Below are 57,671 nucleotides of genomic sequence, written 5' to 3' on the forward strand. Positions count from 1 at the left end.
TTGACGCCGTCGGACTTCCCGCTGGCGGGCCTGAGCCAGGCGCAACTCGACGCACTGCCAGTGGCGGTGGCCGAGGTCGAAGACATCTACCCACTGTCGCCGATGCAGCAGGGCATGCTGTTCCACAGCCTGTCCGACGAAGGCGACGACCTGTACGTCAACCAGCTCAGCCTGCCGGTCGAGGGGCTCGAGCAAGAGCGCTTCCGCGCCGCCTGGCAGCATGTGATCGGCCGTCACGAGATCCTGCGTACCTCCTTCCACTGGGAAGGCGGCCAGAGCGCGCCGTTGCAGGTGGTGCACCGTCACGTCGACGTGGCTATGACCATGCTCGACTGGCGGGCACGATCCTTTACCGCCGCCGACCTCGAGACGGTCGCCCGCGCGCAGCGTGGCTTCGACCTCGGCCAGGTGCCGCTGCAACGCCTGTTGCTGGTGCGCACGGGCGACGCCGAGCACCAGCTGGTGTGGACCAGCCACCATATCCTCATGGACGGCTGGAGCAGTTCGCAGTTGTTCGGCGAGGTGCTGCAGCACTACGCCAGCGGTGAAGTGACCGGCGACAGCGGCCGCTACCGTGACTTCATCGCCTGGTTGCAGGAGCAGGATCAGGGGCGCCTGCAGGACTACTGGCAGGGCCGTCTGCGCCTGCTCGATGCGCCGACCCAACTGAGCCAGTCGATTCACCCGCGGCACACTGCAGACCTGCCGGGGCACGAGGCGCTGTACACCCGTTGGGACGCCCAACGCACCGCCGCCTTGCAGCAGCACTGCCGGGCCCAGGGCATTACCGCCAACACCCTGATCCAGGGTGCCTGGCTGTTGCTGTTGCAGCGTTACACCGGACAGCGCAGCGTGGCCTTCGGCGCTACAGTGGCCGGTCGTCCCGAGAGCCTGGCCAACGCTCAGCACATGCTTGGCCTGTTCATCAACACCTTGCCGGTGATCCAGACCCTCGAGCCGACACAGCGCCTGGATCAGTGGCTGCAGCAACTGCAGGCCGACAACCTGGACCTGCGCGAGCACGCCCATGCGCCGCTGGCCGACATCCAGCGTTGGTCGGGGCAGGGTGGCCAGGCCCTGTTCGACAGCATCATCGTGTTCGAGAACTACCCCATCGACCAGCGCCTGGAACAGGCCCAGGGCGGCCTGCGCTTCGGCGCCTCGAGCAGCCACGACGTCACCAACTTCCCCATGGACCTGGCGGTAACCCTCGGCGAGACCCTGGCCATCGAGTACCTGTTCCTGCGCAGCCACTTCACGCCCGAGGCCGTGCAGGGCATTCGCGCACTGATGGAGACCTTGCTGCAGTCGATGATCGACAGCCCTGTCGAATACATCGGCAACCTGCAACGGCTCAGCCCGGCGCAGTATCAGGCGCTCGACGCCTGGGGCGCGGTGCCGGCGCAGGCCGGCGAGCGGGTGATGCTGGCGCAACTGATCGCTCGCCAGGCGGCCGCGCGGCCCGAGGCCATCGCCGTCGAGTGTGCCGGCCAGAGCCTCAGCTACGCGGCGCTGGAGGCCCGTTCCGACGTGCTGGCGCGGCAACTGCTCGCCCGTGGTGCCGGCCCGGAGGTACTGGTGGGCGTAGCCCTGGAACGCTCGGTGGATATGCTGGTGGCCCTGTTGGCGGTGTTCAAGAGCGGTGCGGCTTATGTGCCGCTGGACCTGGACTACCCGGCCGAGCGCCTGGCCTTCATGATCCAGGACTCCGGCATGCGCCAACTGATCGGTCGTGCCGACCTGGGGCAGCGCCTGGCCCTGCCCGAGGGCCTGGAACCGCTCGACCCGGCGACCCTGGCGTGCGAAGCCGGTACGCCGGCCAGCGTGTTCCCGGTGCCGGGCGAGCACAGCCTGGCCTACTTGATCTACACCTCTGGCTCGACCGGTGTGCCCAAGGGCGTGGCGGTCAGCCATGGACCTTTGAGCGTGCATTGCCAGGCCATCGCCGAGCTCTACGAGATGGAGGCCGGCACCCGAGAGCTGCACTTCATGTCGTTCGCCTTCGACGGCGCCCACGAGCGCTGGCTAACCACGCTGGCGGTGGGCGGTACGCTGATCCTGCGCGACAACGAACTGTGGACGCCCCAGCAGACCTGCGAGGCGCTGAGTCGGGGCCGGGTCGACATCGCCTGCTTCCCGCCCGCCTACCTGAAGCAGGTGGCCGAATATGTGCAGCGCAGCGGTGTCGAGCCGCCCCCGGTGCGTATCTATTGCCTGGGCGGCGACGCGGTGCCGGAGCAGACCTTGGCCGAGGTGCGCGAGGTGCTGCGGCCACGCTACATCACCAATGGCTATGGTCCGACTGAAACGGTAGTCACGCCGATGCTCTGGAAGGCCTCGGCCGAAGAGCCCTGCGGCGCGGCCTACGCACCCATCGGCCGGGTCGTGGGGCAGCGCTCGCTACGGGTGCTGGACGATGACCTCAACCCATTGCCGGTCGGTTTCGCCGGGCAGCTGTTCATCGGTGGCCATGGCGTGGCTCGCGGCTATCACCAGCGACCATCGATCACTGCCGAGCGGTTCGTGCCGGACCCATTCGGTGAGCCTGGTGCGCGTTTCTACCGTTCCGGGGACCTGGTGCGCCTGCGTCAAAGCGGGATACTGGACTACGTCGGGCGTCTGGATCACCAGGTGAAGGTGCGGGGCTTCCGCATCGAGCTGGGCGAGATCGAAGCCAGCCTGCGCCAGCAACCGGGTGTCGGCGATGCCGTGGTGATCGCTCGCGACGGCGTCTCCGGCAAGCAGTTGATCGGCTACGTTGCGGCCACCGCCGAGGTTCGCGGCGATCAGCTCAAGGCCGCCCTGGCCGAGACGCTGCCGGCCTACATGGTGCCGTTGCAGGTGATCTGCCTGGAGCGCCTGCCGGTCTCGCCCAATGGCAAGCTCGACCGCAAGGCCCTGCCGGAGCCCACCTTCGACCTGGCCAGCCATGTGCCCCCGCGCTGCGAGGAGGAACAATGGATGGCGCAGATCTGGGCCGAGGTGCTGCAGGTCGAGCAGGTGGGGATCGCCGATAACTTCTTCGAGCTGGGTGGCGATTCGATCCTCAGCCTGCAGGTTATTTCGCGGGTGCGCAACCATGCGCAACTGAAACTGGAGCTCAAGCTGCGCGACCTGATGCGTTGCCAGACCATCGCCAACCTGTTCGACCAGCAGGGCGTGTCGCGGGTCAGCGGCGAGCAGCAGGCCGTGGTGGTGGAGGGCGCCTTCCCGCTGATCCCGATCCAGGAGTGGTTCTTCACCGCGCAGACCCATGCGCCGGAACACTTCAACCAGGCGTTGATCCTGCGTGCCAACCAGCCACTGGATGCGCGGGCGCTGGAGCGCACACTGACCTGCATGCTCGGCCAGCACGATGCCTTGCGCCTGCGTTTCACCCACGAGCAGGGGCGCTGGATCCAGCGTTACCAGCCGTTGCAGGAGTGCCTGCAGCGTCTGGGCGACGACCCGCTGCTGTGGGTGCGCGAGGTGGCCGACGAAGAGGCGCTGGAGGACCTGGCCAATGAGCTGCAACGCAGCCTGGACCTGGCCCAGGGGCCACTGATGCGCGGCTTGCTGGCGACCCTGGGCAATGGCCAGGTACGCCTGCTGCTGGTGATCCACCACCTGGTGATCGACGGTGTGTCCTGGCGTGTGCTGCTGCAGGACTTGCAGGAGGCCTACCAGGCTTTCCTCGCCGAACGGGAGCCGCAGCTGCCGCTGCGCACCAGCAGCTTCGGTGAATGGGCCGCTGGCCTGGCCGGCCATGCGGTGACCCTGCGCGAGCGTGAGCTCGAGTACTGGGTGGCGCAGCTCGACCGGCAGGACGGGCCGCTGCGCTGTGACAACCCACGTGGCGGCAATCTCATGTGCCACCGCGAAGAGGCCGCGTTCAGCCTGGATGCGCAACGGACCGCACAGTTGCTCAAGGAGGCGCCCGCGGCCTACCAGACGCAGATCAACGACCTGCTGCTGACTGCGCTGAGCCGGGCCCTGTGCCAATGGGACGACAGTGCGTCGGCGCTGGTGCTGCTGGAAGGCCATGGCCGCGAGGATCTGTTCGAGCAACTGGACCTGAGCCGTACCCTGGGCTGGTTCACCAGCATGTATCCGGTACGCCTGAGCCCGGTGTCCGAGCCCGGGGCGTCGATCGTGGCGATTCGCGAGCAGTTGGCCCAGGTGCCGGACAAGGGCATCGGCTACGGCGTGCTGCGCCACATGGACGAACCGTGGGTGCGCGCGCGCCTGGCCGACCTGCCGCAGGCGCAGGTCACCTTCAACTACCTGGGGCAGCTCGACCAGAGCTTCGATGCCGAGCAGGCGCTGTTCCTGCCCGCGCCGGAGAGCGTAGGCGACAGCTTCTCGCAGCAGGCGAGCCTGGCCAACTGGCTCGAAGTGGTAGGCCAGGTGTTCGACGGCAAGCTGTCGTTCCGCTGCATCTACAGCAACCGACGCTTCCGCCAGGGCACCATCACGGCCTTCATGGAACAGTTCCAGGCCGAGTTGGTGCTGTTGATCGAGCACTGCCTGCAGGTCCAGGCCAACTGAATTTTCCTTCTTCTGACAGGCCGGATGCGGGTGCGTCCGGCCCAGGAACCGAGCCATGCCACTTAATCCTGAAATTGCCGAATTCCTCGACCTGGTCGACGCCAGCCCAGGCGATGGCCAGTCCATGGCCTTTCACCGCTCGACCCCCGCTCAGGCGCGCGACGCCTTCGAGCAGGCCTCCGTGCGCATGCGTTGGGAAGCGCCACAGGTGCACAGCGAGGACCTGCATTGCCAGGCTCGCGATGGCGCCACCCTGACGCTGCGTCTTTACCGGCCCTGCGCGCCTGCCGAGCAACCACTGCCGGTGCTGCTGTACCTGCACGGCGGTGGATTCGTGGTGGGCAGCATCGCCTCGCACGATGGTGTCTGTCGCGAGTTCTGCGCGCGCACCCCCTGCGCGGTGCTGACCGTCGATTACCGGCGCGCCCCGGAGCAACGCTTTCCGGTGGCGCTGGACGACTGCGCCGATGCCTTGGCGTGGCTGGCACACAACGCGCGCGAGTGGGGGCTGGATGCCAGCCGGGTGGCCGTGGGCGGCGACAGTGTCGGCGCGACCCTGGCCAGCGTGCTGGCGATCGACGCCGCCCACCTGGGTGGGCCTGTCCAGCCGCGGCTGCAATTGCTTTGCTATCCAGTGGCCGATGCCTCGAAGAGCAGGGAGTCGCGTACGCTGTTCGCCGAGGGCTACCTGCTGGAAAGCGCCACCCTGGAGTGGTTCTACGATCACTATGCGCGCCAGGCCGAGGACCGCTCGAACTGGCGTTTCTCGCCGCTGCTGGCCACCGGCTTGCAGGGCGTGGCGCCGGCATACATCGGCCTGGCAGGCTTCGATCCACTGCTAGATGAAGGGCAGGCCTATGCGCGTCACCTGCGCGAGCAGGGGGTGACGGTCAGCAGCGAAGTGTTCGAGGGGTTGGTGCACGACTTCCTGCGCATGCGCCTGGTCACGGCCGAGATCGACACGGTGTATGCGAGGTTGGCGCAGGTGCTGCGTGATGCCTTGAACTGATGTTTTGCACTGGATATCGAGGGCCGCTATGCGGCCCTTTTGCGTTGCCCCGCGGGCAAGCCCGCTCGTGCAGATGAGCACATGGCTTGAGAGTGACGGGGGGCTGTGGGGGCGGGCTTGCCCGCGAATAGGGGGGCGTTGCTGCGTGGGGTGTGGCGCCAGGCCCACGACCCAGGGCCTGGCGCCCTGGGTCGTGGTTGCGGTCAGAACTTGTACTGCACGCTGGTCATGAAGTTGCGGGGCGCGCCGTACACGCCCCAGCTGTCGACGTAGGAGAAGTACTTGCGGTCGAAGACGTTGTTGAGGTTGAGCGATGCGCTCAGGTTCTGGGTGATGTCGTAGCGCGCCATGAGGTTGGTCACGGCATAGCTGCCCTGGGTGAAGGTGTGCAGGTCCTGGCCGGTCTTGCTCTGCCAGTTCACGCCACCGCCGATGGTCAGCTTGTTGTCCAGAATGCCGGGCAGGCGATAGGTGGTGAAGGTCTTGGCGCTGTGACGGGGGTTGTTGGTGACGATGCGGTTGTCGTCGGAGTCGGTGCTGACGCTGTAGGCGTAGCCGGCGAACGCCTGCCAGCCCTCGGCCAGCTCGCCGTTGAGCTCCAGCTCCACGCCCTCGGTGGTGGTGCCCTGCTCGGCGCGGTAGATGTCCGGCGCACGCACATAGACGGGCAGGTTGTCCTGTTCGATGCGGAACAGCGCCAGGCTGGCGTTGAGTTTTTCGTCGTTGAAGCTGCCTTTCACGCCCAGCTCGTAACCGGTGCCTTCCTGTGGGTCGAGGGCCTTGAACTTCTCATCGTGCACGCCATAGGGCTGCGGGTTGAAGATCTTGGTGTAGCTGCCGTAGACCGACCAGGTGTCGTTGAGGTCGTAGACCACGCCGGCATAGGGCAGGAATACGCCGTGGCGGTTTTCGTCGCTCTTGTTGTCGAGCGTCGGATCGTTCCAGTTCTGGTAGTCGCTGGTGCGTCGCCAGTCGGTGACGCGACCGCCGAGAATCACAGCCAGGTCGTCGGTCACGTGGAAGCGACCGGTCATGTAGGCGGCGTACTGGTTTTCCTGGATGTAGGTCTTGCCGACGGTGGTGGTGTCCGGGCGCGGGCCCTGGCCTTTCCAGTCCCAGACATTGTCGATGGTGCCGTCATAGCCGGTCCAGGGACCGAACCAGCCACCGTGATCCGGGGTGTTTTCGGTGTAGCGGGACAGGGTGACGCCGGTGATCAGCTCATGCTCCTGACCGAACAGGGTGAACGGGCCGGTCAGGTAGGCGTCGAGGTTGTTCTGGCGAGGCTTGCCCGACCAGCGGTTGGGGTACATGTAGGCGCCGGAGCCGTCCACCGAACTGATCTCGCCGTTCATGTAGTTGATCAGCTCGTCGAAGTCCATGACGCTGTGGCTGAGCTCGACCTTGCCGCTCCAGCCGTTGTCGAACTGATGCTCGAGGGAGGTGAAGACATTGGTCTGTTTGCGGTCGTTGTACGACCAGGTCGGCGAACTGTTCTTCGAGCGGCTGAAGTCGGTCTTGCTGCCGTCGGCGTAGCGGACCTGGAAGCCGGTGCGCAGCGGGTCGTTGACCTGGGTCTTGAGGTAACTGAAACCGACGGTCAGCATGGTTGCTTCGCTGAGGTCGAACTCGGAGATGCCGTAGATCAGCTGCGTATCCTGCTCGAGGCGGTCGACGAAAGAGTTCTGGGTCTTGTAGTCGACCACCAGACGCCCGCGGACGTTGCCGCTGTCGGTCAGTGGGCCGGAGACGTCGAATCCGGTGCCGTAACGGTCCCAGCTGCCAGCTTCGGCGGTCACGCTGCCCTGGAAGGTCGCGGTCGGGCGCTTGCGGATCATGTTGATGGTCGCCGACGGGGTGCCGGTGCCGCTGATCAGGCCGGTGGCGCCACGCACGATCTCGACACGGTCGTACATCGCCGTGCTCTGGGTGGTGTTGTCCAGGCGAGGGGAGGTGGGAACACCGTCGATCTCGAAGTTGTTGATCTGGAAGCCGCGCGACCAGTAGGTGTCGTTCTCGGCGCCGATGCCGGTGCGGAGCACGGTGATGCCTGGGGTGGCCTCGAGCACCTCGGTCAGGTTGGTCAGCTTCTGGTCGTCCAGGCGCTGGCGGGTGACCACGGTGACCGATTGCGGGGTTTCCTTCTGGGTCAGGTTCAGGCGCGTCGAACTACTGGACATGTAGGTGGTGTACAGGCCGGAGCCTTCGGTGATCGAGCCCGGCGCCATGCCCGAAATCGAGGTCGGGCTTAGCTCCAGTGCGGCCTCGCCGGCACTGGGTGGCGGCATCAGCAGGATGGTGTGGCCGTCCACGCGGTAGGACAGGCCGCTGCCCTGGAGCATGCGCTGCAGCACCTCGTCGGTCGACAGCGAGCCGGATACCGGGCTGGACTTCAAACCTTGCACCAACTCTGGGCTGTAGAGGATCTGCATCTGAGTCTGCTGGCCCAGTTGCTGCAAGGCGGTGGACAGCGGCTGGGCGGCGATGTTGACGGAGACCTGCTCGGCGTGCGCTGCGCTGCTCCCCAGCAGCATCAGGGCGAGCAGGGCGCCCGGCAGTACCGTACGGTTCGACTGCGATGGACGTACGGCGCGTGCCAGAGGGGTCGGGGACAGATTCGGGCGGTGCATGGGTGAAAGGGACTCCTGAAGGAAGTGGGCAGTTTTTCTTTTGGAATAATCAGTAACTGATAATTAGACGCATCACGGATTGAAAACCGGAAAAACAGAATCAACAATCTGTCCTTTGCGATTTATCTGATGAAAACCCCGAGCGGTAATGCTATGGCGTCGACTGTTCCAGCTTCCTTGCGGGCGGATCGCGGCGCCGTGCCCCGGACAGGCCGGGCCGTGCGCCGCGCTCGTGGAGTGGTCAGGCCGGGACGTGCTGGGTGACCACGCGACCGGCTTCCATGCGTACCAACTGGTCGGCGATATCGAAGTAGCGATCATCGTGGGAGATCACGATGATGGTCTTGCCCAGGCGCTTGAGGTCGGGCAGCAGCTCGGTGTAGAAGATCCGGCGGAAGGTCGGGTCCTGGTCGGCTGCCCACTCGTCGAACACCAGCACCGGGCGATGCTCCAGCCAGGCATTGATCAGCGCCAGGCGCTTGCGTTGCCCGGTGGACAGGTCGGTGGTGGTGAACTTGCCGTCCTGGATGCTCACCTTGTGTGAGATTTCCAGGCGTTCCAGGTACTGGTTGGCATCTTCGGGAATGCTCTGTTCACCCTGGATCACATCGTCGAACAGGTAGTAGTCGGCGAAGATCGTGGTGAACAGCTGGCGATACTGGTCCCTGTCGCTGGCATCGATGATCTTGTCATCCAGTGCGATATGCCCCTGTTGTGGTGCGTAGAGTCCCAGCAACAGCTTGATCAGCGTGGTCTTGCCACAGCCGTTCTCGCCGACGATGAAGACGATTTCGCCCTGTTCGATCCGCAGGTTGACCGGCCCCAGTTGGAAGGGCGCGGCATCGCCCACCGCTGGGAAGGCGTAGCTCACCTCGACCAGTTCCAGGCTGCGCACCGTGGCCTTGGCAGCCGGTGCGTCGGTCAGCAGCAGGTGCGGCTCGGGGGAGGAGAACTGCCGGGAAAGATCGGCGATGCGCTGGAAGGCGATGCCGGCACGGCCGACGATGGGCAGCGTGCCGATCAGGTGTTCCAGCGGGCCTTTCATGTACAGCAGCACCAGGACGAAGCCACTGATGACCGCTTTGTCCTGTCCAGGGCCGGCACCGTGCATCAGCAGTGCGACGCCGATGACCACGAAGAACAGCATGGAGCCGAAGGTCTTGGCGATCACGAAGGTGTTGATCGCGCGGATCTGGGTCTTGCAGATGAAATCCGCGGTGGCCTGGATGCCATGCACGAACATGCGGTGGCGACGTGGGCGGTGGATGCGCAGTTCCTTCGCGCCACCGGCGACGGCGTTGTACTGGCGTTGCAGGTCGTCCTCGGCGTCGCGGGCGGCCATGAAGCCACGCACGCCTACCGATTGCGCCAGGTACTGGGCGCTCGTGCCCACGGCGATGGCCGCCAGCATCAGCAGGAACATCGGCCATGACAGCATGGCCAGGTAGCCCAGGCAGCCCAAGGTCACCGTCAGCGAGATCGCCAGGGGCGCGAAGGCGAAGGCGAAGTCGCTGATGGTGTCGACATCATGGGTCAGTACCGGAATCAGACGGTGGCTGCGAAAGCGCTCGATCTGCTCGATCGGCGCGGCGAGCACCTTCTCCCCCAGTGTTTTACGCAGGCGGGCGATGATGTGCTGGCCGACATAGTTGGTACCGATATCCGACAGGATCGTGCTCACCAGTGCCAGCAGGCACAACCCGGCAAAGCCCAGGATCAGGCTGTGCCCCAGGTCGCCCTCGGCGTGCAGCGCGCCGTTGATGGTGGCCAACAGCGTGGTCACGCTCAGGCCCCCGATCATGCCGAGGAAGATGGACAGGGTGACGATCGGCCAGAATGGCCTGAGCAGGGCCAGCAATTCACGCAGGGCCCCGCGGTTGGAAGTGCTCATCGGCTGGTTCCCGTCCTCAGGCGCAGGTCTGGCGCAGGCTGGCCGGCGCGTTGCTGGCCTGCTTGCCCAGGTGCTGGTAGAGCGACTGGCCGATCTCCGCCGCGCGTGCCGGCAATACCGACAGCAGCGTGTCGCTCAGGCCGTGGGAGGCTTCGCAGAACCCTTGCAGGTAGACGTTGGCGCCGAACTCAGGGTTGGCCAGCGCGCGGTAGTCGCGGTCCACCTCGAAGTCCTTCAGGTGCTGCTGCAGTGGCGCCAGCAATTCGCGGTGCGAGCGGCGTTCGTAGCCGGTGGCGAGGATCACCGCGTCGTAGCGGTGGGTCTGGCGCACATCGGTGGCCAGGTCGCGCAAGGTCAGCTCGATGCCTGCGGCAGTTTCCACCACATCTTCGATGGTGCGGCGGCACAGTACGGCGTGGCGGTGCTGATGGGCGACCTTCTGGCGGTAAAGGATGCCGTAGATGCGCTCGAGCAGGTCGACGTCGACTACCGAGTAGTTGGTGTTGTGGTATTCGCTGACCAGCTTCTCGCGCTCGGCGTGGGGCTGGTTGAACACCAGGTCGGTGTACTCGGGGGCGAAGATCTCGTTGACGAACGGGCTGTCGTCGGCCGGTTTGAGGGCCGAGGCGCGCAGGATCATGTCGACCTTGACCGTTGGATAGCTGTCATTGAGATCGATGAAGGCCTCGGCGGCGCTCTGCCCGGAGCCGACCACGGCGATGCGCATCGGCTTGCCTTCGTTGCAAGGCAGCTGCTGCAGTGCGCTCAGGTACTGGGAGTGGTGGAATACCCGCGGGTCGTTCTTGAAGGCGCGGAAGGCGTCGGGGATCTTCGGCGTGCCGCCGCTGCCGATCACCACCGAGCGGGCACGGCGCTGGGTTTCACGGCCCTGCGGGTCGCGGGAGACGATGCGCAGGTGGTCGACCTTGCCCTCGCGTAGCTCAGGTTCGATGCGCAGCACTTCCTCGCCGTACACCGCCTGGGTGGCGAAGTGCTCGGCGGCCCAGCGCAGGTAGTCGTTGTACTCCAGGCGGCAGGGGTAGAAGGTGCCCAGGTTGATGAAGTCGGCCAGGCGCTGCTTCTGGTGCAGGTAGTTCACGAAGCTGTAGAGGCTGGTAGGGTTGCGCAGCGAAACCAGGTCCTTGAGGAAGGAGATCTGTAGCTCACTCTGGGTGGCCAGGGTGTTGCCGTGCCAGCGGTAGTCGGTCTGCTTGTCGATGAACAGGGCGTCGAGGGCGTGGCCGTTGGTCTCGGCGAGCTCTTCCAGGGCGATGGCCAGGGCCAGGTTGGAAGGGCCGAAGCCGACGCCGATGAGGTCGTGGATTTTTTCGGGGGAAGAGGTCTGGCTCATGGTTGCGGTTCCTTGGATGGTCGAGTGGGGCGCCGCTGAAGGGCGCCCCGTGTCCTGCGCAAGTACACCGATAGGAACGAGCCTGCTGGCGGAGAATTTACCGCCGCCGGGCGCTTTACAGCTCGCGGACCACGCGGAATCCGATCCAGTCGCCACGGTCGTCGCGCACTGTGGTGTTGCGGTTGCCCGAGCGCGAGAAGATCGGCGCCTCGCCCCAGTCGTTGCCGCGGATCGAGATCTGCCGGCAGTCGGCTTCCTTCCTGGCGCTGCCGTCGGCCGGCGCGCCGACATAGCTGTCGTGGTAACAGTCGGCGACCCACTCGTAGACGTTGCCGTGCATGTCGTACACGCCGAAGGCATTGGCCGGGAAACTGCCCACCGGTGAGCTGTAGCTGAAGCCGTCCTTGGGGCCGTAGACGTTGGCGTTCTTGCTGATCTCGAGATTGGCGTCCGGCTCGAACGGGAACATGCCGGTGCTGCCGCCGCGTGCGGCGTATTCGCGCTGGGCTTCGCTGACCATGGCGTAGTGCTTGCCGGTCTTCTTCGACAGCCAGGCCACATAGTGCTCGATGTCTTCGTAGCTCATGCACACCGCCGGCTGGCGAGGGCCTTGCTGGTAGCTGGGCTTGCTGTTGGTGCAGCGCCGTCCGGGACGATCGTCGCCGTCGGCGATGACGATGCCGGTGGCCTTCTGGTAGTCGGCCCATTCACCGGCGGTGATCTGGAAACGGCTGATGGCGAACGGTTTGGCGAACGTCACCGGATGCTGCGGACCTTCGTCGTCCTGGCGGCCCATCTCGTCGGGCGGGGTGCCCATGGTGAAGGTGCCGGCGGGCAGCACGACCATTTCCGGGCAGGTCTTGTCGCAGTCGCGGAACACCGTGCCGGGCTTGTCCGACGGCTGCGCGGCCAGGGCCGGCAGGCTGCAGGCGGCCAGCACGGCGGCCAGGGTGAGGCGGTGCAGAGGTGCGCTCATGGAAGATGCCTTGTTCAAAGTTGCTGGGTAATGAGGGACATGGCCCGGTCTATCTGCTGCTCGTCGTTGAGCAGGCTTGGCGCCAGGCGGATCACCGGGCCGACGTCGCGATATACGGCGTCGCACATCACCTTGTTGGTGGTGAGGTGCGCGGCGACGGCGTCGGCATCACGATCCTTGATGCGGAAGAAGGTGAAACCGGCGGAGAACTGTTCGCTGCGCGGGGTCACCAGCTGGATCTGGCGGTGCTCGAGCAGGCGCTGTTTGAGCAGGCTGTTGAGCTGGTGGATGCGCTGCTGCACCTCGGCCTTGCCCAACTGCAGGTGCAGCTTGAACGCTTCGCCGGCGGCCCAGCGGTGCTCGAAGGCGTGGTAGCCGCCCGGGGTCATGATGGTGGCGAAGTCCTCATCGCGGGAGAAGGTGGCGACGCTGGGCACCAGGTGCTGCATGCCGGTGGAGGCGGCGCAGATGATCCCGGTGCCGCGCGGGCCGAACATCCACTTGTGGGTACCGGCGATGAAGTAGTCGCAGTTGAAGTCGGCGAAGCGGGCGTTCTCCACGCCGAAGCCATGCACGCCGTCGACCACATACAGGATGCGCTCGGCTTCGCTGCGCTCGCGGTTGTGTCGGCGCACCAGTTCACCGATCTCGCCCACCGGCAGCTTGACGCCGCTGCCAGAGTGCACCCAGGTCATGCCCAGCACCCGGGTGTTGGGCTTGATGGCCTTGTCGAGGATGCTCAGCACCTGGTCGGTGGAGACCGTCCATGGGTCGTCGAACAGGCGGATCTGGCGCACCGCGGTGCCCTGGCGCTGGTTGCGGAACTCCAGCGCCTTCTGTGCGGAATAGTGTTCGTGCTCGGTAATCAGGATCTCCTGCCCGGCGCCGACTTTGAGGCCGCCATAGATCATCGCCAGGCCTTCGGTGGTGCTGCCGGTCAGGGCGATCTGGCGCGGGCCGACCGCCAGGTAGCGTGCGGCCCACTCGCGTACTTCATCCTCGCGCTGCCATTCGTACTGGCTTTCCCAGTCCATCAGCGCGGCGGGGTTGCGGTCGAGGTCGGCGCGGTGGCGGTCGATGGCGGCCTGCACCGGGCGTGGGTGGGCGGTGACCAGGAAGTTGGCGAAGTGCGCCACGTTGGGGGCGAGGGGGAACAGCTCACGCAGGTTGCGCCATTTGTCGGCGCCGCTCAGCGGCTTGTCGGGGCTATCGGCCAGGGCCTGGGGCAGCAGCGGCAGGCTGGCGGCCAGCAGGCCAGCCTGCTTGAGAAAGGTGCGACGGTTGCTCATGGAAGACAGGCTCGACTCAACGGTTGGCGACGGGGTGGGCGGCTTTCTGCACTTGCTCCCAGGCGCGCAGGAAGTTGCCTGCCCAGAGTTTCGCGATGTCCGTTTCGCTGTAGCCTCGGGTCAGCAGCTCGGCGGTGACGTTGCGGATTTCGCCGACGTTGTTCCAACCGTCCAGGCCGCCGCCGTCGTTGAAATCCGAGCTGATGCCGACATGGTCGATGCCGACTTTCTTCACCGTATAGTCGATGGCGTCGACGTACTGCGCGAGAGTAGCCTTGGGTTCTTCTTCCAGAGTGCTGTACAGCGCGCTTGCGTATTCGCCGAAACGCGCTTCGGGCCAGATGGCGATCACCGCATCGCCCGGCATCAGGGCGTTGGCCAGGCCCTGCAGGGGTTGCAGGTCGAAGCGCGCGCGCAGGGCGTCGAGTTTTTCCATCACCGGCTTGCTCAGGGGCTTGAGGTACTGGCCGAAGCCGACCACCTGGATGACACCGCCGCTGTCCTTGATCAACTGCATCTCCTTGTCGGAGAGGTTGCGAGGGATGTCTACCAGCGCCCGGGGCGCGGAGTGCGAGGCGACCATTGGTGCGCGGGTAAGGCGGGCGACATCTTCAAGCGCCAGGGTGGACATCTGCGATACGTCGATGATCACGCCCAGATCGTTGAGGCGCTTGACCGCCTGCTCACCCAGCGGCGACAGGCCACCGAGGGCATCGGCGGTGTCGTTGAAGAACGGCAGTGGGCGCGAGGAATCGGCCCAGTCGTTGTTGCCTGTGTAGCTGAAGCCGAACATGCGCATGCCGCGCGCAGCCCACAAGTCCAGCTGCGACAGGTCGTGGCCCAGTGGGTAGGCGTTGAGCATGCTGATGAAGATGGCGAACTTGCCTTCGCCATTGAGCCGGCGGAAGTCATCGGGGGTGTAGGCGATGCCGACCTGGTTGGGAAAGTCCCGGACCATCCCGCTGATGATCTTGTAGCGAGCTTCCTGTTCCTGCCGGGCGGCATCGACGAAGCCGGGGGTAGGGCGGTGCGGGGCGTTTGGGCCGTTCCAGATTTCCGGCCAGCCGAAGATGGTCAGCGCCGCACCGGACAGGCGACCACGGTTGGCCTTGACCAGGTCGAACTGGCCCGGGCCGTCCTTGTCGATTTCGTGGCCGGCGCTGCCCAGTTCGAGGGGCACGGTGACATGGCTGTCGAACGACAGCATGTGCTCGTGCAGGTCGTTGGCCTGTTGCACGATTTTCAGCGGGTAGCCGGCGTGCTGCTGTTGCCAGAAGAAATAGCCGGCGGCACCCCCCAGGGCGGCCACCAGGGCCAGGGGTAGGCCGATGTACAGGGCCTTGCGGGAACGGGTCTTGGTCATTGCCATCTCGTTGCACGATTGATCGGGGCGGCCTGCCGACATGAAGCGTGCTGCTTGGGCAGGGCTTGGGTATCAGGTGAACGAGCGACGGCCGGGCAAATTTATCGCCAGCTTCGAACCAGGCGGAGTCACGCCTGGCGCTAAATTTCGCCGATGGCGCAACGTTTTAGCCTTGGACGGGCCGTGCTCCACGGCCGCAATGAATGCTCAGGTAGTTGCAATGACGATTTCTCGACGCGGGTTCATCGCCGGTGTGGCATTGGCAGGCGTGGCGGTGCCCGGCGCGATGTATGCGCAGCACGTGCAACGCCAGCGGTTTGACGAGCAGTTTCCGGAAACCCCCGGCGAGGCGGTGGTGGAACTGGCCGACGCGGCGCTGCAGCAATTGGGCGACACCTTGCGCGGTATCTGGCGTTTTACCCTGCAAGGGGAAGATGCCGGGCTGCCCGGCCTGCCTGAGGGTGAGTTGGAAATGTTTCTCGATGTTGCCCCAAGTGGCCGCGGCCTGCGTGGTTACCTGGACACGCCTGAGCGCCTGCGTGGCTCCGAGGAGCCACGTTACCGAGTGCTTGGTGACCTGCTGGTGGATACGAACAGGGCCTTGCGTTGGCGGCTGTTTCCTACCTGGCCGGGGGAAGACCAGGCGGGCTACCAGTGCACGGTGGTGCTCGACGAAGTCTGGGGTGGGTTCGGTAATGCCGGGCAGGCCACCCTGAATGGGCGCATCGCGGCGCTGGGGCGTTCGTTGACCCTACCCGTGCAGGACAACAAATTTCTTGCGCTCAAGCGCAGTTTCCCCGAGGCACGCGAGCGCACGCCTTTGTCCTCGGCCTTGCTGGCCTGGCTGATTGCGCCGGAGCACCGTCTGTTCCACCAGTTGTGGCATGCCTCGCGTGACAAGTGGCACAACCTCGACAAGGACAAGCAGGCGGCCCTACGCGGCTTGGGTTGGCAGCCTGGGCCGCGCGACCAGGAGCGTGACGCCCGTGGCCGGCACAAGGATCGCAATGGCTCGGGCGAGGACTTTTTCTTCATGCACCGACACATGCTGCGTGCCGCTCGGGCCATCCAGGACCTGCCGTCATGGGCGCGTTTCCCACTCCCGCAGCCAGAGCTCGAACGCGACCGCGTCGGCTTCGCCAGCTATTTCGACAACCATGACGGTACGGCCTTGCCACCCACCTGGCTGGCTTCGGACGATGCCGCCTATACCCAGTGGGTGCGCGATATCAAGACGCCGGATACCTTCCACGGTAACTTCCAGGTCTGGGAGTCGAGGTACACCGACCCGCATTACCTGAGCACCCTCACCCTAGGGCAGTTCGGTTCGCAGATGGAGTTGGGCCTTCACGATTGGTTGCACATGCGCTGGGCCTCGGTGCCGCGCGACCCGTCCAGCGGCTTGCCGGTGCCGTTCGCGCGCCAGCCGGAGGACTTTGCCGCACGCTGGTTCGAAGCGGAAAACGACTTTCTCGGCGACCCGTTCTCGTCCCATGTAAACCCGGTGTTCTGGCACTTCCATGGTTGGATCGATGACCGTATCGAAGATTGGTTCCGCGCCCATGAGCGCGCGCATCCCGGCCAGGTGCGGCGCACCGAGGTCAACGGTGTACCGTGGTTCGCGCCGGGGCGTTGGGTAGAGGTAGCCGACCCATGGCTGGGGCCGGATACCCATGGCTGTTCGACTGTGCCGGGGCTGCGGCCGGGCCGCAGTGTGGAGATGGACCCAGAGACCATGAAGCTGGCGCTGCGTATCATCTTCGCTGATGACGACCTGTTTGCCAGCTTGCGGCCGAAGGTGCCGCAGCGGCCCTGGTATGCCCGCAACCTGAAACTGGCGCGGCGCTGACACCGTGCGGGTTCAGCCTAATGCCAGTGTTAGGTAATCTTGGGCCGCTTTGCGGCCCATCGCCGGCAAGCCAGCTCCCACAGGAATGGCGTAATTACCTGTGGGAGATCACCCAGCCCCTTGACGCTATCTGACAGGCATCAGCGCTCGACCTGCCAGCCACCTCCCAATGCCTTGTACAACGCTACGCTGCCCTGCAGCCGAGCCAGGTGCAGTTGCGCCTGTTGGTCCTGGGCGACATACAGCGTGCGCTGGGTTTCCAGCACGGTCAGCAACGTCTCGGCGCCGGCGCTGTAGCGCTGCTGCGCAAGGTCGAAGGCGGTGCGGGCTTCCTGTACCTCCTGGTCCTGCCACTGCTGCTGGCGGTCTACGCCATGGATCGCATTGAGCGCTTTTTCCACGTCGGCGAAGCCTGCCAGGATTGCGGCGCGATAGTCGTGCAGCAGCTCTTCCTGTTCGGCACTGGCCAGTTCGCGTTCGGCGCGCAGGCGGCCGTTGTTGAAGATGGGTGCGACAATGCCGGCAGTCAGGGTATAGAAGGGGCTGTCGAGAATATCGCCGAAGGTCCGTGCACCGCTGCCCAGGTCCGCTCCCAGGGTCAGCTTGGGCAACATGGCGGCCCTCGCCACTTGTACGTTGGCGCTGGCGGCGGCCAGTCGGGCCTCGGCAGCGGCAATGTCGGGGCGCCGGCCGAGCAGGTCGCTGGGCACGCCGCTGCCGATCGCCGGCCAGCGCAGGGCGCCGATCGATTCGTTGGTGTCCGGCAATGCCTGCACCGGATCACCGAGCAAGGTGGCGAGGGTGACCCGGTTGTCCTGCCATTGCTGCTCCAGCAGGGGCACCTGGCGCTCTTGTGCCGCCACCAGGCTGCGTTGCTGCGCCAGCTCCAGTCGCGTGGCCGAGCCAGAACGCTGGCGTGCCTCGACCAGGCCCAGCACGTCCCGGGCGTTTTTGAGGTTGAGGCGAGCGATACGCAGCTGTTCCTCCAGGGCCAGGCCCTGTAGGTAGCTATCGGCGACGGCGCTGGTCAGGGTCAGCTCCACCGTCTGGCGATCGAAGCGGCTGGCGTCCAGGCCATGCAGGGCGCTGTCGCGGGCGGCGCGGATGCCGCCCCAGAAATCGACCTCGTAGCTGGCGCTCAAGCGTGTGCCGAGTGAGGTACTGGTGCGCTCGCTGCTGCTGGCGTCGAGTTGGTCGTTGCCGTCGCCGCGCAACAGGCGCTGGCGGCTGCCGTCCAGGCCGAACGTCAGTTCCGGCAGCAGCGGAGCGCCGGCGATCACGGCTTGGGCTTGGGCCTGGCGCACCCGTGCCGCGGCGGCGGCCAGGTCGTGGCTGTTGTGCCGGGCGCGTTCGATCAGACGGTCCAGCTCGCGGCTGGCGAAGGCTTGCCACCAATGGGCATCCGGCAGGGTCTGGCTGGGAGCGTCGGCACGGGATTGCCAGGTTGGCGGCGCGGCAATACCGGCCTCGGGGGCGGGCGGTGTGCTGCAGGCGGCCAGGGCCAGGCTGAGGGTCAACAGGCTGATGCGGCTTGGCAATGTCATGGGCTATACGCTGGTAAGGGCTTTGACCGGATCGAGGCGAGCAGCCTTGCGGGCCGGCATGAAACCGAACACCACGCCGGTGATGACGGCGCAGGTGAAGGCGCCGAGAATGGCGGGTAGGGCGAATGCCACGGCGATGCCGGCGAGCATCAGGCCGCCACCGATGCACAGTGCCAGCACGATACCCGTCACCCCGCCGACCATTGACAGCATCACCGCCTCGCTGAGGAACTGACGCAGGATATCGCGCTGACGGGCGCCGGTGGCCATGCGGATGCCAATCTCGCGGGTACGTTCGCGCACGGTCATGAGCATGATGTTCATCACGCCGATACCGCCGACCAGCAGGGAAATCGCGGCGATGGCACCGAGCATCAGCGACAGGCTGTTCTGGGTGCGCGCTTCGGCCTGGATCAGTGCGGCGTCGTTGGTCAGTTCGAAGTCCTGCTTGCCTTGATGGCGCTGGCGCATCAGGTGGGCGATTGCCCGCTCGGTCTCACTAACCCGGCTCGAATCGGCAGCTGCGATGATCACGTATTCCGGGTCTTGCTTGCCGAACAGGCGCACGGACGCGGCGGAGTAGGGCACCACGATGCGCTCGTCGCTGTCCTGGTCGCCGGAGCTGGCACCTTTGCCGGCGAGCAGGCCGACCACTTGGAAGGGCACGTTGCCGATCAGCAAGTACTGGCCCAGCGGATCGCTGCCAGGCTCCATGAGCTTGTCCCGGACCTTCTGGCCGATCACAGCGACGGCGGCGGCAGCCTGTTCGTCAGCTTCGGTGAAGAAGTTGCCTTCGACGACTGGCCAGTTGAGGATCTCGGAGAACTGGGTGTTATTGCCGCCGACGTAGAACTGCTGGTTGTTGTTGCCGTGGCGCACGGTCAACTGGTCGCCGATCACCGGCATGATGCGCTGGACCTGGGGTAACTGGGCGATGGCGGCGACATCGTCCAGCGTGACGATGCCGGCCGGTTCGCGCAGCGTGGCGTGGCGGCCACTGAGGTAGAGGATGTTCGAGCCGAACGCCGCCATCTGCGCCATGACCTGGCGCTTGCTGCCTTCGCCGACAGCCAGCATCACTACCACCGAGGCCACGCCGATGACGATGCCGAGCAGGGTCAGGGCGGTGCGGAAGCGGTTGATCCACATGACCCGCCAGGCCGCTTGCAGGGCTTCGAGCAATTCGCCCTTCCAGGCCCCGCGCAAGGTGGCGCCGCGGTCCAGTCGCTGGCGCAGGTCGTCGGCCTGCAGGCCTGGATGCGTTTCGTCGGGGGGCTGGTCGGCCGCCGAGTCGCTGATCATCAGGCCGTCGCGGATCTCGATCACCCGTCGCGCCCGGGCCGCTACTTCACGGTCGTGGGTGATGAGGATGATCACATGGCCCTGGCTGGCCAGCTCGTCGAGCAGGGCCATGACTTCGGCGCCGCTGTGGCTGTCCAGGGCGCCGGTGGGTTCGTCGGCGAGGATGATGTGGCCGCCGTTCATCAGGGCTCGGGCGATCGACACCCGCTGTTGCTGGCCGCCAGACAACTGGTGCGGCCGGTTGCCCGTGCGGCTGGCCAGGCCGAGGCGTTCGAGCAGGGCTGCGGCGCGGGCATGGCGCTCGGCGGCCGGGGTGCCGGCATAGATGGCTGGCATTTCGACGTTTTCCTGGGCCGAGCCGGAGGGGATCAGGTGGTAGCCCTGGAATACGAAACCAAAGGCTTCGCGCCGCAGCCAAGCCAGTTCGTCGCTGTCCAGTTCGGCAACGTCCTTGCCAGCGAAGCGAAAACTACCGCTGGTGGGGCGATCGAGGCAGCCAAGGATGTTCATCAGGGTCGACTTGCCCGAGCCGGAGGCGCCGACGATGGCGACGAACTCGCCAGGGTGGATGCTCAGGCTGATGCCGCGCAGCACTTCCACCTTCGGCGAATCGATGCCGCCGTAGTGCTTGCGGATGTCAGTGAGTTCAATCAGGGGCGCTGTCATTCAACCTCCGCTGGCGGCTGGGGCGCCGATGACCAGTTGCTCGCCTTCGGCGAGGCCATCGAGTATCTGTACACGCAGGCGGTCGCTCAGGCCGGTGCGCACCTTGCGCTGTTCAATCTTGCCGTCACGGGTGAACACCTGGGCCAGGCGCAGGCCTTCGTCTTCGGCATCATCCAGGGCTGCCAGCGGCGCCGTGAGCACTTGGCTGGCCTGGCCGGCGACGAAGAATACCTGGGTGGTCATTTCGGCCATCAGGGCCCCATCCGGGTTTTCCACATCGAGCAGCACGGTGTATTGCACCACTTGGGCGCCAGTTGTGCCGGCGGTGACGCTGGCGGGGCTGCCACCGCCCTGACTGGTCTGATCCAGCGGCCTGGGCGGGATCGGCAGGATTTGGCGCACAGTGCTGGTCCAGCGGCGCTTGCCGCCGGCCAGGGTGGTGAAGTAGGCGGTCATGCCGGGTCTGACCTTGCCGATGTCGGCTTCGGACACCTGTGCCCAGACGGTCATCGGCGAGAGTTTGGCGATGCGCAAGATCAGCGGTGTTTGCTGCTGGGCGTTGAGCGTTTGGCCTTCGCGGGCATCCACCGCCACCACAGTGCCGTCCATGGGCGCATAGATGCGGGTGTAGCCCAGCTCTGCCTGGTCGCTGCGCAGGCTGGCCTGGGCCTGGAGGATCTGCGCCTGGTACATGTCGATGCGGGCCTGGGTCACCTTGAGCTGGGCATCGGCGATTTGCAGGTCTTCCTCGCGGGTGGCACCGGCAGCGGCCAGGTCGCGCTGGCGCTTGAGTTGTTGCTGGGCCAGGCGGTACTGGGCACGCTGCTCGGCCAACTGGGCCTTGAGGTTTTCGATCGAGTATCGGCCGGCATCAAGCCTGGCCTGCTGGGTGGAAGGGTCGATTTCCACCAGCAACTGGCCTTGGCGGACCTGGTCGCCCGCTTCTACATGCAGGCGACGGATCTGCCCGGAGGCCTGGGCGCCGACGTCCACATAGCGGCGTGGTTGCAGCGTGCCGAGGGCGGTGACGCTGCTTTCTATATCGGCGCGGGTCACGGCCACGGTGTTGACCGGATGATTGTCCAAGGGCAAGGTCTTCCAGGCCAGCAGGCTGCCCAGGCCAAGCAGGCCCAGGCCACCGAAGAGGATGCGGCGGCGAGTATTGGGTAAGCGTCTCATGCGGACTTCCAGCCATGGATGTTGGCCATACGCAGCCAATCGAGGCGCGCAGGGAGGTCCCAGTTAGACGAAGACGAGTGGGCGGGATTTACCCGCACTGGAGGGGGAGGCTGTGTGTTGCTGAGAATAATTATAATTTGTAAGATTGCAAGCTGATATCACACACTCCCGCGCCTCTGCCGCCGTCCAGGCAGGGTGGCGCCAGGTACCGTCGTGGAACATTATTATCGTGAACTGGTGAGCTTCCTTTCCGCACGCCTTGGCAGTCGCCAAGCGGCGGAAGACGTTGCCCACGATGCATACCTGCGGGTACTGGAGCGCACCGACACCGAGCGCATCGAGCACCCGCGCGCCTTCCTCTACCGCACCGCGCTAAACCTGGTGGTCGACCGCCACCGCCGCCACCTGGTGCGCCAGGCCGAGCCGCTGGAGGTGCTGGATAGCGACGAGCGCTGGCATACTCCGGCGCCGGCCCACGACATGCAGCAGGACCAGCGCCTGGCGCTGATGCAGCGTGCCCTGGATGAGCTGAGCAAGGTCTGCCGCGAGTGCTTCTTGCTGCGCAAGCTCGACGGCCTGTCGCACCAGCAGATCGCCGATCGGCTGGGCATCTCGCGCAGCCTGGTGGAAAAGCACATCGTCAATGCCATGAAGCACTGCCGGGTGCGCATGCGGCAATGGGAATCCTGATTGCCAGGTTAAAGGCAAATGCAAATTCCGTCAGTCAATCACTTGATTTATGCGGCTTTCCCGACTTCTATCAAAGAAGACCGCTGCCAGGCATGGCCCTGGCAATAGCCGTTACCGGCGCAGTATGGTCATGGAGCGTGCCCATTACCTAATGGCCCAGGTCCGACCATGGCAAACAAGACCCTGCGCATCCTCATCGCCGATGCACACCCGTGCCAGCGCCTGCAACTGGAGCGGTTGCTCAATGGCCTGGGCTATTACCGGATAGCCCCCGTGGATAGCTTCGAGGAACTGCAGCGCCTGGTGCAGTGCGCCTTGCAGCCCTTTCACCTGTTGCTGGGCAATATCGAGTTGGCCAGCCATTGTGGCGTAGATCTGGAACGCTTCTGCCGCGTCAGCACACAAATCCAGCATGCCCTGCTTTACCATTCCAGCCAGTTGAAAGTGCCAGCAGTGCCGCAGACCGAGCGCCAGGCGGTCAGCCTGAGCCTGCCTCAGGCGCCTGATAACGAGGCGCTGGAGACATTCATGGCAATCATCGACGCCCCGATGGTGGTCGGCAAGCTACCGCTGCCGGGCACGCTGCCAGCCAGTACAGCGCGGCCACGGCCGCGAGCCAACTTCGCGCATACGGTGTTCAGCCGCTAGCGGTGCTGCCGGCGGGGCAATCGGGCAGCTATTTGTTATGCTCTTGCCCTTTGCCGATCTGCGGACCCTGCCATGACTGCCATCGATACCGCTCGCCCGCCCCGGTTCAGCCGCGGCGACCATCGGACCCTGGGCCTGGCGGCGCTGGGCGGCGCGCTGGAAATCTACGACTTCATCATTTTCGTGTTCTTCGCGCTGACCCTCAGCCAGCTGTTCTTCCCGCCGGAGATGCCCGAATGGCTGCGCCTGCTGCAAAGCTTCGGGATCTTCGTCACCGGCTATCTGGCGCGGCCGCTGGGCGGCATCCTGATGGCGCACTTCGCCGACCATCTGGGGCGCAAGCGGGTATTCAGCCTGAGCATCCTGATGATGGCCCTGCCGTGCCTGCTGATCGGAGTGATGCCGACCTATGCCGACATCGGCTATGCCGCCCCGCTGATCCTGTTGGCCTTGCGCATCCTCCAGGGTGCTGCCGTAGGCGGTGAAGTGCCAAGCGCCTGGACGTTCGTTGCCGAGCACGCGCCAAACGGGCGGCGCGGCTATGCCCTGGGCTTTCTGCAGGCCGGGCTGACCTTCGGCTACCTGCTGGGGGCGCTGACCGCAACCTTGCTGGCGCAACTGTTCACTCCGCAGGAAATCCTCGATTACGCCTGGCGCTACCCGTTCCTGTTGGGTGGGGTGTTCGGTGTGATTGGTGTGTGGCTGCGCCGCTGGCTCAGTGAAACACCGGTGTTCCTCGCCTTGCGCGCGCGCCAGGAGCAACCTGTGACGTTTCCGCTGCGGCGAGTGCTGGGCGAGCACCGCCGGGCGTTGATCCCTGCCGCGTTGCTGACCTGTGTGCTGACCTCGGCGGTGGTGGTGCTGGTGGTGATCACGCCGACGGTGATGCAGCAGCGTTTCGGCATGAGTGCCGGGCACACCTTCGCGCTGAGCAGCGTGGGCATCGTCTTCCTCAACATTGGCTGCGTGCTGGCCGGGCTGCTGGTCGACCGTGTGGGTGCCTGGCGCGCGCTGATGCTGTATAGCCTGTTGCTGCCGCTGGGTATCGGCGCGTTGTACGCCAGCCTGGTGGGGCAGTGGGGCATGACCTGGCTGGCCTATGCGCTGGCGGGGTTGAGCTGCGGCGTGGTGGGGGTGGTGCCCTCGGTGATGGTGGGGCTGTTCCCAGCGCAGATCCGCGTTTCGGGCATTTCCTTCACCTACAACGTGGCCTACGCATTGTGGGCCAGTACCACGCCGTTGGCACTGATTGCGCTGATGCCGTGGAGCCCGTGGGTGTGTGTCGGGTTTTGTCTGATCATGGGCGCGGTGGGGCTGCTGACGGCCTTGTATTTCGGGCGTCGTGAGCCTTTGGTGTTTGCGGCGGAGCCGATACCGGTCATGTGCGGCGACAAATGAGCCGGTAACGGCTGCGGGACACTGGGGCAGACTTCCAGGTGGGGGCTATTGGAATAACCTATTAGCCAAATTTAACCTGGAAGGTTAATTTCTCATGGAAAAGAGAACGCCTCATTGCCCGCTGGAGCGGGTAAGAGCACTGGTGGGCGCTGGCCGCATCAGCCCTACAACCGCTTCCTTACGAGGCGCTCAGGCCTTGGGAATGGAATATGCGGACATGCTGGAGGTCATCACCGGTCTGGAGCGCAGAGATTTCTACAAAAGCATGACCAGTTATGCCGACCACCGCGTTTGGCAAGATGTCTATCGGCCGCTTACGGTAAAGGGATATCTGTACCTGAAACTGTCAGTGGTAGATGACGCGCTCATCGTGTCTTTCAAGGAGTTGTGAACATGAGATGCCCAATTTGCGGAGGTGCCGAGCTCGCGCTAGACACTCAGGACATGCCCTACCGGTATAAGGGGGAATCGACCCTGATACCTGATGTGACGGGCGATTACTGTTCTGTCTGTGGTGAGGCAGTGCTAAGTCATGACGAGGCTATGCGAGTCAGCGATCTGATGTCTGCCTTCAATCGCCAAGTCAATGCTCTAGACGTTGATCCCGATTTCATCGTTTCCGTACGCAAGAAATTTGATCTGGATCAGCGGGAGGCTGGGGAAATATTCGGTGGAGGAGTCAATGCTTTTTCACGTTATGAGAATGGCAAAACCAAACCGCCGGTGGCGCTGATCAAATTGTTCAAGTTGCTCGACCGTCACCCGGAGCTCTTTGAGGAAGTCAGGACTGCGTGAGGCGGTTGCCCGGCCTTGCTTGGGTTTCCAAATGACACTGTCTGTAGGCGCGGATAGCCAACAAAAAGCCCCCGGCCCATAAGGACCGGGGGCTTTTTGTTGCCGCAAGGGCAGGGGCCTTACATGTTCGGGTAGTTCGGCCCGCCAGCGCCTTCAGGGGTGACCCAGGTGATGTTCTGGGCCGGGTCTTTGATGTCGCAGGTCTTGCAGTGCACGCAGTTCTGCGCGTTGATCTGGAAACGCTTGTTGCCGTCTTCTTGGGTGACCACCTCGTACACGCCGGCCGGGCAGTAGCGCTGGGCTGGCTCGTCGTACAGCGGCAGGTTGCTGGCGATCGGTACGCTCGGATCGGTCAGCTTCAGGTGGCAGGGTTGTTCCTCTTCGTGGTTGGTGCTGGAGAGGAATACCGAGCTGAGCTTGTCGAAGCTGAGCTTGCCGTCCGGTTTCGGGTAGTCGATCTTTTTCGAATCGGCGGCCAGCTTGAGGCAGGCATAGTCCGGCTTGGTGTCGTGCAGGGTGAACGGCAGCTTGCCACCGAACCAGTTCTGGTCGACATAGTTGAACGCCGCGCCCAGCAGCGGGCCGAACTTGTGCATGGCCGGGCCGAAGTTGCGGCTGGCGAACAGTTCTTCGTACAGCCAGCTGGCCTTGAAGGCGCTGACATAGCTGTTCAATTGATCGCCGCCTTCGCTGCCGGCGATCAATGCGTCGGCCACTGCTTCGGCTGCGAGCATGCCGGACTTCATCGCGGTATGGCTGCCCTTGATCTTGGCCACGTTCATGGTGCCCAGGTCGCAACCGATCAGCGCGCCACCATTGAAGACCATTTTCGGCAGCGAGTTGATGCCGCCCTTGGCCAAGGCGCGGGCGCCGTAGCTGATGCGCTTGCCGCCTTCGAGGTACTGGCTGATCACCGGGTGGTGCTTGAGCCGCTGGAATTCGTCGAACGGCGACAGGTAGGGGTTGGCATAGGACAGGTCGACGATCAGGCCGACCACCACCTGGTTGTTTTCCAGGTGATAGAGGAACGAGCCACCGGTGTTTTCCTTGGCCACCACGTCCAGCGGCCAGCCGGCGGTGTGCACCACCAGGCCCTGTTCGTGCTTGGCCGGGTCGATTTCCCAGATTTCCTTCAGGCCGATGCCGTAGTGCTGGACGTCGGACTCGCTGTCGAGGTTGAAGCGCTTGATCAGCTGCTTGCCGATGTGGCCACGGCAGCCTTCGGCGAACAGGGTGTACTTGGCGCGCAGTTCCATGCCCGGGGTGTACAGGCCGTCCTTGGGGTTGCCTTCACGATCGACACCGAGGTCGCCGGTGACGATGCCGCGGACCACGCCGTTGTCGTCGAACAGCGCTTCCTGGGCGGCGAAGCCCGGGTAGATCTCCACACCGAGGTTCTCGGCCTGCTGGGCCAGCCAGCGGCACAGGTTGCCCAGCGAGATGATGTAGTTGCCATGGTTGTGCATGGTCTTGGGCACGAACAGGTCAGGCACCTTGGTCGCGCTACCGGCATCCTTGAGCACGTAGATGTCGTCGCGCTTCACTTCGGTGTTCAGCGGTGCGCCGAGTGCTTTCCAGTCGGGGAACAGCTCGTTCAGGGCGCGGGGCTCGAACACTGCGCCAGAGAGGATGTGGGCGCCGACTTCAGAGCCTTTCTCCACCACGCAGACGCTGATTTCGCTACCGGCTTCGGCGGCCTTCTGCTTCAGGCGGCAGGCGGCGGACAGGCCCGCCGGGCCGGCGCCGACGATGACCACGTCGAATTCCATGTATTCGCGTTCCACTGGTTCTCTCCTACTCATCAAGGCTCGTGCTGTTGCTTTGTCTTATGGGTGCGGGGCATTCGCAGCGGTTCTACGCAACGGCGGAACTGTAGCTGGGCAAATGACGGACTACACCGTTTTGTCTTGGCCGCGCATTATATCTACACCACTTGGCGGGTCCAATACAAACGTTTGTTTGAATTTGCCGCAGGCCAGTAAAATCACAGGAACGCGGCTGGAGGGTGACCGATTTGCCGTATTGACCGGAATGGGTGTTACGGTCAAGATACGAGCGGTTTTACGTTCGCCGTAGGCTTGCAGCCGGGCGCAGGTACACCTCTAAAGACCAGGTGTGGAGCAGGGTTTTGCGGGCTTAGGCCGGTTTGTAGTGGAGTTTACACGCCACGACAGGAAATGACCCGTGAGGATTTGTCGCAAGAGTCCGAACAAGACTGTTCGGTCACTGTGAAGTTGCTGCCTCCCAATACGTTTTTAGAGGTGCCCTTGTACCCACGCGCATCGCTGGGCTATGCCCCAGGCGACTATCTATTCACCGGAGAGTAACGAGGAATCCATGAAGGTTCTTGTAGCTGTCAAACGAGTGGTCGACTACAACGTCAAGGTTCGCGTCAAAGCGGACAACTCCGGCGTCGACCTTGCTAACGTCAAGATGTCCATGAACCCCTTCTGCGAAATCGCCGTGGAAGAAGCCGTACGCCTGAAGGAAAAAGGCGTTGCGACCGAGATCGTCGTGGTTTCCGTCGGCCCGACCACCGCTCAGGAGCAACTGCGTACTGCCCTGGCCCTGGGTGCCGACCGTGCCATCCTGGTAGAAGCCGCTGACGAACTGAACTCCCTGGCCGTGGCCAAGGCGCTGAAGGCCGTTGTCGACAAGGAGCAGCCGCAGCTGGTCATCCTCGGCAAGCAGGCCATCGACAGTGACAACAACCAGACCGGCCAGATGCTGGCCGCGCTGACTGGCTTCGCCCAGGGTACCTTTGCGTCCAAGGTCGAAGTCGCTGGCGACAAGCTGAATGTCACCCGTGAAATCGATGGCGGCCTGCAGACCGTTGCACTGAACCTGCCCGCGATCGTCACCACCGACCTGCGCCTGAACGAGCCACGCTACGCGTCGCTGCCGAACATCATGAAGGCCAAGAAGAAGCCACTGGAGACTGTTACTCCAGACGCACTGGGCGTTTCCCTCGCCTCCACCAACAAGACCGTGAAGGTTGAAGCCCCGGCTGCCCGCAGCGCTGGCATCAAGGTCAAATCGGTGGCCGAACTGGTCGAGAAGCTGAAGAACGAAGCGAAGGTAATCTAAATGACTATCCTGGTTGTCGCTGAATACGAGGCCGGCGCCGTAGCCCCGGCCACCCTGAACACTGTCGCTGCAGCCGCCAAGATCGGTGGTGATGTGCACGTCCTGGTCGCTGGCCAGAACGTCGGTGGCGTTGCCGAATCCGCTGCCAAGATCGCCGGCGTTGCCAAGGTGCTGGTGGCTGATAACGCCGCCTACGCCCACGTCCTGCCGGAAAACGTCGCGCCGCTGATCGTCGAGCTGGCCAAGGGTTACAGCCATGTGCTGGCCCCGGCTACCACCAACGGCAAGAACATCCTGCCACGTGTTGCCGCGCTGCTGGACGTGGACCAGATCTCCGAGATCATCTCGGTCGAGTCCGCCGACACCTTCAAGCGCCCGATCTACGCGGGTAACGCCATTGCCACCGTGCAATCGAGCGCGGCCATCAAGGTGATCACCGTGCGTACCACCGGCTTCGACGCCGTGGCCGCCGAAGGTGGTTCGGCTGCCGTCGAGGCTGTTGGCGCTGCGCACAACGCCGGTATTTCGGCTTTCGTTGGCGAAGAGCTGGCCAAGTCAGACCGCCCAGAGCTGACTGCAGCCAAGATCGTCGTTTCCGGCGGCCGTGGCATGGGCAACGGTGACAACTTCAAACACCTGTACAGCCTGGCCGACAAGCTCGGCGCTGCGGTTGGTGCTTCGCGCGCCGCAGTCGACGCAGGCTTCGTGCCGAACGACATGCAGGTCGGCCAGACCGGCAAGATCGTTGCGCCACAGCTGTACATCGCCGTCGGTATCTCCGGCGCGATCCAGCACCTGGCCGGCATGAAAGACTCCAAAGTGATCGTGGCGATCAACAAGGACGAAGAAGCGCCGATCTTCCAGGTGGCCGACTACGGCCTGGTCGCTGACCTGTTCGAAGCGGTTCCGGAGCTGGAAAAGCTGGTCTGATCCGCCTGCTTCACTTATAAAGAACCCGGCCCTCGTTTTGAGGGTCGGGTTTTTTTATGGCTTGAGGGGTGAGGGATGAGGTTGCGCGGAACGGGCAGGGTGCTGGCATGTGTGGCGCTGTTGGTGTCACCACTGGCCATGGCCGCAGGCAAGTGCGAGCGCCTGGTGGCGACCGGTAGCCCAGATGCGCCGCCCTATTCGTGGCAAGACCCGAAAGACCCCGGGCACCTGATTGGCGCCAACGTCGACCTGTTGCGCCAGGTGGCTGGCGAACTGGGTGTGAAGGTCGAGGTGCTGAGTGCCGGTCGCCGTGATCAGGCGCTGGAAGAGGTGCGCAGTGGGCGCATGGACCTGCTGCTCGACACCCCCTTGCAGGTGGAGCAACTGACCGCGCTGGACTACATCCATCCGCCGTTGCAGCTCAATGAGTACCTGGTGTGGACCCGCCATGATGCAGCGGTGACCTTTGATGGCCCGGCCGATCTGGCCAGATACCAGGGCAGTTTGTCCGAGCGTGCACGCCTGACCCCGGCCTTTACTGCGTTCGCCAAGGCCCAGCTCAAGCTGGTGCCGGCGCAAAACCTGACCCAGGCCTTTCAGAAACTGGTACTCGGCCAGGTGGACTATGTGCTGGCTGGCCGTTACTCCGGTATGGCCATGGCCCAGAGCCTGGGCATGAGCAATGACCTGATAGCCCGCGGCTTGCCGGTGGACAGGCCGGGCCTGTACCTGGCGCTGTCGCACAACTCGGCGTGCAATGACAGCTGGTTGCGTGGGCAATTGGCAAAAAAACTGACAGAATTGCCGATCTCTGGTGCATCCGAAGCTGTGCTGCAACGAAATGTCGAGCGCTGGAAAGCGCAGATGCAGGTACCGGCGGACGCCCCCAAACACTAGGAAGATTGCGTGAGAACCCAACCACTAATCCTTGCCCTGGCCGTGCTCGGCCTGGCTGGCTGCGCCAATGATCCGGCCCCTGAAGAGCAGATGCGCATTTCCGAACAGGCACTGGACCAGGCCAAGGCCGTCGGCGCCACTGAGCAGGTCGAAACGCTGAAACTGGCTGAAGACAAGTTGGCCCGCGCCAAGTCCAACATGCTTACCCAGGACTACCGCGATGCGCGCATGCGCGCTGAGCAAGCCGAGCTGGATGCGCGCCTGGCCGAGGCCCAGGTGCTGAACCAGAAGAGCGAAGAGCAGCTGCAGGTGCTGCAGTCGCGGGTCAAGCGCTTGCGCAAGCAACTGGAGGTGCAGCCATGATCCGTCGTACGCCTTTGGCTGCACTGGCATTGTTGGCGCTGACGGCAGGTTTGCAAGGTTGCGCCAGCCAGCGCAGCAGTGCCGCGCTGGATGAGGCCACCGTCGCCTTCCAGGGGGTCAAAGATGATTCCGATGTGCTGCGCAGCGCGCCGCGTGACGTGATTCGGGCGGGTGAGTCGTTGGCTCGCGCCGAGCGCCTGTCCAGTTACATCGGCACCGGTTCCGATGTGCGGCATTATGCTTACCTCAGCCAGCGCTACAGCGAGATTGCCCGCGAGCATGCCAAGCTGGCGCTGAACCAGGAGCGCCAGGCCAAGCTCGACCTGGAGCGCCAGCGCCTGCAGCTGGCCTTGCGTGAGGCCAAACTGGCCAGCGTGCAGCAGCAGGGCAAGTGGGTTGAGTCGCAGATTGCCGCGTTGGCTTCGGAGCAGGCCGACCGTGGCTTGGTGATGACCTTGGGCGATGTGCTGTTCGATACCGGCAGTGCCGACCTGAAGAACTCGGCCAGCCGGACTGTGCTCAAGCTGGTGCAGTTCCTGCAGCTCAACCCGCGCCGGGTAGTGCGTATCGAGGGCTATACCGACAGTACTGGCGCGGGCGAGGAGAATCTCAAGCTGTCGCGCGACCGGGCGCAGTCCGTGGCCGACATGCTAGTGGACCTGGGCATCGACGAAAAGCGCCTGCAGGTTGAAGGCTATGGCGACCAGTACCCGATCGAGGCCAATGCTTCGGAGCGGGGCAGGGCGCAAAACCGTCGAGTGGAGATCGTATTCTCCGATGACAAGGGTCGGCTCGCGCCAGCGCGCTGAGTCTTGTCGAAACGGGCCGCTTTGCGGCCCGTTTTATGTCGGATTAATCGTTTCGATAGCGGTCACGCTGTTGTATTGTCGACTATGTTGCAATCTGTCCCAGTACACTTTGCAACTGTTACGGTATTCTCTACCGTCAGTGACCCGTACAAGAATAACGAGCATGTCGACATGACCAACCTGCTGCTGTACCAGCGTATCGCCCAGCAACTGGCCGATGATATCCGTCGCGGCGTCTACCAGCCAGGCGAGCGGGTACCCTCCGTGCGCAAGATGAGCGCCCAGCTCAACGTCAGCCATGCCACGGTGTTGCAGGCCTATGCCAATCTTGAGGACCAAGGGCTTATCCGGGCGCGGCCGCAGTCTGGCTATTACGTGCACCAGACCCCTGCCTTGACCGCGCAAACCCCGGACATCGCTCGGGTGGAGCGCCCGGGCCTGGTCACGCGCGCCAGCATCATCCAGCAGGTGCTGACTGAGGCGCGCCGCGATGGTGTGTTCCCGTTTGGCGCTGCTGTGCCGCATGTCGACTACCTGCCAGTGCGCGCCCTGCATCAGCAAATCGCCAAGGTGACGCGCTTCCATAGCCCGCGCGCCTTCAGCTACATGTTCAGCCCCGGTTTCGAGCCGCTGCGCCGACAGATCGCCATACGCATGCGCGATGCCGGCGTGCTGGTCGACCCGCGCGAAGTGATCGTGACCCATGGGTGTGTCGATGCCCTGCAGATGTCGCTGCGGGTGCTGACCCGCCCAGGTGACCTGATCGCCGCCGAGTCACCGACCTATTACGGCTTGCTGCAGTTGGCTGACCTGCTGGGTTTGAAAGTGATCGAAATCCCCAGTGACCCGTCCACCGGTATCAGCCTCGAAGCCTTGCAACTGGCGGCTAACCAATGGTCGATCAAGGCGCTGGTGCTCACTGCGCGCTTGAGCAACCCGCTGGGCGGCACCGTTCCCGAAGAGCGGCAAAAGCAATTGCTGCGCCTGGCCTCGGACTTCGATATCCAGATCATCGAGGATGACATCTACGGTGAGCTGATGTTCGAGCAGGGCAAGACCAAGGCGCTGAAGGCGTTCGACCGGCTGGACCGGGTGATCTACTGTTCGAGCTTCTCCAAGACCCTGTCCCCTGGCGTGCGGGTGGGGTGGATGATCGCCGGGCGTTACCAGGACGAGATTCAGCGCCTGCAGACGTTTACCACCCACTCGGCCTGTAGCGTGACGCAGATGGGCGTGGCAGCCTACCTGGAGAATGGCGGCTACGATCGGCATCTGCGCTACATACGCCAGGAATATCGCAAGAACCTCAGTGCCTATCAGCTGGCAGTGCAGCAGCACTTCCCCGAGGGTACCCAGATGACCCGGCCGACAGGCGGCTTCATTCTCTGGGTGAGCCTGCCTGGTCGGGTCAATACCCAGGAGTTGCATGTGCGCGCGCTGGAGCAGGGCATCAGCATTGCGCCAGGACTGATATTCAGTAACACAGAGCAGTTCAACCACTGTGTCCGACTCAACTGCGGCATACCTTGGAATAAAGAGGCCGAGCGGGCTGTGATTACGCTCGGTTTGCTGGCGCAGCAGTTGTGCAGGGAGACTGCGGTCACGCTGTTGTAAGGCTTGCAAGCCGCCTGTGGAACAGGGAGCATAGGCATTTTTCCTGCCAGTCTGTCCATTTGCCATGAACGCTTCGCGCTGCTTTGTCCTGATCGTGTGCCTTCTGACGTTCTGCTGCCCGGTCGTCCCTGCCTTGGCTGCGCAACCGGCAAACCAGACTCAGGCAGCTCAGGGCAAGCACGTGCCAAAAAAGGCGACTGCCAAGCCTGTACACAAGCCGGTCAGCAAAGCGGTTGCCAAGCCCTTGCCCAAGACAAATCTGGACCTCAGCCTGCCCGTTGATATGGTCGACAAACTTGAGCCGGATGTGGGCACGCCTTCGCCAATCCAGCGGCGCAAACCTTTGTTGCCGCCCATGTTCACAGAAAAGCCAGAGACCAATGACAGTCCGTATCAGCTCAATGGCCGGCTGATCAACAACGAAATGCAGCTGCAACTGCGCAATGACAGCCGTCATGACGTGGAAGGAGCTGCCATCGATTTCGAGTATCGCCAATAGGCGGGAACTGACTGCCAGGTCACAGCAGATTTCATCGTGCCAGCAATTTCAAACGACTGTTTGAGCGGTTACTATCCAGGGACGTTCGTCCCGTTTTGTTCCAGGGAGTCCTGATTTTGGTGAATAGCCATGCAATGCCGTGAGGGCTGTGGTGCCTGCTGCATCGCCCCGTCCATCACTTCTGCGATGCCGCGAATGCCCAATGGCAAGCCGGCGGGTGAGCGCTGCCTGCACCTGACTGCGGCCAACCTTTGCGACCTGTTTGGCAAGCCTGAGCGGCCGGCGGTGTGCGGTGGTTTCAAGGCAGATGTCGAGGTGTGCGGCAGTGATCGTGACGAGGCAATCAGGATTCTTGGCTGGTGGGAGCAGATGACGGCGGCGTGACAGGCTGGATCTTCGACAACAAGGATAAACATGATGAGATCGTTCAAGCGTATTGCACTGCTGTGTGGTGTGGGTGTTCTGCTGTCGCCTGTGGCCTGGGCTGAAAACTGGCAAGTGGCCAAGGACGAGGAGGGCATCAAGGTGTCCCTCAGTGAGGTGGCCGGGTCCAAGTACAAGGCCTATCGCGGTGTGATCGTGATCAAGGCGCCGCTGGCCAAGGTCGAGGCGCTGCAGGAGGACGTGTCCGGGGCCTGTGCCTGGATTCACGAATGCAAGTCGCAGAAGCTGCTCAAGCACGAAGGTGACCAGAGCTGGACCTATACCCAGTTCAATACGCCATGGCCGGTGACGCCGCGTGATTCCGTGCTGCACATTACGACCGTCAAGGAGGCGGATGGCAGCCTGACCCGTAACCTGAAAGAAGAGCCGACTTACCTGCCGGAAGAGAAGGGTTTTGTTCGGGTGGCAAAAGTCGACGGCTTCTGGAAGCTGGTGCCCAAGGGTGACAGCACTGAAGTGACCTACCAGGTGCACACCGAGCCAGGTGGTAGCGTGCCGGCGATGGTGGCCAACAAGTTCGTGGTGGATGCGCCGTTCAATACCCTGAAAGGGCTGCGCGAGCGGGCGGAGAAAAACTGAGGTTTTGTGGTGTCTGTGCCGGCCTCTTCGCGGGCTTGCCCGCTCCCACAGGTACAGCGCAGCCCTCGAGATCTGTGCAGTACCTGTGGGAGCGGGCAAGCCCGCGAAGAGGCCGGTACAGGACAAATAAAAAAGGCTGCCCGAGGGCAGCCTTCTTGCGTTCGGCTACTGCAGCTTACTTGCGGTCTTTCAGGGCAACGATGTCGCGCTTCTGCTCGCCGGTGTACAGCTGGCGCGGACGGCCGATCTTGTACGGGCTGGAGAGCATTTCTTTCCAGTGCGAGATCCAGCCCACGGTACGTGCCAGGGCGAAGATCACGGTGAACATGCTGGTCGGAATGCCGATCGCCTTGAGGATGATCCCCGAGTAGAAGTCGACGTTCGGGTACAGCGAGCGCTCGATGAAGTAAGGATCGGTCAGGGCGATCTCTTCCAGGCGCATGGCCAGTTCCAGCTGCGGGTCGTTCTTGATGCCCAGCTCGCGCAGGACTTCGTCGCAGGTCTGCTTCATCACGGTGGCGCGCGGGTCGCGGTTCTTGTACACGCGGTGACCGAAGCCCATCAGCTTGAACGGGTCGTTCTTGTCCTTGGCCTTGGCGATGAATTTGTCGATGTTCGAGACATCGCCGATTTCATCCAGCATGGTCAGTACGGCTTCGTTCGCACCGCCGTGGGCCGGGCCCCACAGTGCGGCGATACCGGCGGCGATACAGGCGAACGGGTTGGCACCCGACGAGCCTGCCAGACGAACGGTGGAGGTGGAGGCGTTCTGCTCGTGGTCGGCGTGGAGGATGAAGATCCGGTCCATTGCCTTGGCCAGCACCGGGCTGATCGGTTTGATCTCGCACGGGGTGTTGAACATCATGTGCAGGAAGTTTTCCGCGTACGACAGGTCGTTGCGCGGGTACATCATCGGCTGGCCCATGGAGTACTTGTAAACCATCGCAGCCAGGGTCGGCATCTTGGCGACCAGGCGCACCGCGGAGATTTCGCGGTGTTGCGGGTTATTGATATCCAGGGAGTCGTGATAGAACGCCGACAGGGCGCCGACTACGCCGCACATCACCGCCATCGGGTGAGCGTCGCGACGGAAGCCGTTGAAGAAGGACTTCAGCTGCTCGTGAACCATGGTGTGGTTCTTGACGGTGCTGACGAACTGGGCCTTCTGCTCGGCATTCGGCAGTTCGCCATTGAGCAGCAGGTAGCAGGTTTCGAGGTAGTCGGACTGTTCGGCGAGTTGCTCGATCGGGTAGCCGCGGTGCAGCAGGATACCTTTGTCGCCGTCAATATAGGTGATCTTCGACTCGCACGAGGCAGTCGCCATGAAACCTGGGTCGAAGGTGAAGTGACCAGTGGCCCCTAACCCGCGGACGTCGATTACATCAGGACCAACGGTGCCGGTTAAAATGGGCAGCTCGACGGGGGCAGCGCCCTCGATGACCAACTGCGCTTTTTTGTCAGCCATGTGGCCTCCTATTAATGCTTGAAATCATCAGACAGACCCCCCACGCAGGGCCCGCACCACTATAGAGGGATAAATTCAGATGTCAATTTGCCTAAAGGCTTGTTGAATCAGGCATTCAAGCCTGATTTTTCCCGAAATTCTCGCCCATTTACGCCTTTTGTTCATTAAAGGCAATGCGCTATTTGGGCTACCCCGTCACGTTGTCATAAGCAGCCTAACTGTCTATACTCGGCACCCGACCGCCAGGGGCTTGCAAGCCCGAACTGCTGGGGGTCGCCGTTCCCTGGGTGGTGGGTACCTGACCAGTACACTTACCAACAACTTTGCCCTGATTCGCTAGGGGCTCTTCAGTGTGAAAAAAGCCGTGAAAAGCCAACGACCTGTAAACCTAGACCTAAGGACCATCAAGCTCCCCGTCACTGCGTACACGTCCATCCTGCACCGTATCTCCGGCGTCATCCTGTTCATCGGCCTTGCCATCATGCTTTATGCACTGGGCAAGTCGCTGGGTTCCGAGGAAGGCTTCGGTGAGGTGAAGGCGTGTCTGACCAGCCCGCTGGCCAAGTTCGTGACCTGGGGCCTGCTGTCCGCCCTGCTTTATCACCTCGTGGCAGGTGTTCGTCACCTGATCATGGACATGGGTATCGGTGAGACGCTGGAAGGCGGCAAGCTGGGCTCGAAAATCGTGATCGTCATCTCCGTGGTGCTGATCGTTCTGGTGGGAGTTTGGGTATGGTAACCAATGTCACGAACCTGTCGCGTTCGGGCCTCTATGACTGGATGGCGCAGCGCGTTTCTGCGGTCGTTCTCGCGGCTTACTTCCTCTTCCTGATCGGCTACGTGGTCGCCCACCCAGGCATCGACTACACCCAGTGGCATGGTCTGTTCTCCAACAACGCGATGCGGATCTTCAGTCTGCTGGCCCTCGTTGCCCTGGGCGCTCACGCCTGGGTCGGCATGTGGACCATTGCAACCGACTACCTGACGCCTATGTCGTTCGGCAAGTCGGCAACTGCGATTCGTTTCCTGTTCCAGGCGGTATGCGGCGTTGCGATGTTCGCTTACTTCGTCTGGGGTGTGCAGATTCTCTGGGGTATCTGATCCATGGCTAGCATTCCAACCATTTCCTTCGACGCCATCATCATCGGTGGCGGCGGCGCCGGCATGCGCGCAGCGCTGCAACTGGCTCAAGGCGGCCACAAGACTGCCGTAGTCACCAAGGTCTTCCCGACCCGTTCGCACACCGTATCCGCCCAGGGCGGCATCACCTGCGCCATCGCTTCGGCCGACCCGAACGACGACTGGCGCTGGCACATGTACGATACCGTCAAGGGTTCCGACTACATCGGCGACCAGGACGCTATCGAATACATGTGTCAGGAAGGCCCGGCTGCGGTCTTCGAGCTGGATCACATGGGTCTGCCGTTCTCGCGCACCGAAACCGGCCGCATCTATCAGCGCCCGTTCGGTGGTCAGTCCAAGGACTTCGGTAAAGGTGGCCAGGCTGCCCGTACCTGTGCCGCTTCCGACCGTACTGGTCACGCGCTGCTGCACACCCTGTACCAGGGCAACCTGAAAGCGGGCACCACGTTCCTCAACGAGTACTACGCAGTTGACCTGGTGAAAAACCAGGACGGCGCATTCGTGGGTGTGATCGCCATCTGCATCGAAACCGGCGAAACCCTGTACATCAAGTCCAAGGCCACCGTGCTGGCCACTGGCGGTGCGGGCCGTATCTACGCGTCCACCACCAACGCCCTGATCAACACCGGTGACGGTATCGGCATGGCCCTGCGTGCAGGCGTGCCGGTGCAGGACATCGAAATGTGGCAGTTCCACCCGACCGGTATCGCCGGCGCCGGTGTACTGGTCACCGAGGGTTGCCGCGGTGAAGGTGGCTACCTGATCAACGCCCACGGCGAGCGCTTCATGGAGCGTTACGCGCCGAACGCCAAAGACCTGGCCGGCCGCGACGTGGTTGCCCGTTCCATGGTCAAGGAAATCATCGCCGGCAACGGCGTGGGCCCGAACAAGGACCACGTACTGCTGAAGCTGGACCACCTGGGCGAGGAAGTGCTGCACAGCCGCCTGCCAGGTATCTGCGAACTGTCCAAGACCTTCGCCCACGTCGACCCTGTGGTCGCGCCGGTGCCGGTCGTGCCGACCTGCCACTACATGATGGGCGGCGTTGCCACCAACATTCATGGCCAGGCCATCACCATGGACGCCGACGGCCAGGATCACATCATCCCGGGCCTGTTCGCCGTAGGTGAAGTGGCGTGCGTATCGGTTCACGGTGCCAACCGCCTGGGCGGCAACTCGCTGCTCGACCTGGTGGTGTTCGGCCGTGCTGCCGGCCTGCACCTGGAGAAGGCGCTGAGCGAAGGCGTGGAATACCGCGACGCCAGCGACACCGACGTCGATGTTGCCCTGAACCGCCTGAACAAGCTCAACGAGCGTACCAGCGGTGAAGACGTTGCCAGCCTGAAGCGCGAGCTGCAGAGCTGCATGCAGAACTACTTCGGTGTATTCCGTACTGGCGAATACATGCAGAAGGGTATCGAGCAGTTGGCCGGTCTGCGTGACCGTATCGCCAACGTCAAGATCAACGACAAGTCCCAGGCCTTCAACACCGCGCGTATCGAAGCGCTGGAGCTGCAGAACCTGCTGGAAGTCGCCGAAGCTACTGCCATCGCGGCCGAAGCCCGTAAAGAGTCCCGCGGCGCTCACGCCCGTGAAGACTTCGAAGACCGTGACGACGAAAACTGGCTGTGCCACACCCTGTACTACCCGGGTGAGAAGCGCGTTGCCAAGCGCGGCGTCAACTTTGCGCCGAAGACTGTTCCAGCCTTCGAACCAAAAGTCCGGACTTACTAAGGGTGGCTGCTATGTTGAAAGTCGAAGTTTATCGTTACAACCCGGACACCGACTCGGCGCCAAAAATGGAGTCGTTCGACGTCGATACCGGCGGCAAGGACCTGATGGTGCTGGATGTATTGGCACTGATCAAGGAAAAGGACGAGGGTTTCTCGTACCGTCGCTCCTGCCGTGAAGGCGTTTGCGGTTCCGATGGCATGAACATGAACGGCAAGAACGGCCTGGCCTGCATCACCCCGCTGTCGGCGGTGGTGAAAGGCGGCAAACTGGTTCTGCGCCCTCTGCCAGGCCTGCCGGTCATTCGTGACCTGGTGGTCGATATGAGCATCTTCTACAAGCAGTACGAGAAGGTGAAGCCGTTCCTGCAGAACGACACCCCGGCCCCGGCCATCGAGCGCCTGCAGTCGCCGGAAGACCGTGACAAGCTGGACGGCCTGTACGAGTGCATCCTGTGCGCTTGCTGCTCGACTTCCTGCCCGTCGTTCTGGTGGAACCCGGACAAGTTCCTGGGCCCGGCAGCATTGCTGCAAGCCTACCGCTTCCTTGCCGACAGCCGCGATACCAAGACTCAGGAGCGCCTGGCGTCCCTGGATGACCCGTTCAGCGTATTCCGCTGCCGCGGGATCATGAACTGCGTAAACGTTTGCCCGAAAGGTCTGAATCCGACCAAGGCAATCGGTCACGTACGTAACATGCTGCTGCAAAGCGGCACCTGATACAAAGCGTTGTACCTGCAGTAAGCCGAGGTGCGGGTGGTGAGCCCGCACTGAGGTAAAACCCGAACAAGGGCCCACAAAGCCCGCGTTCATTACCTATGAAGATATGAGACCAGCAGGGGCTTTCCGGGCTGGTACCCGGAAAATCAGCAGGATCCAGGTGGCGTGGTTCAGTCGCTGTTTTCGGACTTTTCCAGGTTTGCTGTGGCTCTCGCCGATCAGTCCCCTAATCGAGGGTGACCAAGCATGCAAGAAAGCGTGATGCAGCGCATGTGGGATAGCGCCCACCTTTCAGGTGGTAACGCTGCATATGTGGAAGAGCTCTACGAGCTCTACCTGCACGACCCTAACGCTGTGCCAGAAGAGTGGCGCACTTACTTCCAGAAGTTGCCAGCCGACGGCAGCACCGCTACTGATGTATCGCACTCGACAATCCGCGACCATTTCGTACTGCTGGCAAAGAACCAGCGCCGCGCCCAACCGGTTTCCGCCGGGAGCGTGAGCAGTGAACACGAGAAGAAGCAGGTTGAAGTTCTGCGACTGATCCAGGCCTATCGTATGCGCGGCCATCAGGCTGCCAAGCTCGACCCGTTGGGGTTGTGGCAGCGCCCTGCGCCAGTAGACCTGTCGATCAATCACTACGGCTTGACCAATGCCGATCTTGATACGACCTTCCGTGCCGGCGACCTGTTCATCGGCAAAGAGGAGGCGAGCCTACGCGACATCTTCGATGCACTCCAGAAGACATATTGTCGCACCATTGGCGCCGAATTCACCCACATCGTCGATTCCGAGCAGCGCAGCTGGTTCCAGCAGCGCCTGGAAAGCGTGCGCGGCCGTCCGGAGTTTTCCGCTGACGTGCAGGCCCACCTGCTCGAGCGCGTGACCGCCGGTGAGGGCCTGGAAAAGTACCTGGGCACCAAGTACCCGGGCACCAAGCGTTTCGGCCTTGAAGGCGGCGAGAGCCTGATTCCGATGCTGGATGAAATGATCCAGCGTTCCGGTTCTTACGGCGCCAAGGAGGTCGTGATCGGCATGGCCCACCGTGGCCGTCTGAACGTGCTGGTGAACACCTTCGGCAAGAACCCGCGCGAGCTGTTCGACGAGTTCGAAGGCAAGAAGATGAACGAGCTGGGCTCCGGTGACGTGAAGTATCACCAGGGCTTCTCCTCGAACGTGATGACCCCGGGTGGCGAAGTGCACCTGGCCATGGCGTTCAACCCGTCCCACCTGGAAATCGTTTCGCCGGTGGTCGAGGGTTCGGTGCGCGCCCGTCAGGACCGTCGCAACGATACCGTTGGCGACAAGGTGCTGCCGATCTCGATCCACGGCGACGCTGCGTTCGCTGGCCAGGGCGTGGTCATGGAAACCTTCCAGATGTCGCAGACCCGCGGTTTCAAGACCGGCGGTACCGTGCACATCGTGATCAACAACCAGGTTGGTTTCACCATCAGCAACCCGCTGGATGCGCGCTCCACCGAGTACGCGACCGACGTTGCCAAGATGATCCAGGCACCGATCCTGCACGTGAACGGCGATGACCCGGAAGCCGTGCTGTTCGTCACCCAGCTGGCCATCGACTACCGCATGCAGTTCAAGCGTGACGTGGTCATCGACCTGGTCTGCTACCGTCGCCGTGGCCACAACGAGGCTGACGAGCCTAACGGCACCCAGCCGCTGATGTACCAGCAAATCAGCAAGCAGCGCACTACCCGTGAGCTGTATGCCGAGCAGCTGATCCAGGCCGGTCGCATCGACGCCGAGCGCGCTCAGGCCAAGATCGACGAGTACCGCAACGCGCTGGACAATGGCCTGCACGTGGTGAAAAGCCTGGTCAAGGAGCCGAACCGCGAGCTGTTCGTCGACTGGCGTCCGTATCTGGGCCATGCCTGGACCGCGCGTCACGATACCCGTTTCGACCTCAAGACCCTGCAGGATCTGTCGGCCAAGCTGCTCGAGCTGCCGGAAGGTTTCGTGGTCCAGCGTCAGGTGTCGAAGATCTACGAAGACCGTCAGAAGATGCAGGCCGGTGGCTTGCCGATCAACTGGGGTTATGCAGAGACCATGGCTTACGCCACCCTGCAGTTCGAAGGTCACCCGATCCGCATGACCGGCCAGGACATCGGCCGTGGCACCTTCTCGCACCGTCACGCGGTGTTGCACAACCAGAAGGACGCCAGCACCTACATTCCGTTGCAGAACCTGTTCCCAGGCCAGCCACGTTTCGATCTGTACGATTCGTTCCTGTCCGAGGAGGCGGTACTGGCCTTCGAATACGGCTACTCCACCACCATGCCGAACGCGCTGGTGATCTGGGAAGCCCAGTTCGGCGACTTCGCCAACGGTGCGCAAGTGGTGATCGACCAGTTCATCACCAGTGGTGAGCACAAGTGGGGCCGTCTGTGTGGCCTGACCATGCTGCTGCCACACGGCTATGAAGGGCAGGGGCCGGAGCACTCCTCCGCGCGTCTGGAGCGTTACCTGCAGCTGTGCGCCGAGCACAACATCCAGGTCTGCGTACCGACGACGCCGGCACAGATTTACCACCTGCTGCGTCGCCAGGTCATTCGCCCGCTGCGCAAGCCGCTGGTCGTCCTGACGCCGAAGTCGCTGCTGCGCCACAAGCTGGCCATCTCGACCCTGGAAGACCTGGCAGAAGGCTCGTTCCAGACCGTGATCCCGGAAATCGACGCAATCGATCCGGCCAAGGTCGAGCGTCTGGTGCTGTGCAGCGGCAAGGTCTACTACGACCTGCTGGAAAAACGCCGTGCCGAAGGCCGCGAAGACATCGCCATCCTGCGTATCGAGCAGCTGTATCCGTTCCCTGAGGACGATCTGGTCGAAATCCTCGCCCCTTACACCAACCTCAAGCATGCGGTCTGGTGTCAGGAAGAGCCGATGAACCAGGGCGCCTGGTACAGCAGCCAGCACCACATGCGCCGTATCCTGGGCCGCCACAACAAGGCACTGGTCCTGGAATACGCCGGTCGCGACGCTTCTGCCGCGCCAGCCTGTGGTTACGCTTCGAAGCACGCCGAACAGCAGGAAAAACTGCTGCAAGACGCCTTCACTGTCTAACGCCTTCGCGCACCTGAAACCGAATTTAAGGAAACACAGATAATGGCTATCGAGATCAAAGCCCCAACCTTCCCGGAATCGGTTGCCGATGGCACCGTTGCCACCTGGCACAAGAAGCCGGGCGAAGCCGTCAAGCGTGACGAGCTGATCGTCGACATCGAGACTGACAAGGTTGTCCTGGAAGTACTGGCTACTGCCGATGGCGTGCTGGGCGACATCGTCAAGGGCGAGGGCGACACCGTTCTGTCCGACGAATTGCTGGGTTCGATCGTTGAGGGCGGTGCTGCCGCTGCGCCAGCCGCGGCCGCCGCGCCTGCAGCTGCTCCGGCTGCTGCCAGCGCTGACGCTGGCGAAGATGACCCGATCGCTGCCCCGGCTGCGCGCAAGCTGGCTGAAGAAAACGGCATCGACCTGGCTACCGTTGCAGGTACCGGTAAAGGCGGTCGCGTCACCAAGGAAGACGTGGTTGCTGCTGTTGCCAAGAAGAAGTCGGCACCTGCCGCTGCACCGGCTGCCAAGCCTGCCGCTGCTGCCGCTGCCCCGGTTGTCGTCGCCGCTGGCGACCGTACCGAGAAGCGCGTGCCGATGACCCGCCTGCGTGCCAAGATCGCCGAGCGTCTGGTCGAAGCCCAGTCGAACATGGCGATGCTGACCACCTTCAACGAAGTGGACATGACCGAAGTCATGGCCCTGCGTTCGAAGTACAAGGACCTGTTCGAGAAGACCCACAATGGCGTGCGCCTGGGCTTCATGTCGTTCTTCGTCAAAGCCGCTACCGAAGCGCTGAAACGCTTCCCGGCCGTCAACGCCTCGATCGACGGCAACGACATCGTCTACCACGGCTTCGCCGACGTCGGTGTTGCCGTGTCCAGCGACCGTGGCCTGGTGGTGCCGGTGCTGCGTAACGCCGAGTCGATGAGCCTGGCTGAAATCGAGAACGGCATCGCTACCTTCGGCAAGAAGGCCCGTGACGGCAAACTGTCCATCGAAGAGATGACCGGTGGTACCTTCACCATCACCAACGGTGGCACCTTCGGTTCGATGATGTCGACCCCGATCGTCAACCCGCCGCAGGCCGCCATTCTCGGCATGCACAACATCATCCAGCGCCCGATGGCCATCAATGGCCAGGTCGTGATTCGCCCGATGATGTACCTGGCGCTGTCGTACGATCACCGCCTGATCGACGGCAAGGAAGCGGTAACCTTCCTGGTCACTATCAAGAACCTGCTGGAAGATCCGTCCCGCCTGCTGCTGGACATCTAACCCTCTGGCTGCGTACCGTGCCGGGCCTGGCTTCGCAAGAAGCCAGGCCGCGCGGTTCGCGGCTTGTAGCTTGTAGCTGATAAGGAATCTTTTATGACCCAGAAATTCGACGTAGTGGTAATCGGTGCAGGCCCAGGCGGCTATGTGGCTGCCATCAAGGCTGCCCAACTTGGTCTGAAGACTGCCTGTATCGAGAAGTACACCGACGCCGAGGGCAAACTGGCCCTGGGCGGCACCTGCCTGAACGTAGGTTGCATTCCTTCCAAGGCGCTGCTGGACAGCTCCTGGAAGTACAAGGAAGCCAAAGAGAGCTTCAACGTCCACGGTATCTCCACGGGCGAAGTGAAGATGGACGTCGCCGCGATGGTTGGCCGCAAGGCCGGCATCGTCAAGAACCTGACCGGTGGCGTTGCCACTCTGTTCAAGGCCAACGGCGTCACTTCGATCCAGGGCCACGGCAAGCTGCTGGCCGGCAAGAAGGTCGAAGTCACCAAGGCTGACGGCACCACCGAAGTCATCGAAGCCGAGAACGTGATCCTGGCTTCCGGCTCGCGCCCGATCGACATTCCGCCGGCCCCGGTCGACCAGAATGTCATCGTCGACTCCACCGGCGCCCTGGAATTCCAGGCCGTACCGAAGCGCCTGGGCGTTATCGGTGCAGGCGTGATCGGCCTGGAGCTGGGCTCGGTATGGGCTCGCCTGGGTGCTGAAGTGACCGTCCTGGAAGCCCTGGATACCTTCCTGATGGCTGCCGACACCGCCGTGTCGAAAGAAGCCCAGAAGACCCTGACCAAGCAAGGCCTGGACATCAAGCTGGGCGCTCGCGTCACCGGCTCGAAAGTCAACGGCAATGAAGTCGAAGTGACCTACACCAACGCCGAAGGTGAGCAGAAGATCACCTTCGACAAGCTGATTGTTGCAGTCGGCCGTCGCCCGGTGACCACCGATCTGCTGGCTTCCGACAGCGGCGTGACCATCGACGAGCGTGGCTACATCTTCGTCGACGATTACTGCGCCACCAGCGTTCCGGGCGTGTACGCCATCGGTGACGTGGTACGCGGTATGATGCTGGCCCACAAGGCTTCGGAAGAGGGCATCATGGTCGTCGAGCGCATCAAGGGCCACAAGGCCCAGATGAACTACGACCTGATCCCGTCGGTCATCTACACCCACCCGGAAATCGCGTGGGTCGGCAAGACCGAACAGGCCTTGAAGGCCGAGGGCGTTGAGGTTAACGTGGGCACCTTCCCGTTCGCGGCCAGCGGCCGTGCGATGGCTGCCAACGACACCGGTGGTTTCGTCAAGGTCATCGCCGATGCCAAGACCGACCGCGTTCTGGGTGTTCACGTGATTGGCCCATCGGCTGCCGAACTGGTGCAGCAGGGCGCAATCGCAATGGAATTCGGCACCAGTGCCGAGGATCTGGGCATGATGGTCTTCAGCCATCCAACCCTGTCCGAAGCGTTGCATGAAGCAGCGCTGGCGGTGAATGGCGGCGCCATTCACGTGGCCAACCGTAAGAAGCGTTAATTATAAGAAACCACGGCGGGCTGCCCGTCGTGAGTCTTGCGTGCATGACTCACCGCGGAAAGTCCGCCGGACCGGATCACACGGGAAACCCGGGGTCAACGGTCACAGGTGGTGCGGCGCCACTGATGGCGCAGCGCCGAAGCGCAGTACCTAACGAAGACGGTAAAAAGCATGAATCTTCACGAGTATCAGGGTAAGCAGCTGTTCGCTGAGTACGGCCTGCCAGTTTCCAAGGGTTTCGCAGTCGACACCCCTGAGCAAGCTGCAGAAGCCTGCGACAAGATCGGCGGGAACGAGTGGGTTGTAAAAGCCCAGGTTCACGCGGGTGGTCGCGGTAAAGCGGGCGGCGTAAAGCTGGTTCGCAGCAAGGAAGACGCCAAGGCGTTCGCTGCACAGTGGTTGGGCAAGAATCTGGTTACCTACCAGACCGATGCCAACGGTCAACCCGTCTCCAAGATTCTGGTCGAATCCTGCACTGACATCGCCAAAGAGCTGTACCTGGGCGCTGTAGTCGATCGTTCGAGTCGCCGTATCGTGTTCATGGCTTCCACCGAAGGTGGCGTGGACATCGAGAAAGTCGCTCACGAAACGCCTGAGAAAATCCTCAAGGCCACCATCGACCCACTGGTCGGCGCTCAGCCGTTCCAGGGTCGCGAGCTGGCTTTCCAGCTGGGCCTGGAAGGCAAGCAAGTTCAACAGTTCGCCAAGATCTTCGTTGGCCTGGCCAAGCTGTTCAAGGATCATGACCTGGCGCTGCTGGAAGTGAACCCGCTGGTGATCAAGGCCGATGGCGACCTGCACTGCCTCGATGCCAAGATCAACATCGACGCCAACGCCATGTACCGTCAGCCGAAGCTGAAAACCTTCCACGACCCGTCGCAGGACGACGCCCGTGAAGCCCACGCTGCCAAGTTCGAACTGAACTACGTTGCCCTTGAAGGCAACATCGGCTGCATGGTCAACGGTGCCGGCCTGGCCATGGGTACCATGGACATCGTCAACCTGCACGGCGGCAAGCCGGCCAACTTCCTCGACGTTGGCGGTGGTGCTACCAAAGAGCGCGTTACCGAAGCGTTCAAGATCATTCTGTCCGACAGCAATGTCGCGGCCGTTCTGGTCAACATCTTCGGCGGCATCGTTCGCTGCGACATGATTGCCGAAGGCATCATCGGTGCAGTGAAAGAAGTCGGCGTTAAAGTTCCGGTCGTCGTTCGCCTCGAAGGCAACAACGCCGAACTGGGCGCTAAAGTACTGGCAGAAAGCGGTTTGAACATCATTGCGGCAACCAGCCTGACCGACGCTGCTCAACAAGTTGTCAAAGCTGCGGAGGGCAAGTAATGAGCGTCCTGATCAATAAAGATACCAAAGTCATCTGCCAGGGCTTCACCGGCTCGCAGGGTACTTTCCACTCCGAACAGGCCATTGCCTACGGCACCAAGATGGTCGGCGGCGTAACCCCAGGCAAGGGTGGCACCACCCACCTGGGCCTGCCGGTGTTCAACACCGTCAAGGAAGCCGTGGAAGCTACCGGCGCTGACGCTTCGGTCATCTACGTACCGGCTCCGTTCTGCAAAGACTCGATCCTGGAAGCTGCCTTTGGCGGCATCAAGCTGATCGTCTGCATCACCGAAGGCATTCCTACCCTGGACATGCTGGATGCCAAGGTCAAGTGCGACGAGCTGGGCGTGACCCTGATCGGCCCTAACTGCCCAGGTGTCATCACCCCGGGCGAGTGCAAGATCGGCATCATGCCAGGCCACATCCACTTGCCAGGCAAGGTCGGTATCGTTTCGCGTTCCGGCACCCTGACCTACGAAGCTGTGAAGCAGACCACCGACGCCGGCTTCGGCCAGTCGACCTGCGTCGGCATCGGCGGTGACCCGATCCCAGGCTCCAACTTCATCGACATCCTGAAGCTGTTCCAGGAAGACCCGAAGACCGAAGCGATCGTCATGATCGGTGAGATCGGCGGTTCGGCTGAAGAAGAAGCTGCGGCCTACATCAAGGCCCACGTCACCAAGCCTGTCGTTTCCTACATCGCCGGTGTTACTGCACCTGCGGGCAAGCGCATGGGCCACGCTGGCGCCATCATCTCCGGCGGCAAGGGCACTGCGGACGAGAAGTTCGCCGCCCTGCAGGACGCGGGTGTGAAAACCGTGCGTTCCCTGGCTGACATCGGCAAGGCCCTGGCCGAGCTGACTGGCTGGGAAGCCAAGAAGTAATACTGCTACACCCCCCACGCGCACAGAGGCCACCTTCGGGTGGCCTTTGTCGTATGTGGGGTTCGTAGGAGCGGGTTTACCCGCGAAGAGGCCGGTGTGGCGATAGAGACTCTTCGATAGGTTTGATAGGAATTTTCACGCAGACGAATGTTTCAATCCGAGGATAATACCTGCCGTCCTCGGTCACACAGACGACAAACATGTACGCACATCGGACAAGCAGCACTGTGCCAGTGCGTTTGACTGACAAACCAGTTACATTACGCGTTCACTCTGTGCCCGTACCCCAAAAGGGAACGACACGCTAAACGGGTCTGGCCTATCAAGCCGGGCAGCATTTCCCCTTACCCAAAGGGAAATCCCCTCTCGAATCCCGATTTCAGCAGTGTGGTACTACCTTAAATGAAAGTTCTCAAAGGCCAGGATATCCTGGCGCTTGGCTTTATGACGTTTGCGCTTTTCGTGGGTGCAGGCAATATCATCTTCCCGCCTATCGTCGGCCTGCAGTCTGGCCCGCACGTATGGATGGCGGCCTTGGGTTTCCTGGTCACTGCCGTGGGCCTGCCGGTCATCACGGTGGTCGCTCTGGCCAAGGTCGGTGGCGGCATGGATGCACTGAGCAGCCCGATCGGCAAGTTCTTCGGCGGCCTGCTGGCAGCCGTGTGCTACCTGTCGGTCGGCCCATTGTTCGCCACCCCGCGTACGGCCACCGTGTCGTTCGAAGTGGGCGTTGCACCGCTGACCGGTGAAAGCCCGCTGGCGCTGTTCATCTACAGCCTGGTGTACTTCATCGTCGTGCTGGCCGTGTCCATGTACCCTGGCAAGTTGCTCGACACCGTGGGCCGCTTCCTGGCACCGTTGAAGATCATTGCCCTGGCAGTACTGGGCATCGCTGCCTTCGCGCTGCCCGCCGGTAGCATTGGTGACGCACAGCCTGCCTATGCTGCCGCTGCGTTCTCCAAGGGCTTCTCCGATGGCTACCTGACCATGGATACCCTGGGTGCCCTGGTGTTCGGTATCGTCATTGTCAATGCCATTCGCTCGCGCGGTGTCGAGTCGCCGAGGCTGATTACCCGCTACGCCATCATCGCCGGCCTGATCGCCGGTGTCGGGCTGGCCCTGGTCTACATCAGCCTGTTCCGCCTGGGTGCCACCAGCCACGACATCGCGGCTGACGCCACCAACGGTGCGGCGGTGCTGCATGCCTACGTACAGCACACCTTCGGCTCCCTGGGCAGCGGCTTCCTCGCCGTGCTGATCGCGCTGGCCTGCCTGGTGACCGCGGTTGGCCTGACCTGTGCCTGCGCCGAGTACTTCAGCCAGATCCTGCCGCTGTCGTACCGCGCGCTGGTGGTGATCCTTGCCGGCTTCTCGCTGCTGATTTCCAACCTTGGCCTGACCAAGCTGATCATGTTCTCGATCCCGGTGCTCACCGCCATCTATCCGCCGTGCATCGTGGTGGTTGGCCTGAGCTTCGTGAAAGACCTGTGGAACTCGCCAACGCGCATCCTGGCACCCGTGATGCTGGTATCGCTGTTGTTCGGCATGGTCGATGCGATCAAGGGCAGCAGCCTTGCCCACGTGTTGCCAGACTTCATGGCGCACCTGCCATTGAGTGATGCCGGCATGGCCTGGCTGGTACCTTCGGTGGTGACCCTGGTGGGTGCCGTGGCCTGCGACCGCATGCTCGGCAAGCCGCGCGAGGCGCTGGCCTGACCGAACAAGTCGAAGCCTGAGGGCGGCACCGGCCACAAGCCGAAGGGTGCCCGCCAAGGGTGAAAACAAGAGAGCCCCGTATCCGAAAGGATGCGGGGCTTTTTGCTGTTTGCCTGTTTCGGCCTCTTCGCAACAGGTAATGCATTTTTCACTGTGCAGGTGTGCCTTTTGCCGCTTGCCAGCGTCGAAATCCGGTCCCTATCCTTTAGGCACATGGCCCTTTCGGTAACCCTGCATGAACTTCATCCAAAGCAACCTCAACAACCTGCTGGCCATCGCCTGGTTCGCCCTGTGCTGGGGTGGCTATACCCGATATGCGATTTGGAAGGGGCGCGACACCGCGTGCCTGGCCAGCGTGCTGCACTTGTACCGCGAAGACTGGATGCGCCGCATGCTGCTGCGCGACAACCGCATCGCCGATGCCAGCGTGATCGGTAACCTGGAGCGCAACGCTTCGTTCTTCGCCTCCAGCACCCTGATCATTCTGGCTGGCATCCTCACCGTGCTCGGTGCCTCCGACCGGGCACTGTCGTTGCTGGCCGACCTGCCGCTGGTTCAGCAAACATCCCAGGGCATGTCGGAGATCAAGCTGCTGTGCCTGGCCATGGTATTTGTCTATGCCTTCTTCACGTTCAGCTGGTGCATGCGCCAATACAACTTTGCCGCCGTGCTGGTGGGCTCGGCGCCGATGATCGGCGAACGGCTGGTCAATGAGCTGGAGCGCAAGGCGTTCGCCTCCCGCGCGGCGCGGGTATTGTCGTTGGCGGCCAACCAGTTCAACTTGGGGCTGCGTTCGTATTACTTCGGCATGGCCATGTTGAGCTGGTTTATCAGCCCATGGTTGTTCATGGCGATGAGTGTGGGAGTAGTGCTGATTCTGTACCGTCGAGAGTTCCATTCGGATGTACTCGATGTGATGGTGTTCACACCGACCGAAAGTGTACTGTCGGAGCCGGCCAAGGAAAGCTCGGTTGTCTCCAACTGAAACGATTAATCGAAAGTTCGCAGGCACAAAAAAACCCGACATTGTCGGGTTTTTTGTTTTAGCCAGTTACTGCTTGGCAGGTTCTGCCGGCGTAGCTGGAGCCGGAGTAGCCGGAGCGGCTTCTTCGGCAGCCTTCTGCTCGGCTTCGGCCTGATCTTTGGCAGCTTCGGCGTTTTCCTCGGCGGCTTCGTTCATCTTATCCTGAGCTTCACCCATTTTTTCCTGGGCTTGCTCGGCGTGTTGCTGTGCGTCCTGGGCTTTGTCTTCGCTCGCTTTATCGCAAGCAGCCAGGCCCATGGCAGCGGCCAGCATCAGAGCAAAAGCAAAAGGTTTACGCATGGGGGTGTTTCTCCTTGGTGGAATAAGTGACTTGTTCCTTCGAGTGCAACTACGCGGAATAAGTTCAACGAAGATTACAGATATATAACGTCCCGTTCTACATGGACTTTTTAACGAATTTATGCCGCTGCCCTGCGGCCGATGGGAACAGCCGATGAGCGATTCAACCTTGGTGGCAATGGCCGAGCGCTTTCTCTCGGCGTTAAAACATTGTCAGTTGTTGCAGATGCGCGTGGCGCAGGCTGATGGCGATGGCATGACCCTGGTCCTGCCGTGGTCGCCGGCGATTGTCGGCAACCCGCAAACCGGTGCCGTGCACGGCGGTGCGCTGACCACGCTGATGGACACCACCTGTGGCATGGCCACATTGTGTGTGCTGCCGCGCTTCGAAGTGTGCCCGACGTTGGACCTGCGTATCGACTACATGCACCCGGCTGAGGCCGGCAAGGACATCTATGGCCACGCCCAGTGCTACCGTGTTACCCGCGACGTGATCTTCACCCGTGGCACCGCCTACCAGGACGACCCCGACCAGCCCATCTGCCAGGTGGTGGGCACGTTCATGCGCCTGGGCCAGGACATCAAGGGCGGCATCCGTTTCGGCGACAGTCTGAAGGAGGGCAAGGCATGATTCCGCACGCGGTACGCCAGCAGCTCAACGCCGCCCATGCGGTGGGCGACTATCGACCGTTGCTGGCACTGATTCCCTATGCCGGGCTGATCGGCATCGAATGCGAGCGTCAGGGCGATGACGTGTTGTTCCGCCTGCCGGCCAGCCCGGACAATATCGGCAACCCACTGCTACCGGCCATCCATGGCGGCGTGATCGCCGGCTTCATGGAGCTGTCGGCAGCGCTGTACCTGCTGATCTACAGCGAGAGCGCAAGCATTCCGAAGATCATCGACTTTTCCATCGACTACCTGCGCGCCGGGCATTTTCGCGATACCTACGCCCAGTGCCAGCTGTGGCGCCAGGGCCGGCGGGTGACCAACGTGGCCATCACCGCCTGGCAGGGCGACAGGCAGTCGCCGATTGCCACGGCCCGTGCGCATTTCAAGATCGAACCGGAAAAGCCCTTGAAATCATCCGGGCAGCCCCCATCTGCATGACATCCGCCGTTAACGCTGGCCGAACCGGCCGCCAGGCGCCAACGCCATCAGATCGGAGTTTCGAAGACCATGACTGTGGAAACACAAAAGGAAACGCTGGGCTTCCAGACCGAGGTGAAGCAACTGCTGCACCTCATGATTCACTCGCTGTACTCGAACAAGGAAATCTTCCTGCGGGAGCTGATTTCCAACGCTTCCGACGCCGCCGACAAGCTGCGTTTCGAAGCCCTGGCCAAGCCAGAGCTGTTCGAGGGCGATGCTGACCTGAAGATTCGCCTGAGCTTCGACAAGGACGCCGGTACCGTGACCCTCGAGGACAACGGCATCGGCATGAGCCGCGAAGACGTCATTGCCCACCTGGGCACCATCGCCAAGTCCGGCACTGCCGACTTCATGAAGAACCTAACCGGTGACCAGAAGAAGGACTCGCACCTGATCGGTCAGTTCGGCGTGGGCTTCTACTCCGCGTTCATCGTTGCCGACAAGGTCGACGTGTACAGCCGCCGTGCAGGCCAGCCAGCGGCCGAAGGTGTGCACTGGTCGTCGAAAGGCGAGGGCGAGTTCGAAGTCGCCACCATCGACAAGCCACAGCGCGGTACCCGTATCGTCCTGCACCTGAAGAAGGACGAGCAGGAGTTCGCCGATGGCTGGCGCCTGCGCAACGTGGTCAAGAAGTACTCCGACCACATCGCCCTGCCGATTCAGCTGCCGAAAGAGCAGGCCGCCGCCGAAGGTGAAGAGCAGCCGGCCGAAGAGTGGGAAACCGTCAACCGCGCCAGCGCCCTGTGGACCCGTTCGCGCACCGAGGTGAAGGACGAGGAGTACCAGGAGTTCTACAAGCACATCGGCCATGACTTCGAAAACCCGCTGGCCTGGAGCCACAACAAGGTTGAAGGCAAGCTCGAATACAACTCGCTGCTGTACGTGCCGGCCCGTGCGCCGTTCGACCTGTACCAGCGCGAAGCGCCACGCGGCCTGAAGCTGTACGTGCAGCGTGTGTTCATCATGGACCAGGCCGAGTCGTTCCTGCCGCTGTACCTGCGCTTCATCAAGGGTGTGGTCGATTCCAACGACCTGTCGCTGAACGTGTCGCGTGAAATCCTGCAGAAAGACCCGATCATCGATTCGATGAAGACCGCGCTGACCAAGCGCGTGCTGGACATGCTGGAGAAGCTGGCGAAGAACGAACCCGAGAAATACAAGGGCTTCTGGAAAAACTTCGGTCAGGTGCTGAAAGAGGGCCCGGCCGAAGACTTCGCCAACAAGGAGAAAATCGCCGGTCTGCTGCGCTTTGCGTCCACCCAGGACGACAGCGGCGAGCAGAGCGTCGCCCTGGCCGACTACCTGGCCCGCGCCAAGGAAGGTCAGGACAAGATCTATTACCTCACCGGCGAGTCGTACGCGCAGGTCAAGAACAGCCCGCACCTGGAAGTCTTCCGCAAGAAAGGCATCGAAGTGCTGCTGCTCACTGATCGCATCGACGAGTGGCTGATGAGCTACCTCAACGAATTCGACGGCAAGGCCTTTGTCGATATTGCCCGTGGCGACCTGGACCTGGGCAAGCTGGATTCGGAAGAAGACAAGAAAGCCCAGGAAGAAGTCGCCAAGGACAAGGAAGGTCTGGTCGAGCGACTGAAAGGTGCGCTGGGTGACAGCGTGGCCGAAGTACGCGTATCGCACCGCCTGACCGACTCGCCGGCGATCCTGGCCATTGGCGAGCAGGACCTGGGCCTGCAGATGCGCCAGATCCTGGAAGCCAGCGGGCAGAAAGTGCCGGAGTCCAAGCCGATCTTCGAGTTCAACCCGAGCCACCCGCTGATCGAGAAGCTGGATCACGAGCAGAGCGAAGACCGTTTCGCCGAGTTGTCGCACATCCTGTTCGATCAGGCGGCCCTGGCGGCTGGTGACAGCCTGAAGGACCCGGCGGCTTACGTTCGTCGCCTGAACAAGCTACTGGTCGAGCTGTCTGCTTGAGTTGATGCACAGCAAAGCCCGCTTCGGCGGGCTTTTTTATGACGAGTGCCAAAGGAGTGCTTGATGAGCAAAGTAATCGTCGAATCGCTGGTTTATCACCTGTCTGGCAAGACCTACGAAAGCCGTTTGGTCTATGAGCCGGGTGCGCTGGGCCGCCCAGGGCTGGTGATGGCGCCGAACTGGATGGGCATTGGTGAAGGTGCTGAGCGCATTGCCAAGGAAGTGGCCGAGAAGGGCTATGTGGTGCTGATCGCCGACCTGTACGGGCAATCGGTGCGCCCGTCCAATGCCGATGAGGCAGGCGTGGCGATGATGCCGCTGAAGAATGACCGTGGCGAACTGCGCAAGCGCATGCAGGAGGCCTTGGCGCAATTGCTGGGGCAGTCGAAGGCGTTGCTGGAGCCTGGCAAGGTGGCCACCTTCGGCTTCTGCTTCGGTGGCTGCTGTGCCTTGGAACTGGCCCGTAGCGGCGCCGACCTGCGTGCGGCCGTATCGTTCCACGGCACCCTGGACACGCCGAATCCTGAAGATGCCAAGCGCATCAAGGGCTCGGTGCTGGTGTTGCATGGTGCCTCCGATCCATTGGTGCCTAAAGAGCAGCTGCCGGCATTCGAAGACGAGATGAACGCAGCCAAGGTGGACTGGCAGTTGCTCAGTTACGGCGGCGCGGTGCACTCGTTTACCGACCCGAATGCCAATATGCCGGGCAAGATGCAGTATGACCGGCGCACTTCCGAGCGAGCGTTCCGTTCGATGCATAATCTGCTGAGTGAAGTGTTCCAGCGTTGAGCTTGCAGGGGGCTGCTTTGCAGCCCTTCGCGGGTGAACCCGCTCCTACGCGACGGCCTGCGCCCAATCACCAATGTGCGTTCACCCCCGATCTGGGTGTAGGAGCGGGTTTACCCGCGAATACGGTGGCGGCGGCAACGGTGAACAGCGGGTGGAGATTGGCCAGCAGGTCCGGCCTCTTCGCGGGTAAACCCGCTCCTACAGCGGCTTGCGCCCAACCGTCGACCTGTGTCCACCCCCGATCACCGAGGCAACTCGATCCTAGAATGTTCCCCCGGCACCACCGGCCAATCCCCCGCAGCCCACCTGGCCCGGGCCCGCTCGATCAGCTCCGGGTCGCTGGCCACGAAATTCCAGTTCATCCGACGCGGCCCATCCAGCGGTGCACCGCCAATCAGTACCAATTGGCATTCACCCTCCGCATACAACGTCACCTCTTCCCCCTCCGGCAGCACCACCAGGCTGCACGGTTCCACGTCTTCATCGTTCATCGTCAACTCACCATCTAGCAGGTACAGCGCCCGCTGCACATGCTCATTCGGTACCAGCAAGGTGGTCGCCGGTTGCATCCGTACATGCGCATAAAGGGTAGGGGACAGCACCGGCACCGGTGACGCCAGGCAGAACCCGCTGCCAGCAATCATGCAGATACGCACACCCAGGCTGTCACTGACGGGCAAGCTCGCGGCGGGGTGATGGCTGTAGCTTGCCGGGCCTTGCTCAAACTCGCGTGGCGACGCCAGCCATACCTGCAGCCCATGCAGGCGCGAGCCATGGGCCAGGGCATCTTCCGGGGTGCGCTCGACATGGGCGACGCCGCTGCCTGCGGTCATCCAGCTGACATCACCGGGCAGCACCCGCTGCGCCGAGCCAAGGCTGTCCTTGTGCAGAATTGCGCCTTCGAACAGGTAGGTCAGGGTGGACAGGCCGATATGCGGATGCTGGCGGATGTCCATGCCATGCCCCGGGGCATAGTCTGTTTCGAGCATGTGGTCGAAGAACACGAACGGGCCGACGCTGCGGCACTGGGCTGACGGCAGCGGGCGCAGGATCGGCTGGCCCTCGACCGTCTCGGCTCGGGGGTGGATGACCAGTGGGCTGCTCATGGGGAAGGCTCCGGGCACGGTGGAAGTGCCTCAAGCATAGCGGTTTGCCCGCCGTGGCTGAACCGTCTTGGCGGCCGCCTGGTCTACTGGGTTCGTACTTGCATGAGGAGGATGACCATGACCGCCAGAGCGCTGGCTTGTGTGCTGTTGTTCGGCTGGCTGTGCCAGGCGGCCCAGGCGCGCGAGTACCGCTACAGTGATGCCCACCTGCACTACGTGGACTTCTTCCAGGAAAGTGAAGGCATGCCGGCGCTGATCAAGGCCATGGATGCCGCAGGGGTTGAGCAGTCGATGATTTCAGGCATACCGGTGGCCAAGAAATGGCACGAAGACGAACCCAAGCGCCCGCGCTACTACGCCGGTGATGACGCTGATGCCTACTGGTACAGCGCCACTGATACTTACGTGGCGGCGGCGCTGCAGCAATTGCCAAGTGAGCAGCGCAAGCGCTTTCACCCATTCCTCAGCGGTTTCAACCCGGTGGACAAGAATGCGGTCAGCCATATCGAGCGCATGCTCGATTTGTACCCGGGCCTTTGGCAGGGCATCGGCGAGGTGTTCACCCGACATGATGACCTGACAGCGCTGACCAGTGGCGACACGCCACGTGCCAATAATGAGGCCATGACGCGTATCTACCACCTGGCGGCCGAGCGCGACCTGCCCGTGCTGCTGCATTCCAACATCACCTCCAAGCGCGAGCGCAACCCGCTGTACCTGGCGGAGATCGAAGAGCCGCTGCGCAATCACCCGCATACGCGATTCATCTGGGCGCATGCGGGCAGCAGCATGGAGATACATCGCCACCAGACGCAGATGGACTTTCTACTGCCGGTGCTGACGCGATTGCTGGAGGACTACCCGAACCTGTATGTCGATTTGTCGTGGAGTGTGCTGCAGCCGTATTTGCTGGATGAGCAGGGCGCGCCGCGCAAGGAATGGCTGGCGCTGGTCGAGAAGTACCCGGAGCGGTTCATGCTGGGGTCGGATGTGGTGGGGCGGTTTGGCAGCCTGGGGGAGCAGATGCACGGGTTCAAGCCGTTTCTGGATGCCTTGCCGGAGCGGGTGGCGCACAAGGTGGCCCGGGAGAATTTTCTGGCGGTGTTGCCCAAGGTACAGCAGTGACCTGTGCGGGCCTCTTCGCGGGTAAACCCGCTCCTACAGGGTGGGCACAGCGCTGAAGGCTTGTGTGGTGGGTTTACCCGCGAAGAGGCCAGCACAGGCAACCCAAACAAAAACGCCCCGAACCAGTCGGGGCGTTTTCATTTACAGCAGCAGCGTCTTACTTGCCTTCCCAGCGCTTGAGCACCAGGGTGGCGTTGGTGCCGCCGAAGCCGAAGCTGTTGCTCATGACCGTGTCGATCTTGGCGTTTTCTTCGGTTTTACGCAGGATTGGCAAGTCGGCGACTTCCGCGTCCAGCTCGTCGATGTTGGCAGAGCCGGCGATGAAGTTGTTTTCCATCATCAGCAGGCAGTAGATCGCCTCGTGCACGCCGGCAGCGCCCAGCGAGTGACCCGACAGGCTCTTGGTGGAGCTGATCTTCGGAGCCTTGTCGCCGAACACGGCACGCACGCCCTTGATCTCGGCCACGTCACCGACCGGAGTCGAGGTACCGTGGGTATTCAGGTAGTCGATCGGGGTGTCGACAGTGGAGAGCGCCTGCTGCATGCAGCGGATGGCGCCTTCGCCGCTCGGTGCAACCATGTCGTAGCCGTCGGAAGTGGCACCGTAGCCAACGATTTCGGCGTAGATCTTGGCGCCGCGGGCCAGGGCGTGTTCCAGTTCCTCGACCACGACCATGCCGCCACCGCCAGCGATGACGAAACCATCACGGTCAGCGTCGTAGGCGCGCGAGGCCAGTTCCGGGGTTTCGTTGCGCTTGGTCGACAGGGCGCCCATGGCATCGAACAGGAACGACTGGCTCCAGTGCTCTTCTTCACCACCACCGGCGAAGACGATGTCCTGCTTGCCCCACTGGATCTGCTCCAGTGCGGTACCGATGCAGTGAGCCGAGGTGGCGCAGGCCGACGAGATCGAGTAGTTGATGCCCTTGATCTTGAACGGGGTGGCCAGGCATGCCGAAACGGTGCTGCCCATGGTGCGGGTAACGCGGTATGGGCCGACGCGCTTGACGCCTTTCTCACGCAGGGTGTCCAGCGCTTCCATCT

47 protein-coding genes (1 of these 47 running past the window's edge) are annotated in these 57,671 nt (G+C 62.7%); 33 read left to right on the plus strand and 14 right to left on the minus strand.

All coding sequences use genetic code 11. The features are described 5' to 3' along the window. A partial coding sequence (locus tag N5D53_RS09710) for a non-ribosomal peptide synthetase (protein ID WP_279840223.1) occupies positions 1-4,527 on the plus strand: 4,527 nt, incomplete at its 5' end. A 55-nt stretch (positions 4,528-4,582) separates the two neighbouring features. Beyond that, the gene (locus N5D53_RS09715) at positions 4,583-5,536 is read left to right on the plus strand and encodes an alpha/beta hydrolase (protein WP_104961108.1); all 954 of its coding nucleotides are present in this window, start codon (positions 4,583-4,585) and stop codon (positions 5,534-5,536) included. A 203-nt stretch (positions 5,537-5,739) separates the two neighbouring features. Here the strand turns inward: N5D53_RS09715 and N5D53_RS09720 are convergent, their stop codons facing one another. The 6 genes from N5D53_RS09720 to pvdM form a co-directional block, all read right to left on the minus strand. After that, complete coding sequence (locus tag N5D53_RS09720) at positions 5,740-8,166, minus strand: TonB-dependent siderophore receptor (RefSeq protein ID WP_104961109.1); 2,427 nt, start codon at positions 8,164-8,166, stop codon at positions 5,740-5,742. Between the two features lie 241 nt (positions 8,167-8,407). Further along, positions 8,408-10,057: a cyclic peptide export ABC transporter gene (locus N5D53_RS09725; protein WP_104961110.1), complete on the minus strand. Its 1,650-nt coding sequence runs from the start codon at positions 10,055-10,057 to the stop codon at positions 8,408-8,410. 16 nt (positions 10,058-10,073) lie between these two features. Then, on the minus strand, positions 10,074-11,408 hold the full coding sequence (locus N5D53_RS09730; protein ID WP_279840224.1) for a SidA/IucD/PvdA family monooxygenase: 1,335 nt from the start codon (positions 11,406-11,408) through the stop codon (positions 10,074-10,076). Positions 11,409-11,523: 115 nt separating this feature from the next. Next, on the minus strand, positions 11,524-12,384 hold the full coding sequence (locus tag N5D53_RS09735) for a formylglycine-generating enzyme family protein (RefSeq protein ID WP_051101450.1): 861 nt from the start codon (positions 12,382-12,384) through the stop codon (positions 11,524-11,526). Positions 12,385-12,398: 14 nt separating this feature from the next. Then, positions 12,399-13,673: an aminotransferase class V-fold PLP-dependent enzyme gene (locus N5D53_RS09740; RefSeq protein WP_279840225.1), complete on the minus strand. Its 1,275-nt coding sequence runs from the start codon at positions 13,671-13,673 to the stop codon at positions 12,399-12,401. Positions 13,674-13,689: 16 nt separating this feature from the next. Continuing rightward, complete coding sequence (gene pvdM, locus N5D53_RS09745; RefSeq protein WP_104961112.1) at positions 13,690-15,036, minus strand: pyoverdine-tailoring dipeptidase-like protein PvdM; 1,347 nt, start codon at positions 15,034-15,036, stop codon at positions 13,690-13,692. A gap of 220 nt (positions 15,037-15,256) precedes the next feature. On the opposite strand from pvdM, the gene N5D53_RS09750 reads away from it, so the two are divergent. Beyond that, complete coding sequence (locus tag N5D53_RS09750) at positions 15,257-16,885, plus strand: twin-arginine translocation signal domain-containing protein (RefSeq protein WP_064493130.1); 1,629 nt, start codon at positions 15,257-15,259, stop codon at positions 16,883-16,885. 140 nt (positions 16,886-17,025) lie between these two features. Here the strand turns inward: N5D53_RS09750 and N5D53_RS09755 are convergent, their stop codons facing one another. Genes N5D53_RS09755 through N5D53_RS09765 form a run of 3 tightly spaced genes read right to left on the minus strand, consistent with a single transcriptional unit; the run spans position 17,026 to position 21,576 of the window. Further along, complete coding sequence (locus N5D53_RS09755; RefSeq protein WP_129933755.1) at positions 17,026-18,429, minus strand: efflux transporter outer membrane subunit; 1,404 nt, start codon at positions 18,427-18,429, stop codon at positions 17,026-17,028. A gap of 3 nt (positions 18,430-18,432) precedes the next feature. Next, a complete protein-coding gene (locus N5D53_RS09760) occupies positions 18,433-20,397 on the minus strand; it encodes a MacB family efflux pump subunit (protein ID WP_064493132.1) in 1,965 nt (654 codons plus the stop codon). Continuing rightward, the gene (locus N5D53_RS09765; protein WP_064493133.1) at positions 20,398-21,576 is read right to left on the minus strand and encodes an efflux RND transporter periplasmic adaptor subunit; all 1,179 of its coding nucleotides are present in this window, start codon (positions 21,574-21,576) and stop codon (positions 20,398-20,400) included. It abuts the gene before it with no gap. Positions 21,577-21,789: 213 nt separating this feature from the next. On the opposite strand from N5D53_RS09765, the gene N5D53_RS09770 reads away from it, so the two are divergent. The 5 genes from N5D53_RS09770 (at position 21,790) to N5D53_RS09790 (ending at position 25,107) form a co-directional block, all read left to right on the plus strand. Continuing rightward, positions 21,790-22,266 (plus strand): sigma-70 family RNA polymerase sigma factor, encoded by a 477-nt coding sequence (locus N5D53_RS09770; RefSeq protein ID WP_104961115.1) that lies wholly within the window; start codon positions 21,790-21,792, stop codon positions 22,264-22,266. A gap of 168 nt (positions 22,267-22,434) precedes the next feature. Beyond that, complete coding sequence (locus tag N5D53_RS09775) at positions 22,435-22,914, plus strand: hypothetical protein (protein WP_019437855.1); 480 nt, start codon at positions 22,435-22,437, stop codon at positions 22,912-22,914. A 72-nt stretch (positions 22,915-22,986) separates the two neighbouring features. Next, positions 22,987-24,312, plus strand: a complete 1,326-nt coding sequence (locus tag N5D53_RS09780) for an MFS transporter (protein WP_104961116.1) — start codon at positions 22,987-22,989, stop codon at positions 24,310-24,312. 94 nt (positions 24,313-24,406) lie between these two features. Beyond that, positions 24,407-24,703 (plus strand): type II toxin-antitoxin system MqsR family toxin, encoded by a 297-nt coding sequence (locus tag N5D53_RS09785; protein ID WP_023389615.1) that lies wholly within the window; start codon positions 24,407-24,409, stop codon positions 24,701-24,703. 2 nt (positions 24,704-24,705) lie between these two features. Next, positions 24,706-25,107, plus strand: coding sequence for a type II toxin-antitoxin system MqsA family antitoxin (locus N5D53_RS09790; protein WP_019437852.1), 402 nt, complete (start codon positions 24,706-24,708; stop codon positions 25,105-25,107). A 119-nt stretch (positions 25,108-25,226) separates the two neighbouring features. Here N5D53_RS09790 and N5D53_RS09795 read toward each other — a convergent pair whose 3' ends face one another. After that, the gene (locus N5D53_RS09795) at positions 25,227-26,909 is read right to left on the minus strand and encodes an electron transfer flavoprotein-ubiquinone oxidoreductase (RefSeq protein WP_023389616.1); all 1,683 of its coding nucleotides are present in this window, start codon (positions 26,907-26,909) and stop codon (positions 25,227-25,229) included. Positions 26,910-27,444: 535 nt separating this feature from the next. Between N5D53_RS09795 and N5D53_RS09800 the strand changes: the two genes are divergently transcribed. The 9 genes from N5D53_RS09800 to N5D53_RS09840 all read left to right on the plus strand — a co-directional run bounded on the left by N5D53_RS09800 (position 27,445) and on the right by N5D53_RS09840 (position 34,329). Then, positions 27,445-28,194 carry an electron transfer flavoprotein subunit beta/FixA family protein gene (locus tag N5D53_RS09800; RefSeq protein WP_003254232.1) on the plus strand — a complete coding sequence of 250 codons (750 nt, stop codon included), beginning with the start codon at positions 27,445-27,447 and terminating at the stop codon, positions 28,192-28,194. After that, complete coding sequence (locus N5D53_RS09805; RefSeq protein WP_010954958.1) at positions 28,195-29,124, plus strand: FAD-binding protein; 930 nt, start codon at positions 28,195-28,197, stop codon at positions 29,122-29,124. Between the two features lie 75 nt (positions 29,125-29,199). Beyond that, complete coding sequence (locus N5D53_RS09810; protein ID WP_104961117.1) at positions 29,200-30,021, plus strand: transporter substrate-binding domain-containing protein; 822 nt, start codon at positions 29,200-29,202, stop codon at positions 30,019-30,021. A 9-nt stretch (positions 30,022-30,030) separates the two neighbouring features. After that, positions 30,031-30,384, plus strand: coding sequence for a DUF4398 domain-containing protein (locus N5D53_RS09815; RefSeq protein WP_010954956.1), 354 nt, complete (start codon positions 30,031-30,033; stop codon positions 30,382-30,384). Then, positions 30,381-31,193: an OmpA family protein gene (locus N5D53_RS09820; protein ID WP_010954955.1), complete on the plus strand. Its 813-nt coding sequence runs from the start codon at positions 30,381-30,383 to the stop codon at positions 31,191-31,193. The genes N5D53_RS09815 and N5D53_RS09820 overlap by 4 nt, the downstream gene beginning before the upstream one ends. Before the next feature lie 171 nt (positions 31,194-31,364). Beyond that, on the plus strand, positions 31,365-32,807 hold the full coding sequence (locus tag N5D53_RS09825) for a PLP-dependent aminotransferase family protein (protein ID WP_003254223.1): 1,443 nt from the start codon (positions 31,365-31,367) through the stop codon (positions 32,805-32,807). A gap of 64 nt (positions 32,808-32,871) precedes the next feature. Next, a complete protein-coding gene (locus tag N5D53_RS09830; protein ID WP_190869585.1) occupies positions 32,872-33,306 on the plus strand; it encodes a hypothetical protein in 435 nt (144 codons plus the stop codon). Positions 33,307-33,435: 129 nt separating this feature from the next. Continuing rightward, positions 33,436-33,690, plus strand: coding sequence for a YkgJ family cysteine cluster protein (locus tag N5D53_RS09835; protein ID WP_019437847.1), 255 nt, complete (start codon positions 33,436-33,438; stop codon positions 33,688-33,690). Positions 33,691-33,723: 33 nt separating this feature from the next. After that, on the plus strand, positions 33,724-34,329 hold the full coding sequence (locus tag N5D53_RS09840; protein WP_190870189.1) for an START domain-containing protein: 606 nt from the start codon (positions 33,724-33,726) through the stop codon (positions 34,327-34,329). Between the two features lie 175 nt (positions 34,330-34,504). Here N5D53_RS09840 and gltA read toward each other — a convergent pair whose 3' ends face one another. Next, positions 34,505-35,794, minus strand: a complete 1,290-nt coding sequence (gltA, locus tag N5D53_RS09845) for a citrate synthase (RefSeq protein WP_003254218.1) — start codon at positions 35,792-35,794, stop codon at positions 34,505-34,507. Between the two features lie 352 nt (positions 35,795-36,146). Between gltA and sdhC the strand changes: the two genes are divergently transcribed. From sdhC to N5D53_RS09900, 11 genes are all read left to right on the plus strand, one after another. Then, positions 36,147-36,533, plus strand: a complete 387-nt coding sequence (gene sdhC, locus N5D53_RS09850) for a succinate dehydrogenase, cytochrome b556 subunit (protein WP_008091902.1) — start codon at positions 36,147-36,149, stop codon at positions 36,531-36,533. Next, positions 36,527-36,895: a succinate dehydrogenase, hydrophobic membrane anchor protein gene (gene sdhD / locus N5D53_RS09855; protein ID WP_003254214.1), complete on the plus strand. Its 369-nt coding sequence runs from the start codon at positions 36,527-36,529 to the stop codon at positions 36,893-36,895. The genes sdhC and sdhD overlap by 7 nt, the downstream gene beginning before the upstream one ends. 3 nt (positions 36,896-36,898) lie before the next feature. Then, positions 36,899-38,671, plus strand: a complete 1,773-nt coding sequence (gene sdhA, locus N5D53_RS09860) for a succinate dehydrogenase flavoprotein subunit (protein ID WP_003254213.1) — start codon at positions 36,899-36,901, stop codon at positions 38,669-38,671. Positions 38,672-38,682: 11 nt separating this feature from the next. Next, complete coding sequence (locus N5D53_RS09865; protein ID WP_003254212.1) at positions 38,683-39,387, plus strand: succinate dehydrogenase iron-sulfur subunit; 705 nt, start codon at positions 38,683-38,685, stop codon at positions 39,385-39,387. Positions 39,388-39,633: 246 nt separating this feature from the next. Then, positions 39,634-42,465 (plus strand): 2-oxoglutarate dehydrogenase E1 component, encoded by a 2,832-nt coding sequence (locus tag N5D53_RS09870; protein ID WP_003254210.1) that lies wholly within the window; start codon positions 39,634-39,636, stop codon positions 42,463-42,465. A 42-nt stretch (positions 42,466-42,507) separates the two neighbouring features. Further along, a complete protein-coding gene (gene odhB / locus N5D53_RS09875; RefSeq protein WP_064493140.1) occupies positions 42,508-43,731 on the plus strand; it encodes a 2-oxoglutarate dehydrogenase complex dihydrolipoyllysine-residue succinyltransferase in 1,224 nt (407 codons plus the stop codon). A 93-nt stretch (positions 43,732-43,824) separates the two neighbouring features. Beyond that, entirely contained in the window at positions 43,825-45,261 is a 1,437-nt protein-coding gene (lpdA, locus tag N5D53_RS09880) for a dihydrolipoyl dehydrogenase (RefSeq protein ID WP_010954949.1), read from the plus strand. Positions 45,262-45,432: 171 nt separating this feature from the next. Next, positions 45,433-46,599 (plus strand): ADP-forming succinate--CoA ligase subunit beta, encoded by a 1,167-nt coding sequence (gene sucC / locus N5D53_RS09885; RefSeq protein ID WP_003254205.1) that lies wholly within the window; start codon positions 45,433-45,435, stop codon positions 46,597-46,599. Beyond that, positions 46,599-47,483, plus strand: coding sequence for a succinate--CoA ligase subunit alpha (sucD, locus tag N5D53_RS09890; RefSeq protein ID WP_003254203.1), 885 nt, complete (start codon positions 46,599-46,601; stop codon positions 47,481-47,483). Before sucC ends, sucD begins: the two co-directional genes overlap by 1 nt. Positions 47,484-47,885: 402 nt before the next feature. After that, the gene (brnQ, locus tag N5D53_RS09895; RefSeq protein WP_010954948.1) at positions 47,886-49,199 is read left to right on the plus strand and encodes a branched-chain amino acid transport system II carrier protein; all 1,314 of its coding nucleotides are present in this window, start codon (positions 47,886-47,888) and stop codon (positions 49,197-49,199) included. Positions 49,200-49,434: 235 nt separating this feature from the next. Next, positions 49,435-50,184: a DUF599 family protein gene (locus N5D53_RS09900; RefSeq protein ID WP_010954947.1), complete on the plus strand. Its 750-nt coding sequence runs from the start codon at positions 49,435-49,437 to the stop codon at positions 50,182-50,184. A gap of 66 nt (positions 50,185-50,250) precedes the next feature. Here N5D53_RS09900 and N5D53_RS09905 read toward each other — a convergent pair whose 3' ends face one another. Continuing rightward, positions 50,251-50,523, minus strand: coding sequence for a hypothetical protein (locus N5D53_RS09905; protein WP_104961120.1), 273 nt, complete (start codon positions 50,521-50,523; stop codon positions 50,251-50,253). Between the two features lie 154 nt (positions 50,524-50,677). On the opposite strand from N5D53_RS09905, the gene N5D53_RS09910 reads away from it, so the two are divergent. The 4 genes from N5D53_RS09910 to N5D53_RS09925 all read left to right on the plus strand — a co-directional run bounded on the left by N5D53_RS09910 (position 50,678) and on the right by N5D53_RS09925 (position 54,396). Continuing rightward, the gene (locus N5D53_RS09910) at positions 50,678-51,154 is read left to right on the plus strand and encodes a PaaI family thioesterase (RefSeq protein WP_121161272.1); all 477 of its coding nucleotides are present in this window, start codon (positions 50,678-50,680) and stop codon (positions 51,152-51,154) included. Next, on the plus strand, positions 51,151-51,633 hold the full coding sequence (locus tag N5D53_RS09915; protein ID WP_003251519.1) for a PaaI family thioesterase: 483 nt from the start codon (positions 51,151-51,153) through the stop codon (positions 51,631-51,633). The genes N5D53_RS09910 and N5D53_RS09915 overlap by 4 nt, the downstream gene beginning before the upstream one ends. Positions 51,634-51,702: 69 nt before the next feature. Next, positions 51,703-53,607 carry a molecular chaperone HtpG gene (htpG, locus tag N5D53_RS09920; RefSeq protein WP_014590273.1) on the plus strand — a complete coding sequence of 635 codons (1,905 nt, stop codon included), beginning with the start codon at positions 51,703-51,705 and terminating at the stop codon, positions 53,605-53,607. Between the two features lie 63 nt (positions 53,608-53,670). Continuing rightward, on the plus strand, positions 53,671-54,396 hold the full coding sequence (locus N5D53_RS09925) for a dienelactone hydrolase family protein (protein ID WP_010954943.1): 726 nt from the start codon (positions 53,671-53,673) through the stop codon (positions 54,394-54,396). A gap of 242 nt (positions 54,397-54,638) precedes the next feature. On the opposite strand, the gene N5D53_RS09930 is transcribed toward N5D53_RS09925, so the two are convergent. Continuing rightward, positions 54,639-55,502: a pirin family protein gene (locus N5D53_RS09930; protein ID WP_020193852.1), complete on the minus strand. Its 864-nt coding sequence runs from the start codon at positions 55,500-55,502 to the stop codon at positions 54,639-54,641. Positions 55,503-55,619: 117 nt separating this feature from the next. On the opposite strand from N5D53_RS09930, the gene N5D53_RS09935 reads away from it, so the two are divergent. Beyond that, the gene (locus N5D53_RS09935) at positions 55,620-56,627 is read left to right on the plus strand and encodes an amidohydrolase family protein (protein WP_104961121.1); all 1,008 of its coding nucleotides are present in this window, start codon (positions 55,620-55,622) and stop codon (positions 56,625-56,627) included. Between the two features lie 157 nt (positions 56,628-56,784). On the opposite strand, the gene fabB is transcribed toward N5D53_RS09935, so the two are convergent. Continuing rightward, a protein-coding gene (fabB, locus tag N5D53_RS09940; RefSeq protein WP_010954940.1) for a beta-ketoacyl-ACP synthase I crosses the window boundary here: on the minus strand, positions 56,785-57,671 show its 3' portion. The gene runs 334 nt beyond the window's last position; only the last 887 of its 1,221 coding nucleotides appear in the window; its start codon lies off the right edge, out of view; it ends in the stop codon at positions 56,785-56,787.

This window comes from Pseudomonas sp. GD03862 (assembly GCF_029840855.1).
Lineage (GTDB): Bacteria > Pseudomonadota > Gammaproteobacteria > Pseudomonadales > Pseudomonadaceae > Aquipseudomonas > Aquipseudomonas alloputida.

Excerpts from the sequence above, each read along its gene's own strand:
- N5D53_RS09715 (WP_104961108.1), top strand. The coding sequence starts at position 4,583 with ATGCCACTTAATCCTGAAATTGCCGAATTCCTCGACCTGGTCGACGCC.
- N5D53_RS09720 (WP_104961109.1), bottom strand. The coding sequence starts at position 8,166 with ATGCACCGCCCGAATCTGTCCCCGACCCCTCTGGCACGCGCCGTACGT.
- N5D53_RS09725 (WP_104961110.1), bottom strand. The coding sequence starts at position 10,057 with ATGAGCACTTCCAACCGCGGGGCCCTGCGTGAATTGCTGGCCCTGCTC.
- N5D53_RS09730 (WP_279840224.1), bottom strand. The coding sequence starts at position 11,408 with ATGAGCCAGACCTCTTCCCCCGAAAAAATCCACGACCTCATCGGCGTC.
- N5D53_RS09735 (WP_051101450.1), bottom strand. The coding sequence starts at position 12,384 with ATGAGCGCACCTCTGCACCGCCTCACCCTGGCCGCCGTGCTGGCCGCC.
- N5D53_RS09740 (WP_279840225.1), bottom strand. The coding sequence starts at position 13,673 with ATGAGCAACCGTCGCACCTTTCTCAAGCAGGCTGGCCTGCTGGCCGCC.
- pvdM (WP_104961112.1), bottom strand. The coding sequence starts at position 15,036 with ATGACCAAGACCCGTTCCCGCAAGGCCCTGTACATCGGCCTACCCCTG.
- N5D53_RS09750 (WP_064493130.1), top strand. The coding sequence starts at position 15,257 with ATGACGATTTCTCGACGCGGGTTCATCGCCGGTGTGGCATTGGCAGGC.
- N5D53_RS09755 (WP_129933755.1), bottom strand. The coding sequence starts at position 18,429 with ATGACATTGCCAAGCCGCATCAGCCTGTTGACCCTCAGCCTGGCCCTG.
- N5D53_RS09760 (WP_064493132.1), bottom strand. The coding sequence starts at position 20,397 with ATGACAGCGCCCCTGATTGAACTCACTGACATCCGCAAGCACTACGGC.
- N5D53_RS09765 (WP_064493133.1), bottom strand. The coding sequence starts at position 21,576 with ATGAGACGCTTACCCAATACTCGCCGCCGCATCCTCTTCGGTGGCCTG.
- N5D53_RS09775 (WP_019437855.1), top strand. The coding sequence starts at position 22,435 with ATGGCAAACAAGACCCTGCGCATCCTCATCGCCGATGCACACCCGTGC.
- N5D53_RS09780 (WP_104961116.1), top strand. The coding sequence starts at position 22,987 with ATGACTGCCATCGATACCGCTCGCCCGCCCCGGTTCAGCCGCGGCGAC.
- N5D53_RS09785 (WP_023389615.1), top strand. The coding sequence starts at position 24,407 with ATGGAAAAGAGAACGCCTCATTGCCCGCTGGAGCGGGTAAGAGCACTG.
- N5D53_RS09790 (WP_019437852.1), top strand. The coding sequence starts at position 24,706 with ATGAGATGCCCAATTTGCGGAGGTGCCGAGCTCGCGCTAGACACTCAG.
- N5D53_RS09795 (WP_023389616.1), bottom strand. The coding sequence starts at position 26,909 with ATGAGTAGGAGAGAACCAGTGGAACGCGAATACATGGAATTCGACGTG.
- N5D53_RS09800 (WP_003254232.1), top strand. The coding sequence starts at position 27,445 with ATGAAGGTTCTTGTAGCTGTCAAACGAGTGGTCGACTACAACGTCAAG.
- N5D53_RS09805 (WP_010954958.1), top strand. The coding sequence starts at position 28,195 with ATGACTATCCTGGTTGTCGCTGAATACGAGGCCGGCGCCGTAGCCCCG.
- N5D53_RS09810 (WP_104961117.1), top strand. The coding sequence starts at position 29,200 with ATGAGGTTGCGCGGAACGGGCAGGGTGCTGGCATGTGTGGCGCTGTTG.
- N5D53_RS09820 (WP_010954955.1), top strand. The coding sequence starts at position 30,381 with ATGATCCGTCGTACGCCTTTGGCTGCACTGGCATTGTTGGCGCTGACG.
- N5D53_RS09825 (WP_003254223.1), top strand. The coding sequence starts at position 31,365 with ATGACCAACCTGCTGCTGTACCAGCGTATCGCCCAGCAACTGGCCGAT.
- N5D53_RS09830 (WP_190869585.1), top strand. The coding sequence starts at position 32,872 with ATGAACGCTTCGCGCTGCTTTGTCCTGATCGTGTGCCTTCTGACGTTC.
- N5D53_RS09835 (WP_019437847.1), top strand. The coding sequence starts at position 33,436 with ATGCAATGCCGTGAGGGCTGTGGTGCCTGCTGCATCGCCCCGTCCATC.
- N5D53_RS09840 (WP_190870189.1), top strand. The coding sequence starts at position 33,724 with ATGAGATCGTTCAAGCGTATTGCACTGCTGTGTGGTGTGGGTGTTCTG.
- gltA (WP_003254218.1), bottom strand. The coding sequence starts at position 35,794 with ATGGCTGACAAAAAAGCGCAGTTGGTCATCGAGGGCGCTGCCCCCGTC.
- sdhD (WP_003254214.1), top strand. The coding sequence starts at position 36,527 with ATGGTAACCAATGTCACGAACCTGTCGCGTTCGGGCCTCTATGACTGG.
- sdhA (WP_003254213.1), top strand. The coding sequence starts at position 36,899 with ATGGCTAGCATTCCAACCATTTCCTTCGACGCCATCATCATCGGTGGC.
- N5D53_RS09865 (WP_003254212.1), top strand. The coding sequence starts at position 38,683 with ATGTTGAAAGTCGAAGTTTATCGTTACAACCCGGACACCGACTCGGCG.
- N5D53_RS09870 (WP_003254210.1), top strand. The coding sequence starts at position 39,634 with ATGCAAGAAAGCGTGATGCAGCGCATGTGGGATAGCGCCCACCTTTCA.
- odhB (WP_064493140.1), top strand. The coding sequence starts at position 42,508 with ATGGCTATCGAGATCAAAGCCCCAACCTTCCCGGAATCGGTTGCCGAT.
- lpdA (WP_010954949.1), top strand. The coding sequence starts at position 43,825 with ATGACCCAGAAATTCGACGTAGTGGTAATCGGTGCAGGCCCAGGCGGC.
- sucC (WP_003254205.1), top strand. The coding sequence starts at position 45,433 with ATGAATCTTCACGAGTATCAGGGTAAGCAGCTGTTCGCTGAGTACGGC.
- sucD (WP_003254203.1), top strand. The coding sequence starts at position 46,599 with ATGAGCGTCCTGATCAATAAAGATACCAAAGTCATCTGCCAGGGCTTC.
- brnQ (WP_010954948.1), top strand. The coding sequence starts at position 47,886 with ATGAAAGTTCTCAAAGGCCAGGATATCCTGGCGCTTGGCTTTATGACG.
- N5D53_RS09900 (WP_010954947.1), top strand. The coding sequence starts at position 49,435 with ATGAACTTCATCCAAAGCAACCTCAACAACCTGCTGGCCATCGCCTGG.
- N5D53_RS09905 (WP_104961120.1), bottom strand. The coding sequence starts at position 50,523 with ATGCGTAAACCTTTTGCTTTTGCTCTGATGCTGGCCGCTGCCATGGGC.
- N5D53_RS09910 (WP_121161272.1), top strand. The coding sequence starts at position 50,678 with ATGAGCGATTCAACCTTGGTGGCAATGGCCGAGCGCTTTCTCTCGGCG.
- N5D53_RS09915 (WP_003251519.1), top strand. The coding sequence starts at position 51,151 with ATGATTCCGCACGCGGTACGCCAGCAGCTCAACGCCGCCCATGCGGTG.
- htpG (WP_014590273.1), top strand. The coding sequence starts at position 51,703 with ATGACTGTGGAAACACAAAAGGAAACGCTGGGCTTCCAGACCGAGGTG.
- N5D53_RS09925 (WP_010954943.1), top strand. The coding sequence starts at position 53,671 with ATGAGCAAAGTAATCGTCGAATCGCTGGTTTATCACCTGTCTGGCAAG.
- N5D53_RS09930 (WP_020193852.1), bottom strand. The coding sequence starts at position 55,502 with ATGAGCAGCCCACTGGTCATCCACCCCCGAGCCGAGACGGTCGAGGGC.
- N5D53_RS09935 (WP_104961121.1), top strand. The coding sequence starts at position 55,620 with ATGACCGCCAGAGCGCTGGCTTGTGTGCTGTTGTTCGGCTGGCTGTGC.